We start from the raw sequence: 55,834 nt of genomic DNA on the forward strand, positions 1-55,834 counted from the left end.
GGGCGCCAGTTCGGACCAGCCGGTTTCCATGTGCCTCCGGGTGTCGGACGACGACCTCGGGCCGTCGAAAGTGAACGCATTATATAACCACCATAATACCAGTCAACGAACTGGTATTAGTGACGCGAAAATCGCCGAAAGCCTTGCCCGGCAAGCGTTTTAGTTGCCAGAAAGCCTTTGTTTACAAAGCGATGCAGGATAGGGATTTACCCGGATTGGTATGCAAGGGGACAGTTCCCGGGCCGGATTTCCCAGGCTTGGGAAGCTGGAAACGATACCGGAATAGAACCAGTTGGGCCGACTGGTATGCATGCGGCGGCGGCGCGCGGGCGGCGTGCCGGCGCGCCGTGTCAGTGGAACTCGCGGCTCGACGTGCGCAGCCCGCCGAGCAGCGGCGTCAGATCCTCGAAATGCTGCGCGACGAGGTGCCTCACGTCGCTGACGACCTGCCATACGCCCGATGCCGCGAGCAGTCGCGAATCGAGCGTTTCGCGGCGCTGCCGCGCGAGCAGCTCGGGCCGCACGATCACGTTCACGCAGCCCGTCTCGTCCTCGAGCGTCATGAACATCACGCCCTTCGCGGTGCCCGGCATCTGCCGTGCGGTCACGAGCCCGCACGCGCGCGCGAGCCGGCCATCGGGACGGTCGCGCAACTCGGCCGCGGACGACAGCCGCTGCGCGCGCAACGCGGGCCGCAGCAGCGCGACCGGGTGGCGGTTCAGCGTGAGGCCGGTGGTGTGATAGTCGGCAAGGATGTCGTCGGCTTCCGAAGGCGCGCCGAGCACGGGCTGCTCCGTTTCGTCGATCGGCGCGGCGGCGAGCAGGTCGCGCTCCGGTGCTGCGGCGACGGCCTGCCACAATGCATCGCGGCGATGGCCGGCGAGCGTCGCGAGCGCGTTCGCGGCGGCGAGCGCTTCGAGATCGCGTCGTTCGAGCTGCGCGCGGCGCGCGAGCGCGTCGACGTTCTCGAACGGGCCGGCCGCGCGCGCGGCCTCGATGCGCCGCGCGGCAGCCTCGCCGAGGCCGCGCACGAGCGACAGGCCGAGCCGCACCGCGGGCTGACCATGCGGCGGCGGCTGGCCGGGCAGCGCTTCGAGCGAGGCTTCCCAGTTGCTTTGCGTCACGTCGATCGGCAGCACCTTCACGCGATGACGCTTCGCGTCCTGCACGAGTTGCGACGGCGGATAGAAACCCATCGGCTGGCTGTTCAGCAGCGCGGCGAGGAAGATCGCCGGTTCGTGGCATTTGAGCCAACTGCTCGCATAGGCGAGTTTCGCGAAACTGGCCGCATGGCTCTCGGGGAAACCGTATTCGCCGAAGCCCTTGATCTGCTCGAAGATCTGCTCGGCGAATTCGCGTGTGTAGTTGCGTTCGAGCATCCCGTCGACGATCTTGTCGTAATACTTCTCGAGGTTGCCCTTGCGTTTCCACGCAGCCATTGCCCGGCGCAACTCGTCGGCCTCGCCAGGCGTGAAGCCTGCCGCGACGATCGCGATCTGCATCACCTGTTCCTGGAAGATCGGCACGCCGAGCGTGCGTTCGAGCACTTCCTTGAGCGCATCGCTCGGATACGTGACCTCACCCTCCTCTTCGCCGGCCATGATCCTGCGCCGCTTCAGATACGGATGCACCGCGCCGCCCTGAATCGGACCGGGCCGCACGATCGACACCTGGACGACGAGATCGTAGTAGTTGCGCGGCCTCAACCGCGGCAGCATCGACATCTGCGCACGCGATTCGATCTGGAACACGCCGACCGTATCGGCGCGGCAGATCATGTCGTAGGTTGGTTCGTCATCCTGCGGAATATGCTTCAGCGTGAACGGCTCACCACCCGGCTCCGGCGGCCCGCGCCATGCGGTGCGCATGTCGAACGCGCGATGCAGCGCCGACAGCATGCCGAGCGCGAGCACGTCGACCTTCATCAGCCCGAGCGCCTCGAGATCGTCCTTGTCCCATTGAATCACGCGCCGCCCGTCCATCGCCGCGTTCTCGACCGGCACGAGCCGCGTGAGCTTGCCGCGGCTGATCACGAAGCCGCCCGAATGCTGCGACAGGTGGCGCGGAAAGTTGAGCAAGCGCCCCGCGAGTTCGGCCCATGCGCGAATGATCGGCGTGGCCGGGTCAAGCCCGGTCGTCGCGAATTGCTGCAGCAGATCGCGACTGCCGTCGAACCAGCGATGCCCTTTCGCGACGCGATCGATCAGCATCGGATCGACACCGAGCGCCTTGCCGGTTTCGCGCAGCACGCCGCGCGGGCGATACGTCGAGACCGCCGCCGCGAGTGCTGCGCGGTCCTTGCCGTATTTTTCGTAGATATGCTGAATGACCTCTTCCCGGCGCTGATGCTCGAAGTCGACGTCGATATCCGGCGGCTCGCCGCGCTCCTCGCTGATGAAGCGCTCGAACAGCATCGTGCTCTGGTCGGGATCGACCTCGGTGATGCCGAGGCAGTAGCAGACGACCGAGTTTGCCGCCGAGCCCCGGCCCTGGCACAGGATGTTCTGGCTGCGCGCGTATTTGACGATGTCGTAGACGGTCAGGAAGAACGGTTCGTAGCTCAACCTCGCGATCAGGTCGAGTTCATGGCGGATCTGCTTCTCGACCTTCTCCGGAATGCCTTGCGGATAACGCCCCGCCGCCCCCGCGAAGGTTTCCTGTTCCAGATAGCGCGTCGGCGTCAGCCCCTTCGGCACGATCTCGTCGGGATACTCGTAGCGCAGCGAATCGAGTTCGAAAAGACAAGCATCGAGAATCGCGCACGTCTCCGCGATCTCCTCCGGCGAGTACAGTTGCCCGATCCGCTGTCGCGAACGCAGATGCTGTTCCGCATTCGGCGCGAGCGCATAGCCGCACTCTGAAACCGGCATCCCGACGCGGATCGCCGTCATCACGTCCTGCAGCGGCTTGCATGAACGCCGGTGCATCGTCACATCGCCAAGCGCGACGATACGCACGCCGCGCCGCGCGCCGGCCGCACGAATCTCCTCGCGCTGCGCACCGTCCAGCGCGCGCTGCAACTGCACGAGCCCGAGCCGCGCCCGTTCGCCGAACGTCGCGCGAAACCACGCGACCTGCGCATCGAGTACATCAGCACGCACCGGATACGTGGGCACGAGAATCGCGAAACAGTCGGGCATGCCGCGCAAGTGGGCAAACTCGGCAGGCGGCGCCGACAGCATCCGCGACGTCAGCTTGTAAGTGCCCTTCGGCGATGCCATCCGCCGCCACGAGATCAGCTCGGACAGGTTGCCGTAGCCCTCGCGGTTCTGCGCAAGCAACACGAGCCCGAACGCGCCGGGGCCCGGATCGTGGCCGGGCGCGACTTCATCCGGCATGACTTCGAAATACGAACCGATGACGAGCGGCAGCCCTTTCGCCTTCGCCGCGACATGCATGCGCGGCGCACCTGCGAGCGAGCATTCGTCGGTGATCGCGATCCCGCGATAGCCGAGTTCGGCCGCGCGCTCGACCAGTTCGTCCGCATGCGACGCGCCATGCAGGAACGAAAAGTTCGATCGGCAGAACAACTCCGCGTAATCGGGCAGCCAGCTGAATTCTGCAATCATGACGGCTCACCCGAACAGGCCGTGCAGGAACCAGCGCGGCTCGGACTCGCTCCCCGCCCGTTCCTTGAATACCCAGTAGCACGCACCGACCTCGTCTTGCGCGACGTAGTAATCGCGTGCGGCCAGTTGCCCGTCGAACCACCCGGCTTCGATCCGCTCGGCCGACGACATCATCCTGAGCGGCGTATGGAACACCGGCCGGTTCTCGCGCATCAGGAGCGGCTGCGGCTCGGCCAGCAGCCATGCGGGGCGCGGCGGCACGGCCGGCGGACCAGCGGCCGGCTTGCCTGCTTGCGCATCGAGCGGCAGCCAGCGGTTCGCGGCCTCCGGACGGTGATCGGCGACGGGTGCCGCGCGCAGCACGTTCTCCGCGCCGAGCCGTGCGATCAGCAGTTCGAACAGCCGCGCGCGCGTCTCGCGCGTGCCGCCCGGCTCGGGAAAGAGATCGTCGGCCGGCGGCGCGACCGATTCGACGCGCGTGGCCTTCAGCCGCACCGCGATCACCGCGGACGGCAATTCGACGCGCGCGAGCCGCTCGCCGAGCAGCCGCATGAAGTGCGTCTCGTCGCGCACGGGCGCGGCGAACGCGAGTTCGAGCGGTGTCGGCGGCACGGCCTGACGGCCGCGCTCGTGCTCGAGATCGAACGTCATCGCGGCCAGCGACAGCTGCCGCGCGGCCAGCCACCCGCAGAGCTGCACGACGAGCCGCCGCGCGGCGAACAGCACAGCTTCCGCGTATTCGACGCGCTCCGGCAATTCGAGCCGCACGTCGAACACGGGCGGCACCGCCATCCACGCAAGCGGCTCGACCGCATCGCCGTACGCGCGATCGAGTGCGGCGAGCAGCGCCGGGCCGCAGCGGCGCTGCAACCCCGCGCGCGGCAAGCCGCGCAGATCGGCGAGCGTGCGGCAACCGAGGCCGTCGAACCAGCCCGCATACGGGCGCGCGTCGGGCAGCAGCGCGCACGGCAGCCCATCGAGCGCGCGAACCAGCGACGCAGGGGCGGCCAACCGGCGCCGGATCCGCGCGCGGGCCGAGACACGCGCGAGCAGCCACGCACCGCGCCCGGTCGGCGCGGCGGACAGGCGCGCCGCATAACCGAGCGTCGCGAGCGTCGCGCGCACCTGACGGCACAGCGACGGCAAGCCGCCGAACAGGCGCAGGCTCGGACCGACGTCGACGATCAGCGTCGCTTCGTCGTCGAGCGCGACGCACGGCGAGAAGCGCAGCAATGCGAGCGCGACCGCGCGCAGCGCATCGGCCTCGCGCGCGGGATCGCGTTCGACGAGTTGCGTCTCGGGCGCGAGCGTCAGCACGCCGCCGCGCTTCATGCCCGCGCGCACGCCTTGCCGGCGCGCGGCTGCATCGGCGATCAGCACGACGCCTTGCTCGAGCACCGCGCAGCCGGCGCCGCCGGCCGCTGCGTCAGACGGCTGCGGGGCGCACACGTCGAGCGGCAGGCGCGGCAGATGGATGCCGAGCAAGACGCGCATAGCGGCTCTCCACGATGGGCGACGGCAGGTCGAGCACGAGCGGCTCGCCGCTCGCAGGCCCGCGACGCTTGACGATGTCGAGCGACACACCGCCCGGCACGGGATACAGCGCGACGCGCAGCACGGCCGGCGACGGCTGCCGCGCGGCCGACAGCGGGCGCAGCATCACGAACAGCGTGTCGCCCGTGCGCGCGGCCGCGAGATGCAGGCGCCGCAGTGCATCGGGCCGCGCGTCCTGCCAGAGCAGCAGCGCGCCGCAACAGCCGGTCTTGAGCGCCTGTTCGGCGGCCCATAACGCATCCGTGCGGCTGCCGGCGCGCAGCCACAGCAACGCGTCGGCCGGCACGCCGAGACTGGCGAGCGCGGTCGCATGCGGCGATTGCGGCGGCGCGACGAGCGCGAGCGGACGCCGCGCGCTGACGGTGCGCGCGAGCGCGGGTGCAAGCAGCCGCATCTCGCCGCAGCCCGGCTGCGCGGCCAGCAACTCGACGAGCCCGCCGACCGGCCAGCCGCCGCCCGGCAGCTCGGCGGACAGCGGCGCAAAGCCGGTGTCGATCGTGCGCAGACCGCCGCGCGCGAGCTGCGAGCCACGCCAGAGCGATGGATGAAGGGATTCGGGAGAAATGGAGGATGCGAGCATGACGCCACCCACAACTGTATGGATATACAGTATATGGCAATGCGCTCGCATCGCACAGCGCCGGTGCGAAACCGGCTTTTGTCGGAGGAAAAAACGGGGAGAAAGCCGGCGCGCCCCGTCATGCTACGGCGCGCCGGATCGGGCGTGGCCGGATCGCGCCGCCCGAACGCCCGCCCAACCATCCGGCCCGATGCGGCGCACGCGCGCCGAATCGCCCGGCCGGATCGGCATGCCAACCCTCACGCAAACCGGCACGATGCAGCACCTCGCACCGCGCCGGCCCGCCCGCCGCGCGTCAGCCGAGCAGCAACGCGTCGTCGTCGAGCTGCTCGTGCCGCACCTTCTCGAACATCTGCAGCAGGTCCGGCACGTCGAGCCCGCGGCGCTGGTCGCCCGACACGTCGAGCACGACCTGCCCCTGGTGCAGCATCACCGTGCGGTCGCCGTAGTCGAGCGCCTGCCGCATGCTGTGCGTGACCATCATCGTCGTCAGCTTGCTTTCGGCGACGATGCGCGCGGTCAGTTCCAGCACGAACGCGGCCGTCTTGGGGTCGAGCGCGGCCGTGTGCTCGTCGAGCAGCAGGATCCGCGACGGCCGCAGCGACGCCATCAACAGGCTCACCGCCTGCCGCTGACCGCCCGACAGCAGCCCGATCCGGTCGGTCAGCCGGTTCTCGAGACCGAGGTTCAGCAGACGCAGCTTGTCGCGGAACAGCTCGCGCGACGGACGGTCGAGCGCGGCCCGGAAGCCGCGCCGCACGCCGCGCGCCGTCGCGAGCGCCATGTTCTCCTCGATCGTCAGCGCCTCGCAGGTGCCGGCCATCGGATCCTGGAACACGCGCGCGACGAGGTGCGCGCGGTCCCACGCGGGCTGGCGCGTGACATCCGTGCCGTCGATCGCGATGCGTCCCGAATCGACGCGCTGGTCGCCGCTGACCGCATTGAGGAAGGTCGACTTGCCGGCGCCGTTCGAGCCGATCACCGCGACGAACTGGCCGTCGGGAATCTCGAGCGACAGCCCGCGCAGCGCACGCGTCTCGATCGGCGTGCCGGGATTGAACGTGAGTTTCAGGTCTTGTGCGGACAGCATGTCAGGCCCCTCCGTTCTTGCGCGCGAACAGCTTCTTGCGCGTCGCCGGCAGCACCAGCGCGATCGTGACGAGCGCAGCCGTCACGAGGTTCAGGTCCTGCGCTTTCAGGCCGATGAATTCGCTGTTCAGCGCGAGCGCGATGAAGAAGCGGTAGACGATCGCACCGAGCACGACCGCGAGCGTCGTCAGCACGAGCCGGCGCGCGGGCAGCAGCGTCTCGCCGATGATCACCGCGGCCAGCCCGATCACGATCGTGCCGATCCCCATCGAGATGTCGGCGCCGCCCTGCGTCTGCGCAAACAGCGCACCGGCGAGCGCGACGAGCGCGTTCGACAGCGCCATCCCGGCGAGCGTCGCGCGGCCCGTCGCGATGCCCTGCGCGCGCGCCATCCGCGGGTTCGCGCCGGTCGCGCGCATCGCGAGGCCGAGCTGCGACGAGAAGAACCAGTCGAGGCCGAGCTTCGCGACCACGACGACGATCGCGAGCAGCGCCGGGCGCAGCACGTAGTCGGGCATCCAGTCGGGCTGCAGCACGGTGAAGATCGTCGGCTCGGTGATGAGCGGTACGTTCGGCCGGCCCATGATCCGCAGGTTCACCGAATAGAGCGCGATCATCATCAGGATGCTGGCGAGCAGGTCCATGATCTTCAGGCGCACGTTGAGCCAGCCCGTGACGAAGCCGGCCAGCGCGCCCGCGACGATCGCGAGCACCGTCGACGTGAACGGGTCGTGGCCGGCGGAGATCAGCGTCGCGGCGACGGCGCCGCCGAGCGGAAAGCTGCCGTCGACGGTCAGGTCGGGGAAGTTGAGGATGCGAAACGAGATCAGCACCCCGAGGGCGACGAGACTGAAGATCAGGCCGATCTCCAGCGCGCCCAGAAACGAGAACAGAGACATGATGGGGAAATCCTGTTGCTTCCCGGCCTCACGTGTACGGCCGGGCGAAGCGGATGGGCGGCCCCGGGTGGGAGCCGCCCGACCGGCGGTTTCGTTCGGGCCCGGATCGGGCCTGCAAGCGCGGCGGTCGGGCCGCGGCTTACTTGATGACCGTCTTCGCTTCCTTGAGCAGATCCGGCGACAGTGTCACGCCCTGCTTCGCGGCCGCGCCCGTGTTCGCGAACAGCTCGACGTTGCTGCTCGTTTCCGACGCGATCGCGCCCGGCTTCTCGCCCTTCAGGATGCGCGCGACGACCTTGCCGGTCTGCCGGCCGAGGTCGCCGTAGTTGATGCCGAGCGCCGCGATGCCGCCGCGCTTCACGCTGTCGGTGTCGCCGGCGACGAGCGGGATCTTCGCTTCGTTCGCGACCTTCACGAGCGCTTCGTATGCGGACACGACGTTGTTGTCGGTGTTCGTGTAGATCACGTCGACCTTGCCGATCAGGCTCTTCGCGGCCGGGCCGATGTCGACGGTGCGCGGCGCGGCCGCTTCCTTCAACGTCATCCCCTGCTTCGCGAGGATCTCCTTGAGCTCCTTCACGACCACGACCGAGTTCGCCTCGCCCGGGTTGTAGACCATGCCGACCGTCTTCGCCTTCGGCACGACGCGCTTGATCAGCGCGACCTGACGGTCGAGCGGCAGCTTGTCGGAGACGCCCGTCACGTTGGTGCCCGACGGGCCCCAGCCCTTCACGAGCTGGGCTGCGACCGGATCGGTCACCCCCGAATAGACGACCGGCACGCTCTTCGTCGATGCAACCACCGCCTGCGCGGCCGGCGTCGCGATCGCGACGATCACGTCGGGCTGGTCGCCGACGAACTTGCGCGCGATCTGCGCGGCCGTGCCCGTGTTGCCCTGCGCGCTCTGGTATTCCCACTTGAGCTTGTCGTCGCCGTAGCCTTGCGCCTTCAGTTCGGCGCGCACGCCGTCGCGGATCGCATCGAGTGCCGGGTGGTCGACGATCGACAGCACCTTGACCGTCTGTGCGTGCGCGGCGCCCGCGAGCGCGAATGCGGCGACGCCGGCCGTGATCGAACGGATCGCGAAAATCTTGAAACGCTTCATGGGTGAGTCTCCCCCGTATTTGTGTCGGTTCTGGATGATGGATTCCCGCCGCCGTCATGCAGGTGCCGAGCACGCGCAACCGGGTGACGGTGTGGGCGGCAGCGGCCCCGCGCGGGCCCCGGGAAGGCGCGCGGCGGCGAACGCACGAGGATACCATTTCCGCAGACCACCACCTGACTTCGCGCTTTCGGGCGTCCGGCCGGCACACGCGGCCGCCGAGCCGCTGCGAAACGCTCGGGAAGCCCGGCCGGCGGCGCTTGGCGCCGGCCCCGGCACAACACGTCAGCCGCGTTCACAGCTTTACGTTATGCTGTCCGCCGACCCAATCCACACCCACGGAGCGTGCATGAAACGGGGAATCCGTGCGATCGCGTGCGCGGTCGTTGCGCTGGCGCTGCCGGGTGCGGCATTCGCGCTGACCGACGGCTATGCGCAATACGACGACTGCATGCTGGGCGCGCTGCGCGAGAGCCGCAACGGCGCGGCCGCGCAACTGATCCAGCGCTCGTGCGACGCGCTGTACCGCAACAACGCGATGCTGCTGCCGCGCGAGCGGCGCTTTCACGAGTGTGTCGTGCAGTCGCTGCCGGGCGTGCGCGACAACTACGCGATCCAGCAGATCATGGCGATCTGCTCGCGGCGCGGCGAGATGTGAGCCAGCGCTGAACGCCGAGCGCCGCGCAATGATCTGCGGCCGCGCCAATGAAAAAGGGCCTGCACGAGGCAGGCCCTTTCGTTTCAGCGGTACGACCGGTGTGCGGCGTTCAGAACGACGCGACCATCGAGCCCTTGAACTGCTTCTTGATGAATTCCCGCACTTCCGGCGACTGGTACGCCTTGACCAGCTTCTTCACCCACGGCTGATCCTTGTCCTTCGCGCGCACGGCGATCAGGTTCGCATACGGGCTCGTCAGCGATTCGAGCGCGATCGCGTCCTTGGTCGGCTGCAGGTTCGCGGCGAGCGCGTAGTTCGTGTTGATCACGGCGGCGTCGACATCCGACAGCACGCGCGGCAGTTGCGCGGCGTCGAGCTCGGAGATCTTCAGCTTCTTCGGATTCTCGGCGATGTCGAGCACCGTCGCGTTGTTGCCGCCCGTGCCGGCGCCGGCCTTCAGCTTGATCACGCCTTGCGTCTGCAGCAGCAGCAGCGCGCGGTTCTCGTTCGACGGATCGTTCGGCACCGCGAGCTTCGCGCCTTGCGGCAGGTCCTTCAGCGCCTTGAACTTCTTCGAGTACACGCCGATCGGCGAGATGTAGGTCAGGCCCGCGCTGACGATCTTGTAGCCGCGCTGCTTCACCTGGCTGTCGAGGTAGGGCTGGTGCTGGAAGCTGTTCGCGTCGAGGTCGCCCGCATCGAGCGCCGCGTTCGGCTGCACGTAGTCGTTGAACTCGATGACCTTCACGTTCAGGCCTTCCTTCTCCTTCGCGACCTTCTGCACGACCTGCCACACTTCCGCATCCGGGCCGGCGACCGTGCCGACCTTGATGACCTTGTCTTCGGCGTGCGCGCCCGCCGACAGCGTCAGCGCGGCACCGGTGGCCAGCACGGAAAATACCTTCAGGAGACTGCGACGCTTCATCTGTTTCTCGCTTTCTTGCTAACTGAAAATGGGGCGCGATACGGGTATCCCCGAACTCGCAGGAAGGGGCAAATGGTGTCACAGGATCGGCCGGAAGTGAAATACATCCCGCTCATATGGGTATGCACCGCAGCGGTGCTGGCAAACGATGCGCGACCAGGCCGCTACCACGCCGCCATCAGGCCGTTAGTTGCGTTCAATGCGCGCGGCCACCAGCATCGGCGACCCGGAACGCGCTGATCGCGTCGCGCAGCCGGCCGGCCTGCTCCTGCAGCGACGCCGCGGCCGCGCTGGCCTCCTCGACGAGCGCCGCGTTCTGCTGCGTGACCTGATCCATCTGTGTGACCGCGCGCCCAACCTGCGTGATGCCGCTCGCCTGCTCTTCGGACGCCGCCGCGATCTCACCCATGATGTCGGTCACGCGCGCGACCGCCTGCAGGATCTCGCCCATCGTCGTGCCGGCCTGGCCGACCAGCGTCGAGCCGTTACGCACGCGCTCGACCGAATCGACGATCAGTTGGCGAATCTCCTTCGCGGCCGTCGCGCTGCGCTGCGCGAGCGAACGCACCTCGCCCGCGACCACCGCGAAGCCGCGCCCCTGCTCGCCGGCCCGCGCTGCCTCGACCGCCGCGTTCAGCGCGAGGATGTTGGTCTGGAACGCAATGCCCTCGATCACGCCGATGATGTCGGCGATCTTGCGCGAGCTGTCGTCGATCTCGCCCATCGTTCCGATCACGCGACTGACGACGTCGTTGCCCGCCCGCGCGATCTCCGATGCGTTGTTCGCGAGCCCGCTCGCCTGCCGCGCGTTGTCGGCGTTCTGCTTCACCGTCGCGGTCAGCTGCTCCATGCTCGCGGCCGTTTCCTCGAGCGACGCGGCCTGCTCCTCCGTGCGCTGCGACAGGTCGTCGTTGCCGGCCGCGATCTCGCGGCTCGCCGACGCAATCGACTCGGCCGACTGGCGGATTCCGCCGATCGTCGCCTGCAGGCGCGCCTGCATGTCGCGCATCGCCGCCATCATGCTCGTGTCGTCGCCTGCGCGCACCGGCACCGGCCGCGTGAGGTCGCCCTGCGCGATGCGGGTCGCCAGCGCGGCCGCTTCGTCCGGCTCGCCGCCAAGGCTGCCGCGCACGTTGCGGATGATCACGAGCATCGCCGCGCTGATCGCGAAGCCGATCGCGAACACGACCGCGAGGTGGCCGAACAGCGTCCGGTAGTAGACGGTATCGATGTCCTTGAGGAACACGCCGCTCGAGATGTTCCAGTCCCACGGCGCGAAGCGCGTGACGTAGCTGATCTTCGGCACCGCGGTCTCGCTGTGCGGCAGCCGCCCGCGATACTCGGCGAAGCCGCTGCCGGTCGCCTTCGCGGCGTTCAGGATCGTGACGAACAGCGGCTTGCCGTCCGGGTCGAGATAGTCGCCGACCTGCGTGCCGACAAGTTTCGGCAGCGTCGGGTGCATCAGCACGACGGGTTTCGAATCCATCACGAACACATAGCCCGACTCGCCGTAGCGCATCGCGGCCACGCTCGCGAGCGCGTCGCGCTTCGCGTCGGCCTCGGACAGCGTGCCGCTCTGCACGAGCGCGTGATATGCGCTGACGATGCCGGCCGCCGAGTCGACCAGGTTGGCGATGCCTGCCTTGCGTTCGGCGAGCATCGTCGCGCGCGTCTCGTATGCGCTCCATGCGCCGACGCCGAGCAAGCCGATCCATACCAGCGCAAGCGCGAGCCACAGCTTGCGATTCAAACTCATTCTGCTCATCTGCGTGCCTTGTTGTCGAAGTCGATGCCTGCGATACGCGCGAACGGCCGGTCGCGCGCAAACGGTTGCCTCCGTATTTACGGCAACGAGACTTACAACTTGAATACACGCACGACGGCCGGCACGACACGGGACGGCCGCTGTGCTAAAAAGACCGGCTGACCGGCACACGACGCGCCGGCGACATTCCAGGGCCATCCATGTACGTCATCGACATCCACTACAACGCGTCGCTCGAGCGCATCGACGATGCGCTCGAACGCCATCGTGCGTATCTGCAGCCGCTGTTCGAGCGCGGCATCTTCATCGCAGCGGGGCCGAAGGTGCCGCGCGAAGGCGGCGTGATCCTCGCGGCCCGCATCGACCGCGACGAACTGGACGCGATCCTCGAGACCGATCCGTTCGTGACCGAAGGGCTCGCGACGTATCGCGTGACGGAATTCCGGATCACGCGTGCCGCGCAGGGCTTCAACGTGCCGGCACTGCCGTAACGCGCGCCGGTGCGCGAATGTGCGCACGCACGCCGCCTCGCGAGGCGGCGCATGCAGATCGAAGGGAAACAGGAAGAATGCGTGACGGCGCATCGCGGCCGTCACGCGTTTCGCCGGGCGAACGCCCGCGCGAACATGCGGCGCGCGCCGCTCAGTCGACCAGCAGCTTCAGGTCGTGAACCCACGGGCCGGGGCCCTGGCCGTCGCGCACGAACAGGCGCAGCTTGCCGTCGCGGTCGAACACGTAGCTCGCGGCGGTGTGATCCATCGTGTAGCTGCCGGGCGTCTTGCCGGGCACCTTCGCGTAGTACACGCGGAAATCCTTCGTGACCTTCTTGAGCGCCGCTTCGTCGGCAGGCCGCAGGCCGATGAACGACGGATCGAACGCGGGCACGTACTGGCCGAGCAGCGCCGGCGTGTCGCGCTCCGGATCGACGGTGACGAACAGCACCTGCACGCGCTTCGCGGCGTCGGGCCCGAGCTGCTTCAGTGCTTCAGACAGTTCGGCCATCGTCGTCGGGCACACGTCCGGGCAGTGCGTATAGCCGAAGAACATCACGACCGCACGGCCCTTGAAGTCGGCGAGCGTGCGTACCTTGCCCGTCGTGTCGGGCAGCGAGAAATCGCTGCCGAACTGCGTGTTGCCGGTAATGTCGAGATTCTGGAACTTCGGCGCGTTGTCGCAGCCGGCGAGCAGCGTGGCTGCCGCGAATGCGCACGCGAGCATCCAGCCTTGGCGCGCGCGGCGCCCGAACCATGAATGGAGCATTGCGTTCAAACCGTGCGGTTACACGCCGAGCAGCGGGCGTGCATAGTGATCGACGAGCAGCGCGGCGAACAGCAGCGACAGATAGACGATCGAGTAGCGGAAAGCCTTGCGGGCGAGTTCATCCGAATAGTCGCGGTGGATCTTCCAGGCATAGGCGAGGAACACCGCGCCGAGCAGCACCGCGCTCGTCAGGTAGACGGCCCCGCTCATCCCCGAGATGAACGGCATCAGCGTGACCGCGAACAGGATCACCGTGTACAGCAGGATGTGCAGCCGCGTGAATTTCTCGCCGTGCGTGACGGGCAGCATCGGCAGGCCCGCGTTTTCATAATCCTTGCGGCGATACAGCGCGAGCACCCAGAAATGCGGCGGCGTCCACACGAAGATGATCAGCACGAGGATCCAAGCATCGCCGGGCACCGCGCCGGTGACCGCGGCCCAGCCGAGCGCCGGCGGCATCGCGCCCGATGCGCCGCCGATCACGATGTTCTGCGGCGTCATCGGCTTGAGCAACAGCGTGTAGATCACCGCGTAGCCGACGAAGGTGGCGATCGTCAGCCACATCGTCAGCGGGTTCGTGAACGTATAGAGCGTCCATGCGCCGACGCTGCCGAGCACGGCCGAGAACAGCAGGATCTGCGGGGTCGTGATCTCGCCGCGCGCGGACGGACGCCATGCGGTGCGCCGCATCATCGCGTCGATCTTCTGTTCGACGAGGCAGTTGATCGCGAACGCCGCGCCGGCCAGCAGCCAGATGCCGACGGTGCCGCCGATCAGCACATGCCACGGCACCATGCCCGGCGTCGCGAGAAACATGCCGATCACCGCACAGAACACCGCAAGCTGCGTGACACGCGGCTTCGTCAGCGCCATGTACTGAGAAAACCGGCTACCGGGCGATTGGGAAAGGGTGCTTTGCATGGGGGCGGTCACGCCGGGGCGGCGTCGCGCGCGGGCTGCGCGACACGGCCGGGGCGGCTTGAAAGGATGCGAAAGTTTAACATGACGACGAGCAGCAGCAGGATCGCGGCGCCGCCGTTGTGCGCGACGGCGACCGGCAGCGGCCACTGCAGCACGATGTTGGTCAGGCCCGTCAGGAACTGCAGCAGGACCACCAGCAGCACGCCGTTCGCGGGCCGGCGCAGCGACTCGAAGCGGCGCATCTTCAGCGCGAATGCGACCAGGAACGCGACCACGACGAACGCGAACGTGCGGTGCGTCCAGTGGATCGCGACCAGCGCGTCCTGCGTGATCGCGTCGCCATCCTTCGTCATGCCGAGCGCGCGCCACAGATGGAAGCCCTGCTCGAAATTCATCGGCGGAATCCACTGACCGTTGCAGGTGGGGAAGTCGGTACACGCGAGCACCGCGTAGTTGGTGCTCACCCAGCCGCCGAGCGCGATCTGCACGACCAGCAGCACCAGCGCCGCGAGCGCGGCCGCGCGGTAGCGGCCGGCCTCCGGGTCATGCGACGGCAGCGGCGTCTGCCGCGCCGCGAGCCAGCCGAGCGTGCCGAGCAGCGTGAGGCCGAGCAGCAGGTGCGTCGTGACAATCACCGGCTGCAGCTTCATCGTGACCGTCCACGCGCCGAACACGCCCTGCACGACGATCAGCAGCAAGAGGCTCGTCGGCCACCACGGCGACACGTGCAGCGCGCGGCGGCGCAACCGCGCGGACCACGCAATCACGACCTGCGCGATGATCAGCACGCCGATCGCCATCGCGAAATAACGGTGGATCATCTCGATCCACGCCTTCGTCATGCTGACGGGGCCGGTCGGCATCGCCTGGTGCGCGGCCGTGATCGCGGCGTGCGCGATGAACGGCGACGACGTGCCGTAGCAGCCGGGCCAGTCCGGGCAGCCGAGGCCCGAATCGGTCAGCCGCGTGAAGCCGCCGAACATCACGAGATCGAGGGTCAGGAACGTGGTGATCCACACCAGCTTGCGGAACTTGTCGTCGTCGGCCTTGACCCACACGTACGACAGCGGCAGCAGCGCGATGCAGAGGCCGATCAGGCCGAGTTGCAGTAGATACGACATTGAATGGTTGCCTCGTCGTCTCGCCTTAGCCGATGCTCGACCACTTCAGCAGCTTCGTGACGTCCGCCTTGATCTTGCTGGGATTCGGGTCCTTCGGGAAACGCATCATCAGGTTGCCGTTCGGATCGACCATGTAGATGTGGTCGCTGTCCTTGGTGCCGGCTTCCGCCGGCAGCCACGCGGCGACCGCGGCCGGATCGGCGACCAGCCGGCGCGTGTCCGGATAGGCCTCCAGCACCTTCGGCGGTACCGCGCCCGCATCGCTGCGCAGCCATACCATCGTGATCCGGTGCCGCTCGCCCGCCTGCGTGACACGGACCTGGCGCATGAAGTAGAGCTTTTGCGCGCAGGCGTCATCGCACGCGCTGCGGTCGGTCATCACGAACAGCCACACGCCGCGCAGCGACGACAGCGGCACCGTCTTGCCGGTTTCGTCGGTCACCTGCAGATCGGCCGGGATCGGCCGCTGCGGCTCGATCAGCGTGCCGTAGTTGGTCGAGCCGCCCTTCGGCTTGATCACGTAATAGGTGAAGTACGACGCGATGATCGGTGCTGCGCACACGAGACCCAGCAGCACGAGCATCCAGCGGCCGCGCTTGCGGGCCGCAGGCGAAATCGGCGCTGAGGCCGGACCCCGACGGGAAGATTGCATGGACAAATCAGACCTCTCGAAACGAACCCGCGGCGCGTGCGCCGCGTCCTGTCATGGCGCTCACGCGCCGGCCGATTTCTTCGCCGCACGCCGCGCGGCGTACAGGCCGAAACCGAGCGCGGCAGCCGCCATGGCCCACCACTGAAACATGTAACCGTAATTGCGCTCGACGCCGGTCGTCGCCGCCGGCCAGTCGCGCACGAGCTTGTCGCCATCGTCGCTCGTCTGCTGGATCACGAACGGCTGCAGCGGCAGCCCCGTTTCCTTCGCATACGCGGCGACGTCCAGGTTCTGCCGGATCTTCTGGTGCGCGGCCGAGCCGCCTTCGCCAAGCTCGAACGCGCGCGACGCATCGGCCCGCGCGATGCCTTCGATCTCGATGTCGCCATCCGGCGTCGAAAACGGCTCGATCGCCGTGCGATCGGCGATGTTGCGCGGCAGCCAGCCGCGGTTCACCAGCACGACGCCGCCGCCCGAGAGTTTAAACGGCATCACGACGTAAAAACCCGGCTGGTCGTTATACGGCCGATTGTCGAGGAACACCGCTTGCTCCGGCAGGAAGCGCCCCCTGGCCCGCACGCGATGGAACTCGATCGACGCGAGCGGAATCGGCTGCGCACCGACGTCGACGGGCACCGCGTGCTCGTAGCGCACGATGCTCGCCTGCAGCGCCTCCTTCTGATGCGCACGGTCGCGCTGCCAGAACCCGAGGCGAATCGTGACCGCGACGATGGCGAGTATCAGCAGCGCAGGCAGCCAGCGGATCCTCATCGGGCCACCCGCGAGACGCATTCGCGAAAGCGAAGTGCGATAATTATCCTCTTCCTTTCGAATTGCCGTCGTCCGGTTCGCGTCATGCACATCCTCGTTCCCATCGCCTTCGTCCTCATCGTCGCCAGCATGGGCTCGGCGCTCTACTTCATGATGCAAGACCGCGGCCACACGAAACGCATGGTGTGGTCGCTTGCCACCCGCGTCGGGCTGTCGGTCTCGCTGTTCCTGTTCATCCTGTTCGCGAACTGGATGGGCTGGATCCATTCGACCGGCCTGCCGATCGGGCGTTGATGCATTCGTGCCGGCGGTCACCGTGACCGCCGCGACCGCTGTGACATTTCGCCGCACAACGGCGCCACCAAGCAAAAGCGCCGCCTGACGAAGTCGCGGCGGCGCCGGGTTGGCGTTGAGCGCAGGCAACCAGCCGCTGCCCCGTCCCCGCCAATGAAAACGGCCCGCGCATCGCTGCGCGGGCCGTTCCTGCATTTACAGCCAGTAGACGACGACGTACAGGCCGAGCCAGACGACGTCGACGAAGTGCCAGTACCATGCGGCGCCTTCGAATGCGAAGTGGTGATCGGGCTTGAAGTGGCCGCGGATCATCCGCACCAGCACCACCGCGAGCATCGTGCCGCCGAGGAACACGTGGAAGCCGTGGAAGCCCGTCAGCAGGAAGAAGGTCGAGCCGTACACGCCCGAGTTCAGCGTCAGGTTCAGTTCGTTGTACGCGTGGTAGTACTCGAAGCCCTGCATGAACAGGAAGCAGACACCGAGCACGAGCGTCGCGGCCAGCCAGGCGATCGCCTTGTTGCGGTGATCGTCGCGCAGCGCGTGGTGCGACACCGTCAGCGTCGCACCCGACGTCAGCAGGAATGCGGTGTTCAGCGTCGGGATCGGCCACGGGCCCATCGTCTTGAAATGACCGGCGAGGGCAGCGGGGCCTTCGTTCGGCCACACGGCGGAGAAGTCCGGCCAGATCAGCTTGTAGTCGAGGCTGCCGAGTTGGTGCAGCGCGATTTCACGCGCATAGAACAGCGCGCCGAAGAATGCGCCGAAGAACATGACTTCGGAGAAGATGAACCAGCTCATGCTCCAGCGGTACGACTTGTCGACGTTCTTGCCGTAATGACCGCCTTCCGACTCGGCGATCGCGTCGCCGAACCAGTGATACAGCGTGAAGAGCAACCACAGCAGGCCAAGCAGCGCCGTGTACGGAGCCCAGTCGTGACCGTTGATCCACAGCGCCACCGACGCGAGCATGACCAGCAGGCCGATGGCCGCGCTGATCGGATGCTGCGACGGATGCGGCACGAAATAGTACGGGGTCTGGTTTTGACCGCTCATGCTTGATTCTCCACTTCAGTCCAATTTGTGTACCGGAAACCGCTCCGGCTTTATTTCTTGCACGGCGCGTGCCGCCGCCGCTCTTTCCCGCACGCAGCGCCCGGGCGCCACGCACTGCATTCTTTCGTGGCCGCGGGCCTCAACCCACGACCGCGCGCACGATCAGGATCAGCACGCCGATGAACACACCGGCCGCGATCAACGCGACGATCAGCACGTGCAGCGGATTGAGCTGCGTCGCGTCGGCCTCCAGGTCGCGCCGCTTGCGCACCCCGAAGAACGACCACAGCACCGCTTTCACCGCCTGGCCGAACGACCCGCTCCGCTTGGTCTCTGTCACCGCCCCGTCTCCGTCGTCATGCGTCCGGCTTCGCCGCGCCCTGCGCCGCCGTCTTGCGCGGTGCCGGCGCCGGCGCGGCCGGCGTGTTCAGCTCGAAGAACGTGTACGACAGCGTGATCGTCTTCACGTCCTTCGGCAGCTTCGGATCGATCACGAACACCACCGGCATCTTGCGCGACTCGTTCGCGGCCAGCGTCTGTTGCGTGAAGCAAAAACATTCGATCTTCTTGAAGAATTCCGTTGCCTGCTTCGGCGCGTAGCTCGGAATCGCTTGCGCCACCATCGGCCGGCCCTGCCCGTTGGTCACGTCGTACACGATCGTCGTCAGCTCGCCCGGATGCACGTCGAGGCTGTTGTGCTCCGGCTTGAACCCGAGCGGGCCGCGCGCATTCGCATCGAACTCGACCGACACCGTGCGGCTGTAGTCGACCTGCGAGTTCTTCGCCTCGCGTTCGCTGACATCGCGCTGCACCAGGTTGTTGATGCCGGTGATCTGGCAAATCGCGCGATACATCGGAATCAGCGCGAAGCCGAAGCCGAACATCAGTCCGGCCACGACGAAGAGCTTCATCAGCATCGAACGATTGAACGCGCGATCGACGGCGCCCTCTTCCGGCTTCGACATACGACTACTTCCTCGCTACTGCGTCAGTTGCTGCATCAGTGAGTGGACAGCCACCACTGCTTGATCACGACACCCACAAAAAAAACGGCGGCGATGACGAGCAGGATGAGGCCGAGCCGCTTGTTGCCCGCGCGAATCTGCTCGGGCGTTCGTCTTTCTTGTGGATTCCGGTTCATCTTAAACTTCGCTGAAACTTCGATTCGGCGCCCGCCGCGCCTGCCTGCACGGCAGGCAGCGACGGAACGCCAAGTGAAACTTATTCGACGTGCGGCGGTTGCTCGAACGTGTGGAAGGGAGCCGGGCTCGGCACCGTCCACTCGAGGCCGGTCGCGCCATCCCACGGCTTGTCCGACGCCTTTTCCAGCTCGCCGCCGCCACGGTAGGCCGGCAGCGCGACCGCGAACAGGAAGTACACCTGCGCGAGGCCGAAGCCGAATGCACCGATCGTCGCTACCTGGTTGAAGTCCGTGAACTGCGCCGGGTAGTCCGCATAGCGGCGCGGCATGCCCGCGAGACCGACGAAGTGCATTGGGAAGAACGTCAGGTTGAAGAAGATCATCGACGCCCAGAAGTGGATCTTGCCGCGCGTCTCGTTGTACATCCAGCCCGTCCACTTCGGCGCCCAGTAGTACCAACCCGCGAACAGCGCGAATAGCGAACCGGCCACCAGCACGTAGTGGAAGTGCGCCACCACGAAGTAGGTGCCGTGATACTGGATGTCGAGCGGCGCCATCGCCAGCATCAGGCCCGTCAGACCGCCGAACGTGAACACGAACAGGAAGCCGATCGCGAACAGCATCGGGGTTTCGAACGTCATCGAGCCGCGCCACATCGTCGCGAGCCAGTTGAACACCTTCACACCCGTCGGCACCGCGATCAGCATCGTCGCGTACATGAAGAACAGCTGGCCGGTGACCGGCATGCCCGTTGCGAACATGTGGTGCGCCCAGACCATGAACGACAGGATCGCGATCGAAGCCGTCGCGTACACCATCGAGCTATAGCCGAACAGCGTCTTGCGTGCGAACGCCGGGATCACCTGCGACACGATCCCGAACGCCGGCAGAATCATGATGTACACCTCGGGGTGGCCGAAGAACCAGAAGATGTGCTGGTACATCACCGGGTCGCCGCCGCCTGCCGCGTTGAAGAACGACGTGCCGAAGTGGCGGTCGAACAGCACCATCGTGATCGCGCCTGCCAGAACCGGCATCACGGCGATCAGCAGGTACGCGGTGATCAGCCAGGTCCATGCGAACATCGGCATCTTCATCAGCGTCATGCCCGGTGCGCGCATGTTCAGGATCGTCACGACGATGTTGATCCCGCCCATGATCGACGAAGCACCCATGATGTGGACCGCGAAGATCGCGAAGTCCATGCCCGGGCCCATCTGCGTCGACAGCGGTGCGTACAGCGTCCAGCCGGCGGCCGTCGCGCCGCCCGGCGCGAAGAACGAACCGACCAGCAGCACGGCCGCGACCGGCAGCAGCCAGAAGCTGAAGTTGTTCATCCGCGCGAACGCCATGTCGGATGCGCCGATCTGCAGCGGAATCATCCAGTTCGCGAAGCCGACGAACGCCGGCATGATCGCGCCGAACACCATGATCAGGCCGTGCATCGTCGTGAGTTCGTTGAAGAACTCCGGACGCATGATCTGCAGGCCCGGCTCGAACAGCTCGGCACGGATGGCGAGCGCCATCACGCCGCCCGACAGGAACATGATGAACGAGAACAGCAGGTACAGCGTACCGATGTCCTTGTGGTTGGTGGCGAACAGCCAGCGCCGCCAGCCGTGCGGGGCTTCGTGCGCGTGGTCGTCGTGCGCGTGGTCCGCGGCTACGTCGTGCCCGATGCTAGACATGAGAATCTCCTAATGCGAATACGTCGACTAACTCAGCGACACGTCAAGCCGCCGGCCCGATCTCGACACGCCGGGCTTCCTTGGCGTCAGCCCCGCCCGTGATCGTTTCCGGCTTTTTGAGAATAATGTGGTCTTCCGCCACGCCTGCTGCCTTCAGCGCGTCGCGCACGGCCTGTGCACGATGCTTGGCGAGTTCGGCATTCGCGTCGGCCGAGCCCGTCTTGTCGGTGAAACCCGACAGCGCGAGCTTCGCGTCCGGATGTGCCTTCGCATAGTCGGCCGCTGCAGCGATCGCCGCTTTCGCGTCGGCCGGCAGCACGCTCTTGCCCGTCTCGAAGTAGATCGTCGACAGCGCAGCCGATGCCGACGCTGCCTCCGCGCCCGACGCGGCTTGCGCCGGTGCCGAGGCCGCTTCGGCCGGGGCCGCCACACCTGCCGCGTCTTCCGGCATCTTGCCGTTGCGCGCGTCAGCCACTTGCTTCGGCTGCAGCAGGTCGTTCTTGTGGTTGCCCCACGAATTGCGCTCGTACGTGATGACCGATGCGATGTCGAGGTCCGACAGCGATGCCCACGACGGCATTGCACCCTTGCCGTGCAGCACGCGCTCGACGTGACCTGCGATCGGGCCGTTCACGATCTGGCTGCCGTCCATCGCCGGGAAGGCGCCGAGGCCCTTGCCGTTCACCTGGTGGCAGGCCGCGCAGTTCGCCTTGTAGACTTCCTCGCCGTGCGCGACGAGTTCGGCCATCGTGTAGACCTTGTTCGGATCGACCGAAGCGCTGGCCAGCTTGGCCTTCTGCGCGGTCACCCACTTCGCGTAGTCGTCGTCCGACAGCACCACGACCACGACAGGCATGAACGCGTGTTCCTTGCCGCACAGTTCGGTACAGAAGCCGCGGAACGTGCCGACCTTGTCGGCCTTGAACCACGTGTCGCGCACGAAGCCGGGGATCGCATCCTGCTTCACGCCGAACGCGGGCACGTACCACGAGTGAACGACGTCGTTCGCGGTCGTGATGATGCGGATCTTCTTGTTGACCGGCACGACGAGCGGGTTGTCGACTTCCTGCAGGTACGTCTCGGTGATCGGCTTCTTGCCCATCACTTCGTCACGCGGGGTGCTGAGCGTCGACAGGAAGCTGATGCCCTCGCCCGGGCCCTTCACGTAGTCGTAGCCCCACTTCCACTGGTAGCCGGTGACCTTGATCGTGAGATCGGCGTTGGTCGTGTCCTTCATCGCGACGACGGCCTTCGTGGCCGGCAGCGCCATCAGCACGACGATGATGAACGGCACGATCGTCCAGATGATTTCGACGGTCGTGCTTTCATGGAAATTGGCGGCCTTGTGGCCTTTGGATTTGCGATGCGCGAAGATCGAATAGAACATCACGCCGAACACGCCGACGAAGATCACCGTACACAGGATCAGCATCATCGTGTGGAGATCGTAGAGCTCCTCGGCGATCTTCGTGACAGGCGGCTGAAAATTGATTTCGTTGACGCGGGGGCCGCCCGGGCTATCACCGACCGCCAGAGCAGCGCCGGCAAAGAGCAATCCGCTGCATGCCAGCACGCCCGTGAGGGCTCGCTTGATTGTTTTCATAGCATCCTTACCCAAAATTTCCATTCAAACCCCTCCCCCGTCGCAAGCCGCCGGCCCGTTCCGGCCGATGCCCGCGCCTCGTCAGCCGCAGCGCCTGAGCGACACGCGCAGTTCATCGGCGAACTGCGCCCGCTTGTGCTGCGCGAGATGCTGCCCAATTACGACGGTCTGCCCGCGCGATACGAGTCGAATCGGATCGCGTGGCGTCGCCCCCGGCTCGACCCGCACCCAGCGCGGGTTGAATTCGATCTGCGTGAACCGCTCCGCATCCATCCGCTCGATCACGAGCCGGTGCGGAAACAGCCTGATGCGCTCGTAATCGACCGCATGACGGGCGTAGACCGCAAACGCGACGCCTACCGCCAGCAATTCGATTCCGGTGAAGGGCATGACGAGCCAGGCCCCCCGCCACATCAGCAATGCCGCGATCACCAGCGAGAAGCCCGCGAGCGACGCGTAAAACAGCACGAACTGGCGCGGCGACACCGAACAGTTACGTTTCATGAGCCAGTCTTCGAGGACCGGCTCACCGTTCGTCGTCTCCGCCAAAACCCTCGCTGCTTCCATCGCCGCCTCACGCGAATGGCATGCGATGCATGCCTGCATCGGACTCGTCGGCCCGTATTGCGGGGACCCCGGGACGACAAGCTGACGCATTATAGGCGGGTTCAATGGCATCCACAAGCAAGCGGCTATCGGCCCGCGAGCCAAGCGCCACAAGCTTCCCGGCCGTTTTTCACGTCAATTCGACCCCGCTTTGCGCCGCTAATTTCGGGCATAACAAAACCCCTCTTTACCGCTTTACCGATTCTTCGGACGCCCCTTTCCGATATCTTCGATGCGCACGATCCCGTGCCCCTCGGCGGTCGTGCGCGGCACGGCCTTCCACGCATGGCCGTAGATCACTTCGAACGTCAGGGCAATCGTGCCGTCCGCGCGCCGGCGCGCTTCCAGCGCATCGCCGAGCGCCGCGCGAAAGCGCCGCGCCGCGCGCTGCGGCACCGCGCGGTCGAACGGATAGGCGCCCCAGCGGCGCACGTCGGCCAGCAGGGAATCGGGCGTCTTGTACGTCACGGTCAGCACTTCCTGGTCCATCACCGGAATCTCGAAGCCGCTTTCGACGAGCATGTCGCCGAGGTCGTGCATGTCGACGAAATCGACGACGCGCGCGGCGGGCGGCGCGATGCCGAGCGCCGCTTCGGCGTCCGCGCAGGCCGCGCGCAGTTCGCGCAGCGTGTCGGGGCCGAGCGTGCTGAACATCAGCAGGCCGTTCACCCGCAGCACGCGCTGCCATTCAGGAAATACCGCATCGGGACGCGAATGCCAGTGCAGCGCGAGATTCGACCAGATCAGGTCGAACGCGCCGGCCGCGAACGGCAGCATCGAGAAGTCGGCCTGCGCGACGCGCGGGCCGCGCTGGCCCAGCGCCCGGCCGAGCGACGCGGGCAGCCAGCGGCGCCAGCTCGTCTGCTCGACCTCGCGGTGGCCCGCCCGCGCGAGCATCGCGCCGGACAGGTCGACACCGAACACCGGCGCTTCGGGAAAGCGCGCGCGCAGCGCCGGCAGGTCGTCGCCCGGACCGCAGCCCGCGTCGAGCACGGCCGCGGGGCTCACCTTGATGTATTCGAGACGCTCGTTCATCCGCTGCGCGATCTCGCGCGGCAGGAACGCGACCGCGTCGAACGCGGCGGCGCGGCGATCGAAGATCCGCCGCAAACGCCGGGCGTCATTGGCCGGACGGCCGGTTGAAGTCGAAGCTGGGGACATGTCAGGCACACTGGCGAAGAGCCCGAAGTATACTCGCTCGCCTCGCGGCCTTCAGCGAGACGGGGGCCGCCAGGAGTGTTCGCAATGGATCGCCGTTTCGCCCCGCGCCCGATGCGCGTCGTTTTGTCGCAGGTTCGTGCGCTAGCCGTGCGCGTCGTCGCGCTCGCGTTGCCGAATCGGTGCGCACTGTGCGGCAATTTGTCACATACGGTGATTTGCGGCGCCTGCGACGCAGCGTACTGGAACGAAGCGCGGCTGCGCTGCGACGTCTGCGCGGTGCCGCTGGGCGTCGGGCAGCCGCGGCTGCGCGAAGCGCGCGGCCGGCACTGTGGTGCCGCTTCCGCATCCGCGTACCGGTGCGACGCATGCTGCGCGACGCCGCCGCCGTTCGATGCAACGCTCGCGCTCGCCGATTACCGCGCGCCACTCAACGGGCTCGCGCGCGGCCTGAAGTTTCATGCGCGGCTCGCGCTGGGTGCGGAATTCGCGGCCCGGCTCGCGGAGCGGATCGAAGACACGGACGCGATGCGCGCCGCCGGCGGCTTCGACGTGATCGCACCGGTGCCCCTGTCGCGCGGACGGCTCGTCGCGCGCGGCTACAACCAGGCGTGGGCGATCGCGCGGCCGCTCGCGCGCCGGCTCGGCGTGCGCGCCGACACGGCGCTGCTTGCACGCGTGACCGAAACCGCGCCGCAGTCGCGGCTCGACCGGCGTGCGCGGCGCGACAACGTGCAGGCAGCGTTCGCAGCGTCGGGCGACCTCACCGGCCGCCACGTGGCGCTCGTTGACGACGTGATGACGTCCGGTGCGACGCTCGCGGCAGCCGCGCGTGCATTGAAGGCGGCGGGTGCCGCGCGCGTGACGAATCTGGTTGCGCTGCGCACCGCCAGGGATTAATTAGTTAGAGAGGCCGGCCGCCCGCATGCGGCGACGGTCGTCACGAACCGGCCGGCCGGGACGGAATGCACGCTGCTCCGCCCCGGCCAGCCCAGCCAGACCCAACCATGTTCAACGTCGTCCTCGTCGCCCCCGAAATTCCGCCGAACACCGGCAACGTGATCCGCCTGTGCGCCAATACCGGCGCGCGTCTGCATCTGATCGAGCCGCTCGGCTTTCCGCTCGACGACGCGAAGATGCGTCGCGCGGGCCTCGACTATCACGAGTACGCGGAAATGCGCGTGCACCGCGACTGGGACGCGTTCGTCGCCACCGAAGCGCCCGATACCGCGCGAATGTTCGCGTTCACGACCCGCGGCTCGGGCCGCTTCCACGACCATGCGTTCGTGCCCGGCGACTGGTTCGTGTTCGGCTCCGAGACGCGCGGCCTGCCGGCCGAATTGCTGGAACGCTTCCCGAACGAACAGCGCGTACGCCTGCCAATGCGGCCGGGCAACCGCAGCCTGAACCTGTCGAACACGGTGGCCGTGGTCGTGTTCGAGGCGTGGCGTCAGGCCGGTTTCGAAGGCGGCGCCTGACGCGCGCCCGGCCCGAACCGCACCGCGCGGCCGGGCAGCGCTAGCTGCGCGCGAGCCGCGCGCGATACAGGTCGTAGATATCGGATGAAAAACACGCGAATATCACGCGTGCGAGGTTCGGCGCCTGCGGCAGCATTTCGGCGACCGTGCCGACGGCGATCTCGACGGCCTCCTCGGCTGGATAGCGGTACACGCCGCAGCTGATCGCCGGGAAGGCGATCGAGGTCGCCGCCACCTCCTCGGCCAGCTCTATCACGCGCCGGTAGCATGCCGCGAGCAGCTCGGGCTCGCCGCGCCCGCCGCCGTGCCACACCGGGCCGACTGCATGAATCACATATTTCGCCGGCAACCCGTGGCCACGCGTGAGCTTCGCGTCGCCGGTGTCACAGCCGCCGAGCGTGCGGCACTCGGCCAGGAGGCCCGGGCCGGCCGCGCGATGGATCGCGCCGTCGACCCCGCCACCGCCGAGCAGCGAACCGTTCGCGGCGTTGACGATCGCGTCGACGTCGAGCGTCGTGATGTCGACGAGTTGCGCGTCGAACGTGGTGGAACCGATCTGCAGCATGACACCCTCCCGAAACGCCGGAGACAGTTCAAGCGTAGTGCGCTTTGGCGCGGCCCGCTTTGCGCGAGCGCGCCCGGCCGCAATAATCGGTGCGATTCGTCCGTGCTATTCGGCGCGCGCGTCGCGCCGCAGCAGGCCGCTGACCGCATCGCGCGGTGCGACGCCGTCGAACAGCACGCCGCACACGGCTTCGGTAATCGGCATTTCGATCGCTTGCGCGCGCGCGAGCGCGAGCACGGCCTGCGCGCAGCGCACGCCTTCGGCCACATGGCCGAGCGCGCCGAGGATGTCGTTCAGCGAGCGGCCAGCCGCCAGTTGCAGGCCGACCGTGCGATTGCGCGACAGGTCGCCCGTCGCGGTGAGGATCAGGTCGCCGAGGCCCGTGAGGCCCGTGAAGGTTTCAGCACGGCCGCCGAGCGCGACGCCGAGCCGCGACATTTCGGCGAGGCCGCGCGTGATCAGCGCGGCGCGCGCGTTCAGCCCGAGCCCGAGGCCGTCGGAGATGCCGGTCGCGATCGCCAGCACGTTCTTCACCGCGCCGCCGACCTCGACGCCGACCACGTCGTCACCCGTGTAGATCCGCATCGCGCCGTGATGGAACGCGGCGAGCGTGCGCTCGCGGCATTCGGCGGAGGTGCTTGCGACCGTCAGCGCGACGGGCAGCGCGAGCCCGACCTCGCGTGCGAAGCTCGGCCCCGACAGCACGCCGTTGCTGTGCTGCTCCGGCAGCTCGGCCGCGATCACCTGATGCGGCAGCAGGTGCGTGTCGGCCTCGAAGCCCTTGCAGACCCACACGATGTGCGCAGGCACGCAGCCTGCGTCGCGCATCGCGCCGAACAGCGTGCGCAGCCCGGCCACGGGCGCGGCGATCACGCACAGCGCGTCGTCCGCGGCGCCGTGCGCGAGCGCGGCGCCGAGATCGGCGTCGTAGCGCAGCGCATCGGGCAGCGCGATGCCGTCCAGATAGCGGGAATTTTCGTGCCGGGCCTGCAGCCCGGCGATCAGCGCAGCGTCGCGCGCCCAGAGAAGCGTATCGTGCCGCGCGGCCAGATGGCCCGCGAGCGCGGTGCCCCAGGCACCGGCGCCGAGAACGGCTACTTTCATACCCAGCACCGGTCCGGAGTGAAACGTCAGTTCAGCGTCGTGCCGTTCGGCGCGCCTGCCGCACCGGCCTGCTGCTGCTGAAGCTGCGCGAGACGCTGCTCGTACAGCGCCTGGAAGTTGATTTCCGCCAGGTGGATCGGCGGGAAGCCCGCACGCGTGATCGCGTCGGCGATGTTCGAGCGCAGGTACGGGAACAGGATCGTCGGGCACGCGATGCCGACGAGCGGGTCGAGCTGTTCGTCCGGAATGTTGCGAATGTCGAAAATGCCGGCCTGCTTCGCTTCGATCAGGAACGCGACCTTGTCCTTCACCTTCGCGGTGACGGTACCCGACACGACGACCTCGAACACGCTTTCCGCGAGGCGTTCGGCCTTGACGTCGACTTCGACTTCAACCGACGGCATGTCCTGCTCGAGGAAGATCGCCGGCGAATTCGGCTGCTCGAGCGACATATCCTTCAGGTAGACGCGCTGGATGTTGAAGAACGGTTGGTTTTCGACGTCGGACATGGTGTTTCCCTAAAAGTGGTGACGGGGCGGCCCGGCTTCACGCCGGCCGCCTCGGTTGAATCCTGCGCGCTCGAGCCGCGGCGCGACCGGCGGCCATTCTGCCCTAATCAGGCCGCTTGCAGAAGCGGCAAGAGCCCGCCTTCGCGGTCGAGCTTCGACAGATCGTCGTAACCGCCGACATGCGTGTCGCCGATGTAGATCTGCGGCACCGTGCGACGGCCCGTGCGCGTCATCATTTCCTCACGGCGGGCCGGGTCACGGTCGATCAGCACCTTCTCGATCTGCTCGACGCCGCGCAGCTTCAGCAGGCGCTCGGCCTGAATGCAATACGGACACACCTGCGTGCTGTACATCAAAACCTTGCTCACTTCGCCACTCCTTGTTTGACGACCGGCATCCCGGCCTGCTGCCAGGCGGCGACGCCGCCCTCGAGCACGTGCACCTCGGCATAGCCCGCCGCCTCGACCTCGCGCGCCGCCTTCTGCGACTGCTGGCCGTTCTGGCAGACGAGCAGCACGGGGGTGCTCTTGTTTTTCGCGACCTGCGCGATCTTCGCGCCGATCTCGCCGGCGGCGACCTGGCGCGCCGACGGCAGATGGCCGGCGGCGAAGTCGGACGCGGTACGCAGGTCGATCACGACCGCGTTGCGGCGATTGATGAGCTGCGTCGCCTCCGCGGCCGACAGGCCGCCGCGGCCGCGGCGCAGGGCCGGCCATGCGAGCAGGCCGCCGGAAACCACCAGGATCGCGATAAGGGCCAGGTTCGTGTAATTGGTAAAGAACGTCACGGAATGCCGCCGGAAAAAGAGAAATCGGAAAAGGACAATCCCGCCATTATAAAATAACCGTCTTGCGCGATGGCGGACCCGGACCGGGTACCGCGCGACGCGCCCCGCTTCCTTCACTACCGACCGCAAGATCCATGTACAAACTCGTTCTCATCCGCCACGGCGAATCGACGTGGAACAAGGAAAACCGCTTCACCGGCTGGGTCGACGTCGACCTGACCGAACAGGGTCGCAACGAGGCCTACCAGGCCGGCGAATTGCTCAAGGAAGCCGGCTACACGTTCGACATCGCGTACACGTCGGTGCTCAAGCGCGCGATCCGCACGCTGTGGCACGTGCAGGACAAGATGGACCTGATGTATCTGCCGGTCGTTCACTCGTGGCGCCTGAACGAGCGCCACTACGGCGCGCTGTCGGGCCTGAACAAGGCGGAAACGGCCGCCAAGTTCGGCGACGACCAGGTGCTCGTGTGGCGCCGCAGCTACGACACGCCGCCGCCGGCGCTCGAGCCGACCGACGAGCGCGCGCCGTTCGACGACCCGCGCTACGCGAAGGTGCCGCGCGAGCAACTGCCGCTCACCGAGTGCCTGAAGGACACGGTCGCGCGCGTGCTGCCGCTGTGGAACGAATCGATCGCGCCGGCCGTCCGTGCGGGCAAGCAGGTGCTGATCGCCGCACACGGCAACTCGCTGCGCGCGCTGATCAAGTACCTCGACGGCATCTCGGACAGCGATATCGTCGGCCTGAACATCCCGAACGGCGTGCCGCTCGTGTATGAACTCGACGAGAACCTGAAGCCGATCCAGCACTACTACCTGGGCGACCAGGACGCGATCGCGAAGGCTCAGGCCGCCGTCGCGAAGCAGGGCAAGGCGGGCTGATACCGCGATGCCGGGCATGCCGCCGCGCGCGCGGCCTGCCCGGCGCACCCCGGCGTGCGGCGCGAACCTTCGCGGCCCCGGTGCTGTCGAATCCGCTTTCGAATCCGCTGCGCGTGGGGCGGCACCCCGCCGGGAACCAGGGCTCCGGGGCCATTTCGCACCGTTGCACTGAGCAATCGGACGAACAGTTATACTTGTCCGCTACATCCCCGCTACCGCCACGCGCTTCCCGACCGCACCAGACTCTCTATGCGAATGAAATTGAAGAACATCGGCCTGATTGCCGCGGGCCTCGCCACGGGCGTATTCGCCACGCTGCAGGTTTCGGCGTCGGCCGAGCAGACCGCCACGGCGCCGCTTCCCCTCGACCAGCTCCGCCTGTTCGCGGAAGTGTTCGGCCAGATCAAGCGCGAGTACGTCGAACCGGTCGACGACAAGAAGCTGCTGACGGCGGCGATCAAGGGCATGGTGTCGAGCCTCGACCCGCATTCGTCGTTCCTCGACAAGACCGACTATGACGAACTGCAGGAGCAGACCAAGGGTCGCTTCGCGGGTCTCGGCATCGAGATCTCGCAGGAAGACGGCCTCGTCAAGGTGATCTCCCCGATCGAAGATACCCCCGCGTTCCGCGCCGGCATCCGTCCGGGCGACCTGATCACCCGCATCAACGACAAGCCCGTGCGCGGCATGACGCTCGACAAGGCCGTCAAGCAGATGCGCGGCGAGCCGGGCACCAAGGTCACGCTGACGATCTTCCGCAAGAGCGACGACCGCACGTTCCCGATCACGGTCACGCGCGCGATCATCAAGGTCCAGAGCGTGAAGATGAAGCTGCTCGACCCGGGCTACGCATACATCCGGATCACGAGCTTCCAGGAGCGCACGACGCCCGATCTCGCCGCGAAGCTGCAGGACATCGCACGCCAGCAGCCGAATCTGAAGGGCCTGATCCTCGACCTGCGCAACAACGGCGGCGGCCTCCTGCAAAGCGCGGTCGGCGTCGCCGGCGCGTTCCTGCCGCCCGACTCCGTCGTCGTGTCTACCAACGGCCAGATTCCGGATTCGAAGCAGGTCTACCGCGATACCTACGACAACTATCGCTTGCCTTCCTTCGACAGCGATCCGCTGAAGAACCTGCCTCCGGTCTTCAAGACCGTGCCGATGGTCGTGCTGACAAACGCGTATTCGGCGTCCGCGTCGGAAATCGTCGCCGGCGCGCTGCAGGATTCGAAGCGCGCGCAGATCATGGGCAAGACGACGTTCGGCAAGGGCTCGGTGCAGACGGTCCGTCCGATGACGGCCGACACCGCGCTGCGCCTGACGACGGCCTACTACTACACGCCGAGCGGCCGTTCGATCCAGAACAAGGGCATCACGCCCGACGTACCGGTCGATCAGTACGCGGACGGCGATCCGGACGACGTGCTCGTGACGCGCGAGGTCGACTACACGAACCACCTCGCAAACACGCAGGATCCGAACGAGAAGAAGGAGCAGGAAGCACGCGAGCAGCGCCGCATGGACCAGCTGCGCGTCCTCGAGGAGCAGAACGACAAGAAGACGCCGGAGCAGCGCCAGAAGGACCGCGATCGCAAGCCGATCGAGTTCGGCAGCACCGACGACTTCATGATGCAGCAGGCGCTCAACAAGCTGGAGGGCAAGCCGGTGCAGGAATCGAAGTCGCTGCTCGCCGAGAGCACGGCGAAGAGCCCGGCCGGCAAGGCCGCGTCCACCACGAAGGCGTCGGGCGCGAAGGCGGCCGCACCGAAGCCCGCGTCGGCACCGCAGTAAGCGCCGGCCGGCATCCGACGGGCCATCGCGGGAAGACCGCGATGGCCCGTTTTTCATGTACGCCTAGAATGAATCGATACGCCGGCGCTTCCGCCCCGCTCACGACTGTCCCATGAACGACGATCAACTCCTCCGCTACTCCCGCCACATCCTCGTCGACGAAATCGGCATCGAGGCGCAGCAGCGCTTTCTCGACGCGCATGCGATCGTCGTCGGCGCCGGCGGTCTCGGCTCGCCGGCCGCGATGTATCTCGCGGCGTCCGGGGTCGGTACGATCACGCTCGTCGATGCCGACACGGTCGACCTCACGAACCTGCAGCGGCAGATCCTCCACGTGACCGCATCGGTCGGCCGCAGCAAGGTCGAATCGGGGCGCGACGCGCTCGCGCAGCTGAACCCGGAAGTGACCGTGCATGCGGTCGCGGCGCGCGTCAACGATGCGTGGCTCGACGAACACGTGCCGCGGGCAACCGTCGTGCTCGACTGCACCGACAACTTCGCGACGCGCCATGCGATCAACCGCGCGTGCGTCGCGCACGGCGTGCCGCTCGTGTCGGGCGCCGCGCTGCGCTTCGACGGCCAGATCAGCACGTTCGACTTCCGCGACCCGAGTGCGCCCTGCTACGCGTGCGTGTTTCCGGAAGACCAGCCGTTCGAGGAAGTCGCGTGCGCGACGATGGGCGTGTTCGCGCCGACGGTCGGCATCATCGGTGCGATGCAGGCCGCCGAGGCGCTGCGCGTGATCGGCGATATCGGCAAGACGCTCAACGGGCGGCTGATGATGCTCGATTCGCTGCGGATGGAATGGACGACGATGAAGATCGCGCGCCAGGCCGACTGCCCCGTGTGCCAGGGCCGGCACTGACGCGCGCGGGATGCATGCGCCGGGCGGCGCATGCGTGACGTTTCGCAACCTTCGCGACGGTTCCGCGGCGCGGCGCGTGCCGCCTAGGCAGCCGCGTCCGCGCGCGGTTCCGCGACCGACAGGCGCTTGAGCGCCGCCTGCACTTCCTCCGGCTCGAACGCGGCCAGCACGTCGGCCGTGGGCTTCTCGAGCGCCTTCAGGTGCGCGCGCAGGATCTCCTGCTTCACGACCAGCAACTGGCTCGGGTGCATCGAGAACTCGGTAAGCCCCATCCCGAGCAACAGGCGCGTGAGCGCCGGATCGCCCGCCATCTCCCCGCACACCGACACCGACACGCCCGCCCGCTTCGCTTCGCGCAGCGTATAGGAGATCAGGTGCAGCACGGCCGGATGCAGCGGGTCGTACAGGTGCGCGACCGCGTTGTCCGCGCGGTCGATCGCGAGCGTGTACTGGATCAGGTCGTTCGTGCCGATCGACAGGAAATCGAACCGCTTCAGGAACAGTGGCAGCGCGATCGCCGCGGCCGGAATCTCGATCATCGCGCCGATGCGCACGTTCGGATCGTACGCGAGCCCCGCGTCGTCGAGCTGGCGCTTCGCCTCGCGGATCAGGTCGAGCGTCTGGTCGATCTCCTGCGCGTGCGCGAGCATCGGGATCAGGATCTTCACCTGCCCGAACGCGGACGCGCGCAGGATCGCGCGCAACTGCGTGAGGAACATCTGCGGCTCGGACAGGCTCCAGCGGATCGCACGCAGGCCGAGCGCCGGGTTCGGCGCCGTCTCGTAGCCCTCGTCGAGCGCCTCGAGCGGCTTGTCCGCGCCGACGTCGATCGTGCGGATCGTCACCGGCATGCCCTTCATCCACTCGACCGCGCGCTTGTACGCGGCGAACTGCTCCTCCTCCTCGGGCATCTCCTTTTGATGCATGAACAGGAACTCGGAGCGGAACAGCCCGACGCCGACCGCGCCAGCCTCGACCGCGGCCTTCGCGTCGTCGGGCAGCTCGATGTTCGCGTACAGCTCGATCTTCGTGCCGCACAGCGTTTGCGTCGGCGAGAACTTCAGGCGCTGCAGCTTGCGTTGCTCGAGCAGCTTCTCGGACTGGCGGTACGAATATTCCTCGAGGACGATCGGCGCGGGATCGACGATCACGATCCCCTGGTCGCCGTCGACGATGATCAGGTCGTCCTGCCGGATCAGCGCGCTCGCATGCTGGACGCCGACCGCGGCGGGAATGCCGAGGCTGCGCGCGACGATCGCCGTGTGCGACGTGCGGCCGCCGAGATCGGTGACGAACGCCTGGAACGACTGCGACTTGAACTGCATCATGTCGGCCGGCGCGATGTCGTGCGCGACGACGATCATCTCGTTCGTGCCGTTCGCGGCCGCTCGGTCGAGCGCCTGCGACGCGGACGGCGCACCGGCGAGTGCCTTCAGCACGCGCTCGACCACCTGTTCGATGTCGGCCTTGCGCTCGCGCAAGTATTCGTCCTCGATGTCGTCGAAGTGACGCGTGAGCAATTCGAGCTGCTCGGTCAGCGCCCACTCGACGTTGTAGCGGCGCGTGCGGATCAGGTCGATGGTTTCCTGCACGAGCATCGCGTCGCTCAGGATCATCATGTGGACGTCGATGAACGCGCCCACTTCGCTCGGGGTGTCGTCGGTCAGGTCGGCGCGCAACGCGTCGAGCTCGCGATGCACGACTTCGAGCGCCGTGCGGAAACGCTCGACCTCGGCGTCGATCTGGTTCGCCTCGACCAGGTAATGGGCGACGTCGAGCGCCGCCGGCGCGATCAGATACGCTCGCCCGATCGCGATACCACGTGAGACGGGAATGCCATGCAGCGTGAAGGACACGCGCACCTCCTCTGTACATGTAAAGCCGCGGCACACTGCTGCGATGCGCTTATGACCCCGGTTGGTGATTATAAATTCCGTACCTCCATGCTGACTGCGTGCAGCGCAGCATTACCATTTCCGCATCAACGCCGCGGACGAAAAAAATGCCGCGGCAAACGCGGCATTCTGCTTCGAAACGACAACGATCCCGCGCGGGGATCACTGACCTTCGCCGAACTTGTCCGCGATCAGCTTGAGCAGTGCATCCATCGCCTCGCGTTCGTCGGGACCGTCGGTCTCGATCGACACGGTGCTGCCGATGCCCGCCGCGAGCATCATCACGCCCATGATGCTTTTCGCGTTGATCTTGCGTCCGTTACGCGTCATCCAGACTTCGGACTGGAAGTTGCCGGCCAGTTGCGTAAGCTTGGCCGATGCGCGCGCATGGAGCCCCAATTTGTTGACGATGGTGGTTTCTTGTTGAAGCATGATTCTCGGTCGGGTCGGTCGCGGCCGCCGGCGACGTGCGTCGGCGGGTCGGTCTAAAACGAAAAACGGGACGGTCAGTGCGATTCGGTGCGCGGTTGCGGCTCGGGCGGAATCGGCGCGCATTGGCCGCAGCCGACTTCGGTCGGCGGCGGCGGTGTGCCGGCCGCCACTTCGTGGACGCCCTTCGCGCCGCCGGACAGCGCCTTGTCGACGAGCTTGTCGAGCGGCACGGAACGGTAGCAGACGGCCCGCACCAGCATCGGCAGGTTCACGCCGGCCAGCACGCGCACGTTGTCGAGCTTCGCGAGCTGGCCCGCGATGTTCGCGGGCGTCGCGCCGTACATGTCGGTCAGCACGACGACGCCATTTTCTTCCCTGAGCCGCGCGAGCTCCGCGTGCGCGAACGCCATCACCTGGGTGGGATCGCTGTCGGCCAGCACGTCGATGCAGCCGATGCGCGCGGGCACGCCGCCGTAGATGTGCGCGATGCAGTCCCGCAGCGCGGTGGCGAGCGGTGCGTGCGCGATGATCAGAATCCCGGCCATGTCAGACTGCCCCCGGCCGCCCCTGGCGGGCCGACGCCCCGCAGCGGGGCAACGAGCATAGCGAGTGAGGGAATCGTTTCATGTTCAGCCTTGCAACGGTTTCGGCCCGACCGCCGGGCCTTCGGCGCGCTGGTCGCGGCACCGGGCAAGCGGGCATTGTAGCAGGCCAGTCAAGCTGCTCCGGCGACGGGGGACCTGCGCGGCCGCCGCCGGGGTTGCGCGGGAAGACGGCCTACGCGGCCGCACGCTCCAGCGCGTCGATGAACATCGCGGCGACGTCGAAGCCCGTCTGCTCCATGATCTCGCGGAAGCACGTCGGGCTCGTCACGTTCACCTCGGTCAGCCAGTCGCCGATCGCGTCGAGCCCGACCAGCAGAAGCCCGCGCGACGCGAGCACCGGCCCGAGCGTCTCCGCGATCTCGCGATCGCGGGCAGTCAGCGGCTGTGCGACGCCGAGCCCGCCCGCGGCGAGATTGCCGCGCACTTCGCTGCCCTGCGGAATGCGCGCGAGCGAATACGGCACCGGCTCGCCCGCGATCAGCAGAATGCGTTTGTCGCCCGCCGTGATCTCGGGGATGAACTTCTGGATCATCAGCGAGCGCGTGCCGTCGTGGCCGAGCATCTCGATGATCGCGCCGAGATTCATCCCGTCGGCCTTCACGCGGAACACGCCCATCCCGCCCATGCCGTCGAGCGGCTTCACGATCACGTCGCCGTGCTCGGCATGGAACGCGCGCAATCGTGCGGCATCGCGCGTGACCAGCGTCGGCGCGACGAATTGCGGAAACTCGCCGATCGCCAGCTTCTCCGAATGGTCGCGGATCGACTGCGGCTTGTTGAACACGCGCGCGCCCGCGCGCTCGGCGAGTTCGAGCATCCACGTGGCCGTCACGTACTCCATGTCGAACGGCGGATCCTTGCGCATCAGCACCGCGCCGAACGACGTCAGCAGACGCGATTGATGCGCGGCCGCCTCGTACCACGGATGGCGATGCAGGTCGGCCGTGTCGCCGACGATCGTCACGCGCTGCACGTCCGCCTCGACGCCCGACCCCGTCCATGCAAGCTGGTGCGGCTCGCACGTGTAGATCGCGTGCCCGCGCCGCGCGGCCTCCGCCATCATCGCGTAGGTCGAATCCTTGTAGATCTTGAAGCGCTCGAGCGGGTCGGCGATAAAGAGAATGTCCATGCGGGTCCTGTACGTAGCGAAGCCGTTACACCTGGATGGCTTCGGGATCGGTCTTTTCCAGTTCGATCGACGACGCGATCAGCGACAGCCGCGCGACGACGCCGTACATGTAGAAACGGTTCGGCGGCGCGGCGCCCGGCTTCGCGCCGGCATCCGGCAGCGCGGTGTGCTCGAAGCCGAGCGGGACGTAGTGCATGCCGGGCGCGTTCAGGTTCTGGTCGCGCTCGCGGCCGCCGTGCGTGCGGTAGAAACCGCCGACCACGTAGCGGTCGATCATGTACACGACCGGCTCCGCGACTTCGTCGCCGACGCGCTCGAACGTATAGACGCCTTCCTGCACGATCACGTCGCGCACCGCGAGGCCGGCCTTCGACTCGGCCATCTGCGCGCGCTCGGCCTTCGACATGCGGCCGATCTCGGCCGCGTCGTGCACGGTCATCACGCCGCGCCCGGCGGTGCCCGCGTCGGCCTTCACGACGACGTACGGCTTTTCGCTGATCCCGTATTCGCGATACTTGCGCGCGATCTTCTTCAGCACGCCGTCGATCGCGTCGGCGAGCGCCTGCTCGCCTTCATGGCCCTGCCAGTCGACGCCTTCGACGTGTGCGAAATACGGATTCACCATCCACGGATCGACACCGACCATCTTCGCGAACTTCTTCGCGACGTCGTCGTAGCACGAGAAGTGCGTCGACTTGCTGCGCACGGCCCAGCCCGCGTGCAGCGGCGGCAGGAGGTACTGCTCGTGCAGGTTTTCCAGCACGGCGGGAATGCCGGCCGACAGGTCGTTGTTCAGCAGGATCGAACACGGATCGAAATTCTTCAGGCCGAGGCGGCGCTGCGAACGCTCGAGCGGTTCGAGCACGATCTTCTGGCCGTCGGCCAGCGTGATCGGTGTCATGTCGGTGATGCTCGGGTCGAGCGAGCCGAAGCGCACGTTCAGGCCGGCCTGGCGCATGATCGTCGCGAGCCGCGCGACGTTTTCCAGGTAGAACGCGTTGCGGGTCGGCAGCTCGGGAATCACGAGCAGGTTCTTCGCGTCCGGGCAGATCTTCTCGATCGCGGCCATCGCGGCCTGGACGGCGAGCGGCAGCACTTCGGACGGCAGATTATTGAACGCGCCGGGGAACAGGTTCGCGTCGACGGGCGCCAGCTTGAAACCGGCGTTGCGCAGGTCCACCGAACAATAGAACGGCGGGGTGTGTTCCTGCCATTCGAGCCTGAACCAGCGTTCGATCGCAGGCGTCGCGTCGAGGATCTTCTGCTCGAGCTCGAGCAGCGGACCGTTCAACGCGGTAACGAGGTGGGGAACCATGAATCACTCGCGAGCGGGAGAATGAAGATTGTAGAGCAATTGCCCTGTCCATTTGGGGATTGTTCCCGGCTTCGCAAGGGTTTGGAGGAAGTTTTCGGCTATTGACCCGATAGCGTGAAGGGTTATGCGCTACGGCAGCACGCGGCAGGAGAAAAAAAAGCCCGCCGGGCGGGCGGGCCGAAGTCGCTGCGCTCATTCGTGGCGGGTGCCGTCTGCGCGGCGGCCCGCCGTCATCCGTACGACTTATTCGACGTGCTCGCCGTGCAGGATCACGTCGAGGCCTTCGCGCTCTTCCTCTTCGGACACGCGCAAACCAATCGTCAGGTCGATCAGCTTGAGCAGCACGAAGCTCAGCACGCCGCTGTAGACCAGCGTGATCAGCACGCCCTTCGCCTGCAGCAGCAGGCTGCCGTCGGCGCCGCCGATGTCCTTGACCGCGAACACGCCCGTCAGCAGCGCGCCGAGAATCCCGCCCACGCCGTGCACGCCGAACGCATCGAGCGAATCGTCGTAGCCGAGCTTCGACTTGAGCCACGTCGCCGACCAGAAGCAGACCACGCCTGCCGCGATGCCGATCACGAGCGCACCCGCCACGCCGACGAAGCCGGCAGCCGGGGTGATCGCCACGAGACCCGCGACCGCGCCCGACACGATGCCGAGCACCGACGGCTTGCCCTTCGCGACCCATTCGGCAAACATCCAGCCGAGCGCCGCGCAGGCCGTCGCCACTTGCGTGGTCAGCATCGCGAAGCCGGCACGGCCGTCAGCCGCGACCGCCGAACCCGCGTTGAAACCGAACCAGCCGACCCACAGCATCGAGCCGCCGATCATCGTCAGCACGAGGTTGTGCGGCGCCATCGATTCGCGACCGTAGCCGACGCGCTTGCCGAGCACGAGGCACGACATCAGGCCCGCGATACCGGCGTTGATGTGCACCACCGTGCCGCCCGCGAAGTCGAGCACGCCGTCGGCCGACAGCCAGCCGGTCGGCTCCCACACCATGTGCGCGATCGGCACATAGACGATCAGCGACCAGAGCGTCATGAACACGAGCATCGCCGAGAACTTCATCCGGTCGGCGAACGCGCCGCAGATCAGTGCCGGCGTGATGATCGCGAACGTCATCTGGTAGACGAAGTAGACCGATTCCGGAATCGTCGTCGCCAGGTGGCTGACGGTCAGCGTGGTCGCCTTGTCGCCCTTCACGTAGGTCATCCCGTGCAGGAACGCGCGCGACAGGCCGCCGATGAAGCCGTTGCCCGGTGTGAACGCGAGGCTGTAGCCGACCACCGTCCACAGCACCGTGATCAGTGCGGTGATCGCGAAGCTCTGCATCACGGTCGCGAGCACGTTCTTCTTGCGGACCATGCCCGCGTAGAACAGCGCGAGGCCGGGGACCGTCATGAACAGCACGAGCGCGGTGGACGTCAGCATCCACGCGGTGTCGCCCGAGTTGATCTTCGACGAATCGACGGAGAACGGCTCGGTCGGCGCGGCGGGTGCGGCCGGCGCGGACGCGGCGGCGGCAGCCGATGCGTCGGAGGCGGCGCCCGAAGCGGGTGCGGCGGCAGCGGCGGATGCGTCAGGCGCGGCGCTCGCCGTCGCGGCGGGTGCCGCGGCAGCCGATGCGTCGGAAGCCGTTGCGGCGGGCGCGGACGCAGCCGCGGCGGACGCCGCGTCGTCGGCGAGCGCGGGGCCGACACCGGCCGCGATCAGCGAGCCGGCCATCAGCAGGGACATCAGAAGTTTGCGCATCTTGGATTTCCTCTTGTCGCTTGTCTTTGTCTGTTACAGCGCGTCTGCGCCGGTCTCCCCGGTCCGGATCCGGATCACTTGCTCGATCGGCGTGACGAAGATCTTCCCGTCGCCGATCTTGCCGGTGCGGGCGGCCCGCTCGATCGCCTCGACCGCCTGGTCGACCAGATCGTCGGACACGGCCGCCTCGATCTTCATCTTCGGCAGGAAGTCGACCACGTATTCGGCGCCCCGGTACAGCTCCGTGTGCCCCTTCTGGCGCCCGAACCCTTTCACCTCCGTGACCGTGATGCCGGAGACGCCGAGCGCTGAGAGCGCTTCGCGCGTCTCATCGAGCTTGAACGGCTTGATGATTGCGGTAATGAGTTTCATGAAGTCCTCTCGCTGGGTGGTCCCGTCGAATTGGTTGGAATGGTGTGTCGGTCTCTCCTCAGCAACTCGCATGCCATGTTCGTGCGAACACCGCCTCGAACGGCTCTTAAACAGGGTCGCATCTGATGCTGAAAGGTGCGAAAGCCCGGCCGAATGGCCAACATGGCCCGGTTCGCTGGCGCGCCGAAAGGATCGTTGCTAGAGTGCACGCACGTCCCGGCTTACCGGGCCATTCACCCATGCGGGCGCCATGCCCGGAAATCGCGCCACGGGCGCACCATTTCCGGTCATGCGTGCATCATGGGCACGTATGCAACTGAAGATGCACATTTTTTGTGCAAGGAAGGGAAATCTCATGAAGCAACCCAGCGATGTTTTCAACGACCTGCAGTCGCGCGTCAGCGACCTGCTAAAAAACTCGCCGGCCAAGGATGTCGAGCGCAACGTGAAGGCCATGTTGTCGCAAGGCTTCTCGAAGCTCGATCTCGTCACGCGCGAGGAGTTCGACACGCAGGCACATGTGCTCGCCCGCACTCGCGTGCGTCTCGAGGAACTCGAGAAGCGCGTCGCGGAACTCGAGCAGAAGCTCGCAGCGCCCCAGGCCTGACGCCCCCACCCGACCGACTGGTCGGGGCGCGGGCCGCCTCGCGCGGCCCGCGCCTGCCCCCCGGAAATCAGCCAGTCGGCAAGCCGTTCCGTCGTTCTTCGCTGTTCCTCGCTCTTCGCAGTTCGTCGTTCCTCGTTCTTTTCCGCGCCACGCCGGCAGCGCGCAACGATTCCTCCGATTCCCGCGGCATGCGGCCCTGAACGGCCGTCGCCCGTCCGATTCATCTACAGGAGCCTCGCCATGTCGCTCGCCGTGGTGCGCAGTCGCGCGCCGGCGGCCGGCCGCGCGCCGGACGTCACCGTCGAAGTTCATCTTGCCAACGGGTTGCCGTCATTCTCGATCGTCGGCCTGCCTGATCTCGAAGTCCGCGAAAGCCGCGAGCGCGTGCGCGCCGCGCTGCAGAACTGCGGATTCGACTTCCCCGTCAGGCGTATCACCGTCAATCTCGCGCCGGCCGACTTGCCGAAGGAGTCGGGCCGCTTCGACCTGCCGATCGCGCTCGGCATCCTCGCCGCGAACGGCCAGCTCCCGGCCGACGCGCTGGCCGGCCGCGAATTCGCGGGAGAACTGTCGCTGACCGGCGCGCTGCGGCCGATGCGCGGCGCGTTCGCGATGGCGTGCGGCGCCGCGCGCGACTGGCGCGCGGGTCATGCCGAAGCGCAACTCGATTCCGGCGCCCGTTTCAGTTTCGATTCCAGCGGCCATGCCGGCGTCGATTGCGCCGCGATATCCGGCGAGACAGCCCCGTCGCGCCCGCCCGAGCTGTACCTGCCGCTCGACAGCGCGGCCGAGGCCGCGCTGGTGCCGGGCGTCACCGTGTTCGGCGCCCCCGACCTCCCCGCGCTGTGCGCGCACCTGGCCGGTGCGCCGGATGCCCGGCTCGCGCCGGTCGCGGCGCCCTGCCTCGATGGCGTGCCGGCGCCGGCCGCGCCCGATCTCGCGGACGTCGTTGGCCAACGCGGCGCCCGGCGCGCGCTCGAAGTCGCCGCCGCCGGCGGGCACCACATGCTGATGATCGGGCCGCCCGGCGCCGGCAAGTCGATGCTCGCCGCGCGGCTGCCCGGCCTCCTGCCGCCGCTGACCGACGACGAGGCGCTGACGTCGGCCGCGCTCCTTTCCGCGAGTCGCATCGGCTTCTCGCCCCCGCAGTGGCGGCGGCGCCCGTTCCGCTCGCCGCACCATTCGTCGAGCGCCGCCGCGCTGGTCGGCGGCCGCAACCCGCCTCAGCCGGGCGAGATCACGCTCGCGCACCTCGGCGTGCTGTTTCTCGACGAGTTGCCCGAATTCGACCGGCATGTGCTGGAAATGCTGCGCGAACCGCTGGAAGCGGGCCGCATCACGATCTCGCGCGCGGCCCAGCAGGCCGACTTCCCCGCCGCATGCCAGCTGATCGCCGCGATGAATCCGTGCCCGTGCGGGTGGCACGGCGATCCGTCCGGGCGCTGCCGGTGCACGCCGGATGTCGCCACGCGCTACCTGCGCAAGCTGTCGGGCCCGTTGCTCGACCGGATCGACATCCAGATCGACCTGCCAGCGCTGTCGCCGGCCGAACTCGCGTCGCGCGCGACGGCACCGGGCGAGCCGAGCGCGGCGGTCGCCGCGCGGGTCGCCCAGGCGCGTGCGTTGCAGCTCGAGCGGCAGGGCAAGACCAATCACATGCTGAGCGGCCGCGAGACCGACGACCTGTGCCGACCGACCGACGACGGCGAGCGGCTGCTGCGCGAGGCCGGCGAGCGCTTCGGCTGGTCGGCGCGCGCGTATTTCCGCGTGCTGAAGGTCGCGCGCACGATCGCCGACCTGGCCGGCGACCCGTTGCCGACGGCCGCGCAGATCGCCGAAGCGATCCGCTACCGGCGTGCGCTCACGGCGCTGTGAGCGCCTTCGGAGGACAAAATACGGCTGTCAAGACTTGACTTATGCACAATTTCACGAACCCGGCCCCAGATCACCCTGCACGGCCGCCCTTTCGTCGAAAAAATCATATCCCGTTGTTTTTATTGATTTTTCTCAAGGGGAGCGTGAGCTGTCAAATGCGCCGGAGGGCCGTCCGGCGCGGCTTTGCGGGAGATCCGGTCAACTTTTCAACAAAGTTATCCACATGCGCTGTGGATAGCCGAAAAATCCCCGCAAAATCCGGCGATTAGCGTCGAAAGCTGCGAATGAACTTTCAATTGCCACGGGAGTCGGAGGCGCCCTCGCCGGCCGCTGTCAGTCGAGTTTGAACGAGCCGAAAAACTGGTCGAGTTGTTCCTGCGCGAGCGGCCGGTCGGCGATCGCGACGGCCTGGTACGCGTGCCGGCCCCGCGCCACGAGCCGCGCCACGATTGTCTTGTGGGAATGGTCGCCGCCGCTGGCCGCGCCCGCGATATGCAGTTCGAGCCCGTTTACCGCACCGCCGGCCGCGAGCGGCACCGGCACCGAGGCCGTCTCTGACACGCCTTCGAGATTGCGCGACAACCCGGCCCGCAGGAACTCGAGCGCCGCGCGGCGCGTATCGTCGCGATCGTCGGGCAGCGTCAGCGTGCCGACCGCGAACACCGCGCCGTCGACATGCGCGGCCTGCATCCGCATCGGCATCGACGCACCGCCGACCGCCACCGGCTGATCCTCGACGGTCGGCTTCGCCGGCAGGTCGATCGTGTAGCCGGCGTCGTTGTGCAGCGTACGCCAGTCATATGACGGCGAGCACGCGGCCAGCGCCGCGCTCACGCACGCGAGCGCGGCGAAGTGTCGCAGGGGGCGAAAAAGGGGGCGCAACGAATGGAGAACTTCCTTCGGCATGGCAGTGATGGGGACAGGCAAAACGCCATTATCCGCCGAAGCCGACGCCCGGTATGCGCGGCGGCCGCCGGTGCATGCGCCGCATTCGCGCTAAAATGAGCGCCGAATTTCGACGTCCTTTGCATCGATCCGCGTCATCGACCGACTCCGAGAGCACCGCAGATGAACACCACGCCTCCCGCCCAGCGCCGCACCGGCCCCGCCCGCTATATCGTCGCGGCCGTCGTCGTCGCGGCCATCGCCGTTGCCGGCTTCTTCGCGTTCAACGGCAAGTCCACCGTGCCGGACGCCACGTTCACGCTGCTGTCGGGCCAGAAGGTGTCGACGGCCGGCGACCTGAAAGGCAAGGTCTACCTCGTGAATTTCTGGGCGACGAGCTGCGCGACCTGCATGCAGGAAATGCCGCAGATGGTCGATACCTACAATCGCTTCAAGGGCCAGGGGCTGGAATTCGTCGCGGTCGCGATGAACTACGATCCGCCGATGTACGTCGCGAACTACGCGCAGACGCGCCAGCTGCCGTTCAAGGTCGCGCTCGACGACGGCAGCGTCGCGAAGCAGTTCGGCAACGTGCAGCTCACGCCAACGACCTTCGTCGTCGACAAGGACGGCAAGATCCTGAAGCGCTACGTCGGCGCCCCGCAATTCGCGGAACTCGACGCGCTGCTCAAGAAGGCGCTCGACGGCAACGCGGCCTGAGCGCCGCACGACAGGACTCGCGGGGGCGTCCACTGCGCCCTGCTCCGCACCACGGACCGCCCGACCGGCCAGCCCGGTTCCGCGGTCCGTCTCTTTTTCAGCGCTCGGTTTCGCCTTTCGCCGACAGCCCGTAGCGCTTCATCTTCTCGTACAGCGTCGCCTTGCCGACATGCAGCCGGTCGGCCGTCGCCGCGACCGCGCCGCCCGTCTGGTTCAGCGCCTCGGCGATCACTGCGCGCTCGAACTGCTCGATGCGCTCCTTCAGCGTCTGGTCGCTCTGAGCATCGTCGCCGCCCGCGCCGGCTTCCTGCGGCATGTCGGCGACGCCGAGCACGAAGCGGTCGGCCGCGTTGCGCAGCTCGCGCACGTTGCCGGGCCAGTCGCGCTGCATCAGGCTCGCGCGCTGCCGGTCGGTCAGCACGGGGGCCGGCCGCCCGTAGCGCACGGCCGCGTCGAGCATGAAGTGCTCGAACAGCGGCACGATGTCCTCGCGGCGCTCGGCGAGCGGCGGCAGCGCGATCGTCACGACGTTGAGCCGGTACAGCAGGTCGCGCCGGAACGTGCCGGCCGCGACGAGTTCGCTCATGTCGCCTTTCGCGGCCGCGACGACGCGGCAGTTCACGCGGATCGGCTGGTTCGAGCCGAGCCGCTCCAGCACGCCGTCCTGCAGCACGCGCAAGAGCTTCACCTGCAGCGCGAGCGGCATGCTTTCGATTTCGTCGAGGAACAGCGTGCCGCCGGATGCGTATTCGAGCTTGCCGACGCGGCGTTTCGCGGCGCCGGTGAACGCGCCGGGCTCGTAGCCGAACATCTCCGACTCGAACATCGGCTCGGGCAGCGCGCCGCAGTTCACCGCGATGAACGGCTTGTCGCGACGCGGCGACAGCTCGTGCAGGCTGCGCGCGATCAGCTCCTTGCCGGCGCCCGTGTCGCCGTTGATCAACACCGATGCGTCGGTCGGCGCGACGTTCGCGATCAGCTTGCGCACTTGTTCGATCGCCGGGCTGCGCCCGATGATGCGCGGCGCGACGACGTTCTGCCCGGCCAGCTCGCGCCGCAGCGCATGGTTCTCGAGCACGAGCTCGCGCCGCTCGAGCGCGCGGCGCACGGTCTCGATCAGCCGCTCGGCAGCGAACGGCTTCTCGATGAAATCGTACGCGCCGTCGCGCATCGCCTGCACGGCCATCGAGATGTCACCGTGGCCTGTGACGAGGATCACCGGCACGTCGGGCACGCGCTCGCGGCACTGCGCGAGCAGGTCGAGCCCGCTCGCGCCGGGCAGCCGGATGTCGCTGACGATCGCGCCGGCGGTTTCCGCGACGATCGCCTTGTCGGCCGCCTCGGCCGATTCGAACCCGACGACGTCGAACCCCGCGAGCTGGAGGCTCTGCACGCTCGCCCGGCGAACGAGCGCATCGTCTTCGATATAGATCACTTGCAGCCGGTTGGCCATCTTGGTCACTTGCTCCTGACAGGCCGCGCGGCGCAGGTGCGCGCGGCTCTCGTTGATGCCGGTCGTGCGGCGAACGGGTTTGCGGCGGGTCCTAGTGCGAGCCCGCCGGCTCGGACACCGAGTCCGGATGATGCGTGCGCGCGCGCCGCAGCGTCAAGACGAACAGCGCGCCGCCGGACGGTGCATTGCGCGCGGTCAGCGCGCCGCCCGCGTCGCTCGCGATCGACGACGAGATCGCGAGGCCCAGCCCGAGCCCGCGCCCCATTTCCTTGGTCGTGAAGAACGGCTCGAACAAGCGTGGCAGCAAGTCGGGCGCGATGCCGGAGCCGTTGTCGCGTACCTCGATCGCGAGCGTCGCGACCGACACCGCGATCGTCACTTCGATTGCCGGTGCCGCGACGCCCGCGACCGCGTCGAGCGCGTTGCCGAGCAGGTTGATCAGCACCTGTTCGAGACGCAAGTCCTCGCAGCGGGCGACGAGTTCCGGATAGTCGCACGCGAGGTCGAGCGGCGCATCCTGCGCGGGCGATACGGTCGCATCCTGCAGCGTCAGCGTGAGCGCGATGCCGTGCAGCCGGTCGCCGAGCAGCGACAGCACGCTGCGCAGCGCGCGCACGACGAGCGCCCGTTCGTTGCGCGGCTTCGCGCGGCCGACGAACAGCTTCAGCTGGTTGGTGATCTTGCCCATCCGCTCGGTCAGCGCGGCGATCGCCTCGAGGTTTTCGCGCGCGGCCGCCTGCTCGCCTCGATCGAGCAGCACGCGCGTGTTGTCCGAGAAGCTGCGCAGCGCCGCGAGCGGCTGGTTCAGTTCATGCGTGATGCCGGCCGCCATCTGGCCGAGCGCGGCGAGCTTGCTCGCCTGGATCAGTTCGTCGTGCGCGGCGCGCAATTCCTGTTCCGCGCGGATCCGGTCGCCGACTTCCTTCTGCAATTGCTCGTTCGCCTCCGACAGGTCGGCCGTGCGCTCCTCGACGCGCCGGTTCAGCTCGGCATACGCCTGCTGCAGCAGTGCGCGGCCGCGGATCATCTCGCGCACGCGTGCGCGGCGCATGCGCCAGTAGAACGCGAGCAAGGCGACCGACACGAAGCCGAAGCCGGTGACGATCGTCGCATTGCGCGCGTCGGCGTCGATGGGCGCGATCGGCGCGAGCGTCACCAGCAGCCAGTCGGGTTCGCCGATCCGCCGCTTGCTGGCGAGGAAGCGCGGCGCGCGCAGGCCGGGACCGAGACGCACCATCTCCGCGTCGGCGTCGAGCACCTGCTCGACGCGCAGCGGCAGCGGCGTGACGGGTTGCTGCGCGTACTGGCGCGTCTCGTAGATCGACGCGGCGACGGGCCCCGTCAACGGATGCAGCGTGTGGTATTTCCACGCGGGCACGGACGACAGGAACACGACGCCGTGATCGTCCGCGACGACGAGCGGCTCGGACGCGTCGGCGCCCTGGAACCATTCGAGATTGAGCTTCACGACGACGACGCCCGCGATCCTGCCGTCGCGCCACACAGGCTGCGAGATGTAGTAGCCGGGATCGCGCGAGATCGTGCCGATCCCGAAGAAGCGGCCGACCTGGCCGCCCATCGCATCGATGAAATACGGACGAAACTGGTATCCGGTCCCGACGAAGCTGTCGGGTGCGCGCCAGTTGCTGGCGGCGACGCACAGGCCGTCCGCGCCGATCACGTAGGTGACGGTCGCGTGCGCGTGTTCGTTGAGGTCTTCGAGATAGCGGTTCGCGCGCGCGGTGAAATCGGCGCGCTTCGGCTCGGCGAGCAGGTCCAGGACGTACGGGTGGCTGCCGAGCAGATAAGGCAGCGACTCGTAACGGTCGAGCGTGCTCTTGAGCGCGTTGGTGGTGCGGTCGGCCCGCACCGCGGCGTTGCGCTGCAGCTCGGCGACGCCGCGCCGCCACGTGATGGTCCACGTCAGCGCGCACGCCGCCGCGAGCGCGGCGGCAAGCATGACGAGGATGAGCAGGCGGCGCTTCACGGACGTGACTTCCTGGCGATGCGGATCGCCTATTGTGTCATAGGGCTCCATATCGCCGCCCGGGCCGCCGCGCGGCGCACCGCCCGCGGGCGGTGCCGCCGCCTGCTCATTCATGACGTCAGACGCCGGCCGTCTCGGTCGTCGCGACCTCGCCGCCGCCCTTCAGCGCCTGGCGCAGCTTGTTGCGGTCGAGCTCCTTTTCCCAGGCCGACACGACGACCGTCGCCACGCCGTTGCCGACGATGTTGGTCAGCGCGCGGCATTCGCTCATGAAGCGATCGATGCCGAGGATCAGCACCATGCCCGACAGCGGGATCGTCGGCACGACGGCGAGCGTCGCGGCGAGCGTGATGAAGCCCGCGCCCGTGACACCGCTCGCGCCCTTCGACGTCAGCATCGCGACCGCGAGCAGCGTGAGCTGCTGCATCCACGTCAGCTCGATGTTGGTCGCCTGCGCGATGAACAGCACGGCCATCGTCATGTAGATGTTGGTGCCGTCGAGGTTGAACGAGTAACCGGTCGGCACGACGAGGCCAACCACCGAGCGCGAGCAGCCGGCCTTCTCCAGCTTTTCCATCAGCTGCGGCAGCGCGGCTTCCGACGAACTCGTGCCGAGCACGATCAGCAGCTCTTCCTTGATGTACGACACGAAGCGGATGATCGAGAAGCCCGTGGCGCGTGCGATCGCGCCGAGCACGACCAGCACGAACACGACCGCGGTCAGGTAGAACGTGCCGATCAGCTTGAGCAGCGGCACCAGCGAGCCGACGCCGTACTTGCCGATCGTGAACGCCATCGCGCCGAACGCGCCGATCGGTGCCAGCTTCGTGACGATGTGCACGATGCCGAACAGCACGCGCGTGAAGCCGTCGATGAAGTCGGTCACGACCTTGCCGCGCTCGCCGAGGTGCGCGAGCACGCTGCCGAACAGCAGCGCAATCAGCAGGATCTGCAGGATCTCGCCCTGCGCGAACGCATCGACCATCGTGTTCGGGATGATGTGCATCAGGAAGTCGACCGTCGACTGCCCGTGCGCCTTCGCCGCGTACGACGCGACGGCCTTGCCGTCGAGCGTCGCCGGATCGATGTTGAAGCCGACGCCCGGACGCAGGATGTGCGTGGCCGCGAGGCCGAGCAGCAGCGCGAAGGTCGACACGATCTCGAAGTACAGCAGCGCCTTGCCGCCGACGCGTCCGACCTTCTTCATGTCCTCCATGCCGGCGATGCCGGTGACGACCGTACAGAAGATGATCGGACCGATCACCATCTTGATCAGCTTGATGAAGCCGTCGCCGAGCGGCTTCATGTCGGTGGCGAGCGCCGGGTAGAAGTGGCCGAGGATCACGCCGACGATGATGGCGAAGATCACCTGCACGTAGAGCACTTTGTAGAAGGGTTTCTTCTTCACGATGGTTCCTGCTGAAGTAGATGAGCCGATGGAAACGGCGTCACGCGCGCGGACGAATGTGTCAGGGGAAAAGTTACTCGCCCGCGCGGCTGCCGTGCCGCAACAAGCGATGCCTCAGGACGTCCGGAGGGAGTGGAAGGCAGTGGTCATCGATTGTCTCCTTGGTTTAATAGTCGGCCGGGGGATGGCCGTGCTTTTCATATTGCAAGGTCGATGCCAGGTGTCCGGAACCCCTCAAGCCGTTGTTTTCATTGTATTTCTCATAATGCGGCAGGCAAGGAAATCCGGGATTCCGGATTTCCGGAAAACATCCGTCCGGCGATCCGGACGGATGGGGCATTTCATCTGACGAATCAGTGCTGCACGGCTTCACCGGCCAGCACGCCCGTCTGCGCATAGAACTCCTGCCGCGCGAAGGCCTCGCGTTCGCGCCGCGCGCGCTCGCCGCGGTCCGCGAGCGAGCCGACGACGATCCCGACGAACGCGAGCGGCACCGACACGAGCGCCGGGTTGTCGAGGAACACCAGCGCATGCGCGTGGTGCAGCACGTCGACCCACACCGACTTCGACAGCACCGTGAGCGCCACCGCCGACGCGAGGCCCAGGCCGCCGCCGAGCACCGCGCCGCGCGTCGTCATCCCGCGCCAGAAGATCGACATCGCGAGCACCGGGAAATTCGCGCTGGCGGCCACCGCGGCGACGAGGCCGACCATGAACGCGACGTTCACGTGCTCGAAGAGGATCGACAGCGCGATCGCGACCGCGGACAGCCCGATCGTCGCCGCGCGCGAGATGCGCATTTCCAGCCGCTCGTCGGGCTTGCCGCGCGCCCACATCTGCGCGTACAGGTCATGCGAGATCGTGGTCGCGCCGGCGAGCGTCAGCCCGGCGACCACCGCGAGGATCGTCGCGAACGTGACGGCCGCGATGAAGCCGTAGAACCAGTTGCCGCCGACCGCCAGCGCGAGCTTCACCGCCACCATGTTGGAGCCGCCGAGCAGGTCGTGCGTCAGGTTGAAGGTGCCGTTCGCGCCGAGCTTGAAGAACTCGGGATGCTGCGCGAGCAGCACGATCGCGGAGAAGCCGATCACGAAGGTCAGCAGGTAGAAGTAGCCGATGAAGCCGGTCGCGTAGAGCACCGACTTGCGCGCCTCCTTCGCGTTCGGCACCGTGAAGAAGCGCATCAGGATGTGCGGGAAGCCGGCCGTGCCGAACATCAGCGCGATGCCGAGCGACAGCGCATTGGCCGGATCGCGGATCAGCTTGCCGGGCCCCATGATGCCGAGCGCGCCCGGATGTACGGCCACCGCGCGGCGGAACATCTCGTCGATGCTGAAGCCGAATTCGGCGAGCGCGAGCAATACGAGCAGCGTCGCACCGCACAGCAGCAGCACGGCCTTGATCACCTGCACCCAGGTGGTCGCGGTCATCCCGCCGAAGAACACATAGACCACCATCAACACGCCGACGATCAGCTCGGCCGTGCCGTACGACAGCCCGAACAGCAACTGGATCAGCTTGCCCGCGCCGACCATCTGCACGACCAGGTACAGCACGACGATCGTCAGCGCGTTCGCGGATGTCAGCAGCCGGATCGGCCGCTGCGCGAAGCGGTACGCGACGACGTCGACGAACGTGAACTTGCCGAGGTTGCGCAGCGGCTCGGCGATCAGGAACATCACGAACGGCCAGCCGACCAGGAAGCCGATCGAGTAGATCAGTCCGTCGAAGCCGAACATGAACACCATCCCCGACAGTCCGAGGAACGACGCGGCCGACATGTAGTCGCCCGCGATCGCGAGCCCGTTCTGCAGCCCGGTGATGCCGCCGCCGGCCGTGTAGAAGTCGCGCGTCGAGCGCGTGCGGCGCGCGGCCCAGCGCGTGAGCGCGAGCGTCGCGAACACGAACGCGAAGAACATCGCGATCGCGACCGGATTCAGCTCGACCTTGTCGGGCATCGGCCCCGCGACGGCGCTTGCGTGCACGGTGGAGGGGGAGGTGGAGAAAACGAGAACGGCCAGCGCGCCGAGCGCGCTCGAGATGCGTCGCATGTCGGCCTCCGTCACGAACGTTGCAGGATCGCGTCGACGCGGCGGTCGAACGCACGGTTCGCGCGCAGCACGTAGCACGCGGTCAGTCCGATCGCGACCAGGATGATCGCGACGCCCGCGACGATCCCGACCGTGGTCGTCGCGCCGCGGTACAGCGGCGCGGCCAGCACGTGCGGCGCGAGCGCGACGAGCAGGATGAAGCCGTAGTAGGTGGCGATCATCAGCGCCGTCAGCGTGAAGCTGAAGCGGCGTCGCGCACGCACGAGCTGCTGGTAGTCACGGCGCGCCGTGACCGATTCGATGAAGGAATGCTGCATGGTGTCTCCAATGTCCCCTCGTCGTTCGCGAGGCGTGTCTTATGGATGGTCGGCGCGCGTCGACTGCTCCGCCCGCGCCGCGGCGGCAATACATGAAACGCGCTACACGACGCGATCCGCATGCAGCCGCGCCAGGTCGTCCGGCGACAGCCCGAGCCAGCTACCGAGCACGTCGTCCGTATCGGCGCCGAGCACGGGCGGCGCACCGCGCACCGGCAGGCGCGCGCCGTCGAAGCGATACGGCGGCGCGAGCACGTCGACGCCGCCCGCGACCGGATGCGGCTGCCGCGTGACGAGCCCCGCGCGGGTCGCGCGCTCCGACGTCAGCGCGTCGTGCAGCCCGAGCACCTCGCCGCACGGAATGCCCGCATCGGCGAGTGCCGCGAGCAGCATCGCGCGCGGCCGCCGCGCGAGTTCGCCGCGAATCTCCGGCAGCAGCGCGGCGCGGTTCTCCGAGCGGCCGAGGTTGGTCCTGTAGCGGTCGTCCGCGGCGAGGTCGGGCCGCTCGATCGCGTCGCAAAAACGCGCGAACTGCGTGTTGTTGCCGACCGTGATCACGAGCGGACCGTCGGCCGCATCGAACACGCCGTACGGCACGATCGACGGATGCGCGTTGCCGTAGCGCGGCGGATCCTCGCCCATCAGCAGCGCATCGAGTCCGTAGTACGCGGTGATCATCAGCCCGCAGTCGAACAGCGCCATCTCGATGCGCCGCCCGCGCCCCGTCGCATGGCGCTCGTACAACGCGGCGAGGATCGCCTGCGCCGAATACATGCCGGTGAACAGGTCGACCGCCGCGACGCCGAATTTCAGCGGCGGCTGGCCGGCCTCGCCGTTCAGCGCCATCAGCCCCGCCTCGCCCTGCACAACGAGGTCGTAGCCGGGCCGCGCGGCCTCCGGGCCCGAGCGGTCGTAGCCGGAAATCGCGCAATGCACGAGCCGCGGATTCAATTCGGCCAGCGCGTCGTAGCCGAGGCCGAGCTTCTCCGCGCCGCCATACTTGAAGTTGTGGATCAGCACGTCGGCCTGCGCGGCCAGCTCGCGCGCGATGCGCTGCCCTTCTTCGGTCTGCAGGTCGACGCAGATCGACCGCTTGCTCCGGTTCACGCTGTTGAAGTAGGTCGTCTCGGTCTCGCCGATCCGCAGCCCCCAGTCGCGCGTGTCGTCGCCGCGCACCGGATGCTCGACCTTGATCACGTCCGCGCCGAAATCGGCGAGCACCATCGCGCTCCACGGGCCCGCGAGCACGCGCGAGAAATCGAGCACCTTCACACCGGCCAGCGGCAATGCGCGCGGGTCGTTCGTCATCCTTGTCTCCTCCATTCGCGTCGTATGCCTTTACTGTTTCGACAGCGCGATGTAGCGCGCGAGATGGTGATCCTCGTCGCCGAGCTGGTGATCGATCATCACGAGCCGCTTCGCGTAATGCGACAGCGGCAGCTCCCATGTCATCCCGATCCCGCCGTGCAGCTGAATGCTTTCCTCGGCGACCAGCGTGCCGATCCGGCCGATGCTGTATTTCGCCGCTGCGAGCGCGCGCTCGCGCACCACACGCGGCGCATCGAGCTGCGCGGCCGCATTGATCACCGCCGAGCGCGCCTGCTCGACTTCGAGCAGCAGATCGGCCATCCGGTGCTGCAGCGCCTGGAAGCTGCCGATCGGCAGCCCGAACTGCTTGCGCGTGCGCAGGTAGTCGAGCGTCGCGTCCTTCGCGACGTCCATCGCGCCGAGCGCCTCCGCCGACAGCGCGAGCAGCCCGTAGCCGAGCACGCGTTCGAGTAGTGCCGCGCCCGTTTCGCCGTCGAGCGCATCCGGCGCGCCGAGCGCGGCATCGGCCGGCAGCGCGACACGCTCGAAGCGCACTTCGGCCGCGCGGCCGCCGTCGATCTTCCGGTAGTCGCGCAGCGACACGCCCGGCGCGTCGGCCGGCACGACGAACAGGCCGATGCCCGCCGCGTCGTCGTCGCGTCCCGACACGCGCGCGCTCACGACGAAGAACGCCGCCTGCGCGGCCTGGTCGACGACGCCCTTCGCGCCCGTCAGCACCCAGCCGTCGCCGGCACGCTCGGCGCGCGTGCGCACGGTCGTCAGTTCGTAGTGCGAGCCCGGCTCGTCGTGCGCGAACGCGGCGCTCGCGCGGCCGTCGATCAGCGCGGCAAGCCGTTCACGATGCGCGGCGCCGCCGGCGAGCGACAGCGCGCGGCCGGCGAGCAGCGCGCCGAGGAACGGCTCGACGACGAGCCCGCGCCCGAGGCATTCGAACACCACGGCGATGTCGAAGCCCGCGCCGCCAAAGCCGCCGTCGGCTTCGGGAAACAGCGCGCCGACCGCGCCGAGTTCGGCGAAGCGCTGCCACATCGTGCGATCGAAGCCGTCGGCCGACTGCGCGATGCGGTCGCGCACCGGGAACGCATACTGTTCGGCGATGAAGCGGTTCAACGTGTCCGCCAGCATCCGGCGGTCTTCTGTGTGCTGGAAATCCATCGTCGCGTCCCTCGTTACAGCCCGAGCATCATCTTCGCGATGATGTTCTTCTGGATCTCGTTCGAGCCGCCGAAGATCGACAGCTTGCGGTTGTTGAAGTACTGCTGCGCGGCGCTCGCGGCGCCGTCCGGGCCGACCGGCTCGCCGTCGTGATCGGCGTCGAGCGCCTCCGCGATGAACGGCTGCGCGTATGGCCCCATCGCGCGGCGCATCAGCGCGGTGATCTCCTGGCGGATCTGCGTGCCGCGGATCTTCAGCATCGAGCTTTCCGCGCCCGGCACGCCGCCGCCCGCGACCGCGGCCAGCACGCGCAGGTTGGTCGTGCGCATGTTCTCGAGCTCGATCTCGACGCGCGCGACGCGCGCCGCGAAGAACGGATCGTCCGCGAGCGGCCGGCCATTCTTCGTCACCTTCGCGGCGACCGCGCGCAGGCGGTCGAGCGCGGCCGTCGAGAAGCCGATTCCGGCGATGTTGGTGCGCTCGTACGTGAGCAGGTATTTCGCGTAGGTCCAGCCGCGGTTCTCTTCGCCGACGAGGTTCTCCACAGGCACGCGCACGTCGGTGAAGAACACTTCGTTCACCTCGTGCTCGCCGTCGAGCGTGATGATCGGGCGCACTTCGACGCCCGGCGTGTTCATGTCGATCAGCAGGAAGCTGATGCCTTCCTGCTTGCGCACGTCGGTCGCGGTGCGCACGAGGCAGAAGATCATGTTCGCGTAGTGGCCGAGCGTGGTCCACGTCTTCTGGCCGTTCACGATGTAGTGCTTGCCGTCGCGCACCGCGCTCGTCTTCACCGACGCGAGATCGGAACCGGCGCCCGGCTCCGAATAGCCCTGGCACCACCAGTCGGTGCCGTCGAGAATGCGCGGCAGCCAGTGGCGCTTCTGCGCTTCGTCGCCGTACTTGATCAGCACGGGCCCGAGCATGTTGACGCCGAACGGGACGATGCGCGGCGCGCCGGCGAGCGCGCATTCGTTGTCGAACAGAAATTTCTGCGCGACGCTCCAGCCGGGGCCGCCATACTCGCGCGGCCAGTGGCTCGCGAGCCAGCCGCGGGCATTCAGGATTGCGTGCCATTCGCGCATGTCGTCGCGCGTCAGATGCAGGCCGCCCTTCACCTTGCGCGCGGTGCGCGCGGGCAGTTCGGCGGCGAGAAAGCGCTGCACGTCGGTGCGGAACGCTTCCTCTTCGGGAGTGAAATTGAGGTCCATCGTGAGTCCGTTGCGAATGCGGTGGGCGTTCAGTCGATATGGTTCAGGCTCGCGAAATCCGCGCCGCGCTCGACCAGCTCGACGATCAGCGGCGAAGGCTTCCAGAACAGCGGATCTTCCTTCGCGAACGCGCGGATGTCGGCGAGCACGTTCGCGAGGCCGACCGTGTCCGCGTAGTGCATCGGGCCGCCGCGATAGCGCGGGAAGCCGTAGCCGTACAGGAACACGGCGTCGACGTCGAGCGGGCGCAGCGCGATCTTCTCGTGCACGACGTTCGCGCCTTCGTTGATCATCGCGGCGAGGTAGCGGCGCATGATCTCGTCGTCGGTGAACGAGCGCGGCGCGATGCCCTTCTTCGCGCGCTCGTCGGCGACGATCGCCTCGACTTCCGGGTCCGGCGTGCCGACGCGCGCGCCGTCCGGATACAGGTAGTAGCCGCGCGCGGTCTTCTGCCCGAACCAGCCGCGCTCGCACAGCCGGTCGGAAATCTCCACGTAGCGCGCGCGCGGGTCGCGCGTCGCCGCGCGGCGCTTGCGGGTCGCCCAGCCGATGTCGCCGCCCGCGAGGTCGACGACCTGGAACGGCCCCATCGGGAAGCCGAATTCACGCACCGCGCGATCGATCTGATACGGCGACGCGCCATCTTCCATCAGGTAGTCGGCGGCGGTGCGATAGACCGCGAGGATCCGGTTGCCGATGAAGCCGTCGCACACGCCGGCGCGCACCGGCGTCTTCTTCAGCTGTTTGGCCAGCGCGAACGCGGTCGCGACGACATCCGCACTCACGCGCGCCGGCACGACGATCTCGAGCAGCTTCATCACGTTGGCCGGCGAGAAGAAATGCAGGCCGATCACGTCGGACGGGCGGTCGACGCTGGCGGCCAGCTCGTCGATGTCGAGATACGACGTGTTGGTCGCGAGCACCGCGCCGGGCTTGCACACGCG

55 protein-coding genes (2 of these 55 cut by a window edge) are annotated in these 55,834 nt (G+C 67.5%); 11 read left to right on the plus strand and 44 right to left on the minus strand.

Translation table 11 applies throughout. The annotated features are described in order from the left end of the window. The 7 genes from ACT2FV_RS31070 to ACT2FV_RS31100 all read right to left on the minus strand — a co-directional run. Window positions 1-30, minus strand: the start of a protein-coding gene (locus ACT2FV_RS31070; RefSeq protein ID WP_059599884.1) for a GntR family transcriptional regulator. 705 nt of this gene lie to the left of the window's left edge; 30 of the gene's 735 nt are visible here — the first part of the coding sequence; it begins with the start codon at window positions 28-30; its stop codon lies off the left edge, out of view. 320 nt (window positions 31-350) lie between these two features. Then, window positions 351-3,569, minus strand: coding sequence for an error-prone DNA polymerase (locus ACT2FV_RS31075; protein WP_444505360.1), 3,219 nt, complete (start codon window positions 3,567-3,569; stop codon window positions 351-353). A gap of 6 nt (window positions 3,570-3,575) precedes the next feature. Further along, entirely contained in the window at window positions 3,576-5,063 is a 1,488-nt protein-coding gene (locus ACT2FV_RS31080; RefSeq protein ID WP_175815854.1) for a Y-family DNA polymerase, read from the minus strand. Next, a complete protein-coding gene (gene imuA / locus ACT2FV_RS31085) occupies window positions 4,996-5,703 on the minus strand; it encodes a translesion DNA synthesis-associated protein ImuA (RefSeq protein ID WP_059681656.1) in 708 nt (235 codons plus the stop codon). Before imuA ends, ACT2FV_RS31080 begins: the two co-directional genes overlap by 68 nt. Before the next feature lie 295 nt (window positions 5,704-5,998). Next, window positions 5,999-6,793 carry an ABC transporter ATP-binding protein gene (locus ACT2FV_RS31090; RefSeq protein ID WP_059599880.1) on the minus strand — a complete coding sequence of 265 codons (795 nt, stop codon included), beginning with the start codon at window positions 6,791-6,793 and terminating at the stop codon, window positions 5,999-6,001. 1 nt (window position 6,794) lies between these two features. Then, window positions 6,795-7,691 carry an ABC transporter permease gene (locus ACT2FV_RS31095; RefSeq protein WP_059599879.1) on the minus strand — a complete coding sequence of 299 codons (897 nt, stop codon included), beginning with the start codon at window positions 7,689-7,691 and terminating at the stop codon, window positions 6,795-6,797. A gap of 139 nt (window positions 7,692-7,830) precedes the next feature. Then, window positions 7,831-8,796, minus strand: a complete 966-nt coding sequence (locus ACT2FV_RS31100; RefSeq protein ID WP_444505361.1) for an ABC transporter substrate-binding protein — start codon at window positions 8,794-8,796, stop codon at window positions 7,831-7,833. Between the two features lie 346 nt (window positions 8,797-9,142). On the opposite strand from ACT2FV_RS31100, the gene ACT2FV_RS31105 reads away from it, so the two are divergent. Further along, window positions 9,143-9,451: a VF_A0006 family four-cysteine protein gene (locus ACT2FV_RS31105; protein WP_059599878.1), complete on the plus strand. Its 309-nt coding sequence runs from the start codon at window positions 9,143-9,145 to the stop codon at window positions 9,449-9,451. A gap of 109 nt (window positions 9,452-9,560) precedes the next feature. On the opposite strand, the gene ACT2FV_RS31110 is transcribed toward ACT2FV_RS31105, so the two are convergent. Together ACT2FV_RS31110 and ACT2FV_RS31115 are read right to left on the minus strand one after the other, a co-directional pair. Then, window positions 9,561-10,376 (minus strand): MetQ/NlpA family ABC transporter substrate-binding protein, encoded by an 816-nt coding sequence (locus tag ACT2FV_RS31110; protein WP_059599877.1) that lies wholly within the window; start codon window positions 10,374-10,376, stop codon window positions 9,561-9,563. A 196-nt stretch (window positions 10,377-10,572) separates the two neighbouring features. Then, window positions 10,573-12,141: a methyl-accepting chemotaxis protein gene (locus tag ACT2FV_RS31115; RefSeq protein ID WP_444505362.1), complete on the minus strand. Its 1,569-nt coding sequence runs from the start codon at window positions 12,139-12,141 to the stop codon at window positions 10,573-10,575. Between the two features lie 200 nt (window positions 12,142-12,341). Here ACT2FV_RS31115 and ACT2FV_RS31120 point away from each other — a divergent pair, with 200 nt between their 5' ends. After that, window positions 12,342-12,632, plus strand: a complete 291-nt coding sequence (locus ACT2FV_RS31120) for a YciI family protein (RefSeq protein ID WP_044848209.1) — start codon at window positions 12,342-12,344, stop codon at window positions 12,630-12,632. A 151-nt stretch (window positions 12,633-12,783) separates the two neighbouring features. On the opposite strand, the gene ACT2FV_RS31125 is transcribed toward ACT2FV_RS31120, so the two are convergent. Genes ACT2FV_RS31125 through ACT2FV_RS31145 form a run of 5 tightly spaced genes read right to left on the minus strand, consistent with a single transcriptional unit; the run spans window position 12,784 to window position 16,866 of the window. Then, complete coding sequence (locus ACT2FV_RS31125) at window positions 12,784-13,401, minus strand: SCO family protein (RefSeq protein ID WP_059599875.1); 618 nt, start codon at window positions 13,399-13,401, stop codon at window positions 12,784-12,786. A gap of 18 nt (window positions 13,402-13,419) precedes the next feature. After that, the gene (cyoE, locus tag ACT2FV_RS31130; protein WP_006477738.1) at window positions 13,420-14,322 is read right to left on the minus strand and encodes a heme o synthase; all 903 of its coding nucleotides are present in this window, start codon (window positions 14,320-14,322) and stop codon (window positions 13,420-13,422) included. An 8-nt stretch (window positions 14,323-14,330) separates the two neighbouring features. Beyond that, a complete protein-coding gene (locus ACT2FV_RS31135) occupies window positions 14,331-15,443 on the minus strand; it encodes a COX15/CtaA family protein (RefSeq protein WP_124626335.1) in 1,113 nt (370 codons plus the stop codon). A 25-nt stretch (window positions 15,444-15,468) separates the two neighbouring features. Then, on the minus strand, window positions 15,469-16,095 hold the full coding sequence (locus ACT2FV_RS31140; protein WP_226117712.1) for an SCO family protein: 627 nt from the start codon (window positions 16,093-16,095) through the stop codon (window positions 15,469-15,471). 60 nt (window positions 16,096-16,155) lie between these two features. Continuing rightward, complete coding sequence (locus tag ACT2FV_RS31145; protein WP_059599899.1) at window positions 16,156-16,866, minus strand: SURF1 family protein; 711 nt, start codon at window positions 16,864-16,866, stop codon at window positions 16,156-16,158. Window positions 16,867-16,950: 84 nt separating this feature from the next. On the opposite strand from ACT2FV_RS31145, the gene ACT2FV_RS31150 reads away from it, so the two are divergent. Then, a complete protein-coding gene (locus ACT2FV_RS31150; protein WP_059599872.1) occupies window positions 16,951-17,160 on the plus strand; it encodes a twin transmembrane helix small protein in 210 nt (69 codons plus the stop codon). Between the two features lie 195 nt (window positions 17,161-17,355). Here the strand turns inward: ACT2FV_RS31150 and ACT2FV_RS31155 are convergent, their stop codons facing one another. From ACT2FV_RS31155 to ACT2FV_RS31190, 8 genes are all read right to left on the minus strand, one after another. Next, window positions 17,356-18,213 carry a cytochrome c oxidase subunit 3 gene (locus ACT2FV_RS31155; protein WP_059599871.1) on the minus strand — a complete coding sequence of 286 codons (858 nt, stop codon included), beginning with the start codon at window positions 18,211-18,213 and terminating at the stop codon, window positions 17,356-17,358. 139 nt (window positions 18,214-18,352) lie between these two features. Beyond that, complete coding sequence (locus ACT2FV_RS31160; protein WP_059599870.1) at window positions 18,353-18,553, minus strand: DUF2970 domain-containing protein; 201 nt, start codon at window positions 18,551-18,553, stop codon at window positions 18,353-18,355. Between the two features lie 16 nt (window positions 18,554-18,569). Further along, a complete protein-coding gene (locus ACT2FV_RS31165; RefSeq protein ID WP_059511915.1) occupies window positions 18,570-19,178 on the minus strand; it encodes a cytochrome c oxidase assembly protein in 609 nt (202 codons plus the stop codon). Between the two features lie 35 nt (window positions 19,179-19,213). After that, the gene (locus tag ACT2FV_RS31170; protein ID WP_006760728.1) at window positions 19,214-19,354 is read right to left on the minus strand and encodes a cytochrome oxidase small assembly protein; all 141 of its coding nucleotides are present in this window, start codon (window positions 19,352-19,354) and stop codon (window positions 19,214-19,216) included. An 80-nt stretch (window positions 19,355-19,434) separates the two neighbouring features. Next, entirely contained in the window at window positions 19,435-21,042 is a 1,608-nt protein-coding gene (gene ctaD / locus ACT2FV_RS31175) for a cytochrome c oxidase subunit I (RefSeq protein ID WP_059599869.1), read from the minus strand. A gap of 43 nt (window positions 21,043-21,085) precedes the next feature. Beyond that, window positions 21,086-22,669: a cytochrome c oxidase subunit II gene (coxB, locus tag ACT2FV_RS31180; RefSeq protein ID WP_444505363.1), complete on the minus strand. Its 1,584-nt coding sequence runs from the start codon at window positions 22,667-22,669 to the stop codon at window positions 21,086-21,088. A 57-nt stretch (window positions 22,670-22,726) separates the two neighbouring features. After that, window positions 22,727-23,251: a DUF2244 domain-containing protein gene (locus tag ACT2FV_RS31185; RefSeq protein WP_059599867.1), complete on the minus strand. Its 525-nt coding sequence runs from the start codon at window positions 23,249-23,251 to the stop codon at window positions 22,727-22,729. 195 nt (window positions 23,252-23,446) lie between these two features. Beyond that, the gene (locus tag ACT2FV_RS31190; protein WP_059599866.1) at window positions 23,447-24,412 is read right to left on the minus strand and encodes a methyltransferase domain-containing protein; all 966 of its coding nucleotides are present in this window, start codon (window positions 24,410-24,412) and stop codon (window positions 23,447-23,449) included. An 84-nt stretch (window positions 24,413-24,496) separates the two neighbouring features. Between ACT2FV_RS31190 and ACT2FV_RS31195 the strand changes: the two genes are divergently transcribed. Next, window positions 24,497-25,309 carry a ComF family protein gene (locus ACT2FV_RS31195; protein WP_174919630.1) on the plus strand — a complete coding sequence of 271 codons (813 nt, stop codon included), beginning with the start codon at window positions 24,497-24,499 and terminating at the stop codon, window positions 25,307-25,309. 107 nt (window positions 25,310-25,416) lie between these two features. Beyond that, window positions 25,417-25,887 (plus strand): tRNA (uridine(34)/cytosine(34)/5-carboxymethylaminomethyluridine(34)-2'-O)-methyltransferase TrmL, encoded by a 471-nt coding sequence (gene trmL / locus ACT2FV_RS31200; protein ID WP_059599864.1) that lies wholly within the window; start codon window positions 25,417-25,419, stop codon window positions 25,885-25,887. Between the two features lie 40 nt (window positions 25,888-25,927). Here the strand turns inward: trmL and ACT2FV_RS31205 are convergent, their stop codons facing one another. The 5 genes from ACT2FV_RS31205 to ACT2FV_RS31225 form a co-directional block, all read right to left on the minus strand. Then, a complete protein-coding gene (locus ACT2FV_RS31205) occupies window positions 25,928-26,452 on the minus strand; it encodes an O-acetyl-ADP-ribose deacetylase (protein WP_151051243.1) in 525 nt (174 codons plus the stop codon). A 105-nt stretch (window positions 26,453-26,557) separates the two neighbouring features. Then, window positions 26,558-27,556, minus strand: coding sequence for an NAD(P)H-dependent glycerol-3-phosphate dehydrogenase (locus ACT2FV_RS31210; RefSeq protein ID WP_059599862.1), 999 nt, complete (start codon window positions 27,554-27,556; stop codon window positions 26,558-26,560). A gap of 26 nt (window positions 27,557-27,582) precedes the next feature. Further along, the gene (secB, locus tag ACT2FV_RS31215; protein WP_014895954.1) at window positions 27,583-28,065 is read right to left on the minus strand and encodes a protein-export chaperone SecB; all 483 of its coding nucleotides are present in this window, start codon (window positions 28,063-28,065) and stop codon (window positions 27,583-27,585) included. Between the two features lie 107 nt (window positions 28,066-28,172). Then, on the minus strand, window positions 28,173-28,433 hold the full coding sequence (grxC, locus tag ACT2FV_RS31220; RefSeq protein ID WP_012364773.1) for a glutaredoxin 3: 261 nt from the start codon (window positions 28,431-28,433) through the stop codon (window positions 28,173-28,175). Further along, window positions 28,430-28,852: a rhodanese-like domain-containing protein gene (locus ACT2FV_RS31225; RefSeq protein ID WP_059599861.1), complete on the minus strand. Its 423-nt coding sequence runs from the start codon at window positions 28,850-28,852 to the stop codon at window positions 28,430-28,432. Before ACT2FV_RS31225 ends, grxC begins: the two co-directional genes overlap by 4 nt. A gap of 134 nt (window positions 28,853-28,986) precedes the next feature. Between ACT2FV_RS31225 and gpmA the strand changes: the two genes are divergently transcribed. The 3 genes from gpmA (at window position 28,987) to ACT2FV_RS31240 (ending at window position 32,389) form a co-directional block, all read left to right on the plus strand. Next, window positions 28,987-29,733, plus strand: a complete 747-nt coding sequence (gene gpmA, locus ACT2FV_RS31230; protein ID WP_059599860.1) for a 2,3-diphosphoglycerate-dependent phosphoglycerate mutase — start codon at window positions 28,987-28,989, stop codon at window positions 29,731-29,733. Window positions 29,734-29,982: 249 nt separating this feature from the next. After that, window positions 29,983-31,524, plus strand: a complete 1,542-nt coding sequence (locus tag ACT2FV_RS31235) for a S41 family peptidase (RefSeq protein WP_151051239.1) — start codon at window positions 29,983-29,985, stop codon at window positions 31,522-31,524. A 112-nt stretch (window positions 31,525-31,636) separates the two neighbouring features. After that, window positions 31,637-32,389, plus strand: a complete 753-nt coding sequence (locus ACT2FV_RS31240; protein ID WP_444505364.1) for a HesA/MoeB/ThiF family protein — start codon at window positions 31,637-31,639, stop codon at window positions 32,387-32,389. An 83-nt stretch (window positions 32,390-32,472) separates the two neighbouring features. Here ACT2FV_RS31240 and ptsP read toward each other — a convergent pair whose 3' ends face one another. The 7 genes from ptsP to ACT2FV_RS31275 form a co-directional block, all read right to left on the minus strand. Beyond that, on the minus strand, window positions 32,473-34,245 hold the full coding sequence (gene ptsP / locus ACT2FV_RS31245; protein ID WP_124626352.1) for a phosphoenolpyruvate--protein phosphotransferase: 1,773 nt from the start codon (window positions 34,243-34,245) through the stop codon (window positions 32,473-32,475). 201 nt (window positions 34,246-34,446) lie between these two features. Then, window positions 34,447-34,716, minus strand: coding sequence for an HPr family phosphocarrier protein (locus ACT2FV_RS31250; RefSeq protein ID WP_059599857.1), 270 nt, complete (start codon window positions 34,714-34,716; stop codon window positions 34,447-34,449). Window positions 34,717-34,790: 74 nt separating this feature from the next. Next, window positions 34,791-35,261 (minus strand): PTS sugar transporter subunit IIA, encoded by a 471-nt coding sequence (locus ACT2FV_RS31255; RefSeq protein ID WP_059599856.1) that lies wholly within the window; start codon window positions 35,259-35,261, stop codon window positions 34,791-34,793. A 232-nt stretch (window positions 35,262-35,493) separates the two neighbouring features. Continuing rightward, a complete protein-coding gene (gshB, locus tag ACT2FV_RS31260) occupies window positions 35,494-36,450 on the minus strand; it encodes a glutathione synthase (protein ID WP_059599855.1) in 957 nt (318 codons plus the stop codon). Between the two features lie 25 nt (window positions 36,451-36,475). Continuing rightward, on the minus strand, window positions 36,476-37,765 hold the full coding sequence (gene gshA, locus ACT2FV_RS31265) for a glutamate--cysteine ligase (protein ID WP_059599854.1): 1,290 nt from the start codon (window positions 37,763-37,765) through the stop codon (window positions 36,476-36,478). A 243-nt stretch (window positions 37,766-38,008) separates the two neighbouring features. Further along, window positions 38,009-39,520 carry an ammonium transporter gene (locus tag ACT2FV_RS31270; protein WP_124626356.1) on the minus strand — a complete coding sequence of 504 codons (1,512 nt, stop codon included), beginning with the start codon at window positions 39,518-39,520 and terminating at the stop codon, window positions 38,009-38,011. A 33-nt stretch (window positions 39,521-39,553) separates the two neighbouring features. Beyond that, a complete protein-coding gene (locus ACT2FV_RS31275) occupies window positions 39,554-39,892 on the minus strand; it encodes a P-II family nitrogen regulator (protein WP_006398175.1) in 339 nt (112 codons plus the stop codon). 355 nt (window positions 39,893-40,247) lie between these two features. On the opposite strand from ACT2FV_RS31275, the gene ACT2FV_RS31280 reads away from it, so the two are divergent. Beyond that, complete coding sequence (locus tag ACT2FV_RS31280) at window positions 40,248-40,499, plus strand: accessory factor UbiK family protein (protein ID WP_059599852.1); 252 nt, start codon at window positions 40,248-40,250, stop codon at window positions 40,497-40,499. A 240-nt stretch (window positions 40,500-40,739) separates the two neighbouring features. Beyond that, a complete protein-coding gene (locus ACT2FV_RS31285; RefSeq protein ID WP_124626358.1) occupies window positions 40,740-42,374 on the plus strand; it encodes a YifB family Mg chelatase-like AAA ATPase in 1,635 nt (544 codons plus the stop codon). A gap of 333 nt (window positions 42,375-42,707) precedes the next feature. On the opposite strand, the gene ACT2FV_RS31290 is transcribed toward ACT2FV_RS31285, so the two are convergent. Then, window positions 42,708-43,280 carry a hypothetical protein gene (locus tag ACT2FV_RS31290; protein ID WP_151051122.1) on the minus strand — a complete coding sequence of 191 codons (573 nt, stop codon included), beginning with the start codon at window positions 43,278-43,280 and terminating at the stop codon, window positions 42,708-42,710. Window positions 43,281-43,442: 162 nt separating this feature from the next. Here ACT2FV_RS31290 and ACT2FV_RS31295 point away from each other — a divergent pair, with 162 nt between their 5' ends. Beyond that, window positions 43,443-43,979, plus strand: coding sequence for a peroxiredoxin family protein (locus ACT2FV_RS31295; protein WP_044846739.1), 537 nt, complete (start codon window positions 43,443-43,445; stop codon window positions 43,977-43,979). Window positions 43,980-44,076: 97 nt separating this feature from the next. On the opposite strand, the gene ACT2FV_RS31300 is transcribed toward ACT2FV_RS31295, so the two are convergent. From ACT2FV_RS31300 to ACT2FV_RS31340, 9 genes are all read right to left on the minus strand, one after another. Then, entirely contained in the window at window positions 44,077-45,432 is a 1,356-nt protein-coding gene (locus ACT2FV_RS31300) for a sigma-54-dependent transcriptional regulator (protein ID WP_444505459.1), read from the minus strand. Between the two features lie 91 nt (window positions 45,433-45,523). Next, window positions 45,524-47,533: a sensor histidine kinase gene (locus ACT2FV_RS31305; protein WP_444505365.1), complete on the minus strand. Its 2,010-nt coding sequence runs from the start codon at window positions 47,531-47,533 to the stop codon at window positions 45,524-45,526. Window positions 47,534-47,537: 4 nt separating this feature from the next. After that, the gene (locus tag ACT2FV_RS31310) at window positions 47,538-48,827 is read right to left on the minus strand and encodes a dicarboxylate/amino acid:cation symporter (protein ID WP_151051126.1); all 1,290 of its coding nucleotides are present in this window, start codon (window positions 48,825-48,827) and stop codon (window positions 47,538-47,540) included. 353 nt (window positions 48,828-49,180) lie between these two features. Beyond that, the gene (actP, locus tag ACT2FV_RS31315) at window positions 49,181-50,878 is read right to left on the minus strand and encodes a cation/acetate symporter ActP (protein ID WP_444505366.1); all 1,698 of its coding nucleotides are present in this window, start codon (window positions 50,876-50,878) and stop codon (window positions 49,181-49,183) included. Window positions 50,879-50,889: 11 nt separating this feature from the next. Continuing rightward, entirely contained in the window at window positions 50,890-51,195 is a 306-nt protein-coding gene (locus ACT2FV_RS31320; RefSeq protein WP_059599844.1) for a DUF485 domain-containing protein, read from the minus strand. A gap of 102 nt (window positions 51,196-51,297) precedes the next feature. Then, the gene (locus ACT2FV_RS31325) at window positions 51,298-52,503 is read right to left on the minus strand and encodes a CaiB/BaiF CoA transferase family protein (RefSeq protein ID WP_444505367.1); all 1,206 of its coding nucleotides are present in this window, start codon (window positions 52,501-52,503) and stop codon (window positions 51,298-51,300) included. 30 nt (window positions 52,504-52,533) lie between these two features. Continuing rightward, window positions 52,534-53,679 carry an acyl-CoA dehydrogenase family protein gene (locus ACT2FV_RS31330; RefSeq protein WP_444505368.1) on the minus strand — a complete coding sequence of 382 codons (1,146 nt, stop codon included), beginning with the start codon at window positions 53,677-53,679 and terminating at the stop codon, window positions 52,534-52,536. Between the two features lie 14 nt (window positions 53,680-53,693). Further along, window positions 53,694-54,890, minus strand: a complete 1,197-nt coding sequence (locus ACT2FV_RS31335) for an acyl-CoA dehydrogenase family protein (protein WP_151051134.1) — start codon at window positions 54,888-54,890, stop codon at window positions 53,694-53,696. 29 nt (window positions 54,891-54,919) lie between these two features. Further along, window positions 54,920-55,834: the end of a 3-hydroxyacyl-CoA dehydrogenase NAD-binding domain-containing protein gene (locus ACT2FV_RS31340; protein ID WP_444505369.1), read on the minus strand. Its footprint extends 1,221 nt past the window's final position; 915 of the gene's 2,136 nt are visible here — the last part of the coding sequence; its start codon lies beyond the right edge, outside the window — the gene reads right to left on this strand; the stop codon is at window positions 54,920-54,922.

The organism is Burkholderia sp. PR2, assembly GCF_052372875.1.
GTDB classification, from domain to species: domain Bacteria; phylum Pseudomonadota; class Gammaproteobacteria; order Burkholderiales; family Burkholderiaceae; genus Burkholderia; species Burkholderia diffusa.

Bases quoted from the DNA above. Each gene is read 5' to 3' on its own strand.
- ACT2FV_RS31075 (WP_444505360.1), bottom strand. From the start codon at position 3,569: ATGATTGCAGAATTCAGCTGGCTGCCCGATTACGCGGAGTTGTTCTGC.
- ACT2FV_RS31080 (WP_175815854.1), bottom strand. From the start codon at position 5,063: ATGCGCGTCTTGCTCGGCATCCATCTGCCGCGCCTGCCGCTCGACGTG.
- imuA (WP_059681656.1), bottom strand. From the start codon at position 5,703: ATGCTCGCATCCTCCATTTCTCCCGAATCCCTTCATCCATCGCTCTGG.
- ACT2FV_RS31090 (WP_059599880.1), bottom strand. From the start codon at position 6,793: ATGCTGTCCGCACAAGACCTGAAACTCACGTTCAATCCCGGCACGCCG.
- ACT2FV_RS31095 (WP_059599879.1), bottom strand. From the start codon at position 7,691: ATGTCTCTGTTCTCGTTTCTGGGCGCGCTGGAGATCGGCCTGATCTTC.
- ACT2FV_RS31100 (WP_444505361.1), bottom strand. From the start codon at position 8,796: ATGAAGCGTTTCAAGATTTTCGCGATCCGTTCGATCACGGCCGGCGTC.
- ACT2FV_RS31105 (WP_059599878.1), top strand. From the start codon at position 9,143: ATGAAACGGGGAATCCGTGCGATCGCGTGCGCGGTCGTTGCGCTGGCG.
- ACT2FV_RS31110 (WP_059599877.1), bottom strand. From the start codon at position 10,376: ATGAAGCGTCGCAGTCTCCTGAAGGTATTTTCCGTGCTGGCCACCGGT.
- ACT2FV_RS31115 (WP_444505362.1), bottom strand. From the start codon at position 12,141: ATGAGCAGAATGAGTTTGAATCGCAAGCTGTGGCTCGCGCTTGCGCTG.
- ACT2FV_RS31120 (WP_044848209.1), top strand. From the start codon at position 12,342: ATGTACGTCATCGACATCCACTACAACGCGTCGCTCGAGCGCATCGAC.
- ACT2FV_RS31125 (WP_059599875.1), bottom strand. From the start codon at position 13,401: ATGCTCCATTCATGGTTCGGGCGCCGCGCGCGCCAAGGCTGGATGCTC.
- cyoE (WP_006477738.1), bottom strand. From the start codon at position 14,322: ATGCAAAGCACCCTTTCCCAATCGCCCGGTAGCCGGTTTTCTCAGTAC.
- ACT2FV_RS31135 (WP_124626335.1), bottom strand. From the start codon at position 15,443: ATGTCGTATCTACTGCAACTCGGCCTGATCGGCCTCTGCATCGCGCTG.
- ACT2FV_RS31140 (WP_226117712.1), bottom strand. From the start codon at position 16,095: ATGCAATCTTCCCGTCGGGGTCCGGCCTCAGCGCCGATTTCGCCTGCG.
- ACT2FV_RS31145 (WP_059599899.1), bottom strand. From the start codon at position 16,866: ATGAGGATCCGCTGGCTGCCTGCGCTGCTGATACTCGCCATCGTCGCG.
- ACT2FV_RS31150 (WP_059599872.1), top strand. From the start codon at position 16,951: ATGCACATCCTCGTTCCCATCGCCTTCGTCCTCATCGTCGCCAGCATG.
- ACT2FV_RS31155 (WP_059599871.1), bottom strand. From the start codon at position 18,213: ATGAGCGGTCAAAACCAGACCCCGTACTATTTCGTGCCGCATCCGTCG.
- ACT2FV_RS31165 (WP_059511915.1), bottom strand. From the start codon at position 19,178: ATGTCGAAGCCGGAAGAGGGCGCCGTCGATCGCGCGTTCAATCGTTCG.
- ACT2FV_RS31170 (WP_006760728.1), bottom strand. From the start codon at position 19,354: ATGAACCGGAATCCACAAGAAAGACGAACGCCCGAGCAGATTCGCGCG.
- ctaD (WP_059599869.1), bottom strand. From the start codon at position 21,042: ATGTCTAGCATCGGGCACGACGTAGCCGCGGACCACGCGCACGACGAC.
- coxB (WP_444505363.1), bottom strand. From the start codon at position 22,669: ATGGAAATTTTGGGTAAGGATGCTATGAAAACAATCAAGCGAGCCCTC.
- ACT2FV_RS31185 (WP_059599867.1), bottom strand. From the start codon at position 23,251: ATGCAGGCATGCATCGCATGCCATTCGCGTGAGGCGGCGATGGAAGCA.
- ACT2FV_RS31190 (WP_059599866.1), bottom strand. From the start codon at position 24,412: ATGTCCCCAGCTTCGACTTCAACCGGCCGTCCGGCCAATGACGCCCGG.
- ACT2FV_RS31195 (WP_174919630.1), top strand. From the start codon at position 24,497: ATGGATCGCCGTTTCGCCCCGCGCCCGATGCGCGTCGTTTTGTCGCAG.
- trmL (WP_059599864.1), top strand. From the start codon at position 25,417: ATGTTCAACGTCGTCCTCGTCGCCCCCGAAATTCCGCCGAACACCGGC.
- ACT2FV_RS31205 (WP_151051243.1), bottom strand. From the start codon at position 26,452: ATGCTGCAGATCGGTTCCACCACGTTCGACGCGCAACTCGTCGACATC.
- ACT2FV_RS31210 (WP_059599862.1), bottom strand. From the start codon at position 27,556: ATGAAAGTAGCCGTTCTCGGCGCCGGTGCCTGGGGCACCGCGCTCGCG.
- secB (WP_014895954.1), bottom strand. From the start codon at position 28,065: ATGTCCGACGTCGAAAACCAACCGTTCTTCAACATCCAGCGCGTCTAC.
- gpmA (WP_059599860.1), top strand. From the start codon at position 28,987: ATGTACAAACTCGTTCTCATCCGCCACGGCGAATCGACGTGGAACAAG.
- ACT2FV_RS31235 (WP_151051239.1), top strand. From the start codon at position 29,983: ATGCGAATGAAATTGAAGAACATCGGCCTGATTGCCGCGGGCCTCGCC.
- ACT2FV_RS31240 (WP_444505364.1), top strand. From the start codon at position 31,637: ATGAACGACGATCAACTCCTCCGCTACTCCCGCCACATCCTCGTCGAC.
- ACT2FV_RS31250 (WP_059599857.1), bottom strand. From the start codon at position 34,716: ATGCTTCAACAAGAAACCACCATCGTCAACAAATTGGGGCTCCATGCG.
- ACT2FV_RS31255 (WP_059599856.1), bottom strand. From the start codon at position 35,261: ATGGCCGGGATTCTGATCATCGCGCACGCACCGCTCGCCACCGCGCTG.
- gshB (WP_059599855.1), bottom strand. From the start codon at position 36,450: ATGGACATTCTCTTTATCGCCGACCCGCTCGAGCGCTTCAAGATCTAC.
- gshA (WP_059599854.1), bottom strand. From the start codon at position 37,765: ATGGTTCCCCACCTCGTTACCGCGTTGAACGGTCCGCTGCTCGAGCTC.
- ACT2FV_RS31270 (WP_124626356.1), bottom strand. From the start codon at position 39,520: ATGCGCAAACTTCTGATGTCCCTGCTGATGGCCGGCTCGCTGATCGCG.
- ACT2FV_RS31275 (WP_006398175.1), bottom strand. From the start codon at position 39,892: ATGAAACTCATTACCGCAATCATCAAGCCGTTCAAGCTCGATGAGACG.
- ACT2FV_RS31280 (WP_059599852.1), top strand. From the start codon at position 40,248: ATGAAGCAACCCAGCGATGTTTTCAACGACCTGCAGTCGCGCGTCAGC.
- ACT2FV_RS31285 (WP_124626358.1), top strand. From the start codon at position 40,740: ATGTCGCTCGCCGTGGTGCGCAGTCGCGCGCCGGCGGCCGGCCGCGCG.
- ACT2FV_RS31290 (WP_151051122.1), bottom strand. From the start codon at position 43,280: ATGCCGAAGGAAGTTCTCCATTCGTTGCGCCCCCTTTTTCGCCCCCTG.
- ACT2FV_RS31295 (WP_044846739.1), top strand. From the start codon at position 43,443: ATGAACACCACGCCTCCCGCCCAGCGCCGCACCGGCCCCGCCCGCTAT.
- ACT2FV_RS31300 (WP_444505459.1), bottom strand. From the start codon at position 45,432: ATGGCCAACCGGCTGCAAGTGATCTATATCGAAGACGATGCGCTCGTT.
- ACT2FV_RS31305 (WP_444505365.1), bottom strand. From the start codon at position 47,533: ATGAATGAGCAGGCGGCGGCACCGCCCGCGGGCGGTGCGCCGCGCGGC.
- actP (WP_444505366.1), bottom strand. From the start codon at position 50,878: ATGCGACGCATCTCGAGCGCGCTCGGCGCGCTGGCCGTTCTCGTTTTC.
- ACT2FV_RS31320 (WP_059599844.1), bottom strand. From the start codon at position 51,195: ATGCAGCATTCCTTCATCGAATCGGTCACGGCGCGCCGTGACTACCAG.
- ACT2FV_RS31325 (WP_444505367.1), bottom strand. From the start codon at position 52,503: ATGACGAACGACCCGCGCGCATTGCCGCTGGCCGGTGTGAAGGTGCTC.
- ACT2FV_RS31330 (WP_444505368.1), bottom strand. From the start codon at position 53,679: ATGGATTTCCAGCACACAGAAGACCGCCGGATGCTGGCGGACACGTTG.
- ACT2FV_RS31335 (WP_151051134.1), bottom strand. From the start codon at position 54,890: ATGGACCTCAATTTCACTCCCGAAGAGGAAGCGTTCCGCACCGACGTG.